Genomic DNA, 57671 nt, shown 5'->3' on the forward strand with positions numbered 1-57671 from the left:
TCATCGCACGGGAAGATATCGGCAATTTGGCAACACGTTGTGATCAACTCGTCGATCTAATCGATGCGGGATTACGCAATCCGCTTGCTAAGTGACGATTCCCAATTTACGTCACCTTCTCGCAATTGCTTGCGAAGCGCATAAGCCTGCGCTTCTATGCGCGTGGCGGTCCGGACAGAATGAGCGAATCGGGTCCCTTTCAAGGCCTTCGCCTGTCGTGTCTGTTTCCGGACGCGCATCCGCCGAGCGACATTGCGCTTATAGTTGAATGCGACCGATACGCAGGGAAGAACGATGAGCCGACGTATTTTACCCCTATTTGCTTCTCTGTGTGTAACCGCGGTTCTGGCGGGATGCAGCGATGGTGGCGAAAGCAGCAAGACCGCCGGCCAGGGCGCCGAGCGTCCACCGTCTCCGGTCAGCGTCATCGTTATGAAGACCAGCGAATATCCTTTGACCACCGTTCTTCCCGGTCGCGCCAGCGCGTTCCAGACGGCGGAAATCCGCCCACGCGTGACCGGCATCATCCGCGAAATTCCCTTCAAGGAAGGTAGCGAAGTCAAGCAGGGCGACGTTCTCTACCAGATCGAGGACAACACCTATCTGGCGGAGGTGGCGCAGGCCAAGGCAAGCGTCGCGAAGGCGGAAGCCAGTGTTCCGAGCGCCCAGGCGAACCTTGCGCGCTACGAGCGGCTGGTCAACAGCGGTGCGACGCAGATCGAATATGAAAACGCCAAGGTGACGCTGCTTCAGGCCGAGGCCGATGTTGCCCAGACCAAGGCGGCGCTGGAAACGGCTGAGATCAACCTCGATCTCACCAAGGTCCGCGCGCCTTTCGACGGCATTACCAGCGCAACTGCCTTCAGCATCGGCAACGTGGTGACGGCAAACCAGACCACGGCCTTGACGACGCTGCGCCGCATCGATCCGATCTATATCGACCTGATGGAATCCAGCACCAATCTTCTGCGTCTGAAAAAGGCAATCTCCTCCGGTCAGCTCGGTGGTGACACGAAAGAGACCGGCATCCATCTGACGCTGGAAGACGGCACCGAATATAAGCATGACGGCAAGATCGACATGTCCGACATGGCGGTGAGCGAAACCACGGGCACCTTCTCCATCCGCGCCCTGTTCGAAAACCCTGATGATCTTCTGCTTCCCGGCACCTATGTCCGTGCCACGCTGACCATCGGCAAGGAAAAGGGCTTCCGCATTCCGCAACGCGCCGCGAGCCGCAACGCCAGTGGCGAACTGACCGCGAAATTCGTGACGGCGGAAAACAAGGTGGAAACCCGCACCTTCCCGTCCAGCCAGCAGTCGGGCAACGCCTGGCTGGTGACGGAAAACGTCAAGGATGGCGATAAGCTGATCGTCGACGGCTTCCAGTGGATTGCCGAAGGCGCGACGGTCGCACCGGTTGAAGTGACCATCGACGATCGCGGTATCGTCGTTCTGCCGCAGCAAGCTCCGCCTGCCGCCGCCCCCACGAAATAAGCATGAGCACGAAACCCTCGGTCGAAGCTCGTAAAAGGTAAGGCAGGACTGCCATGGCCCATTTCTTCATCCGGCGCCCCGTTTTTGCATGGGTTATCGCCATCGTCATCATGCTGGGCGGCGCCCTTGCGATCTGGACGCTGTCCATTTCGCAGTACCCTGAAATCGCGCCAACGACGGTGCGCGTCAGCGCCACCTATAATGGCGCCAGTGCCGAAACCGTCGAGAAATCGGTGACGACCATCATCGAGGATGGCATGACCGGTCTCGACGACCTTACCTATATGACCTCGTCGTCTTCGACGGGCAGCGCCGAAGTGACGTTGACCTTCGGGAACAGCATCCTGCCCGACATCGCGCAGGTTCAGGTGCAGAACAAGCTGCAGCTCGTCCAGTCGCAATTGCCCGATACCGTGCAGCAGCAGGGTCTCCAGGTCAGCCGGTCGACATCGAGCATTCTGATGGTCGGCGCGTTGATCTCCACCGACGGCAAGCGCAACTCGGCCGATCTCGGCGACGTGTTCTCCTCGCGTGTCGAAGACCAGATCAAGCGTCTCGAAGGCGTGGGCAGCATCAACGTCTTCGGTTCCGAATATGCGATGCGCATCTGGCTCGATCCGTTCAAGCTCAACAAATACCAGCTGACCACGGCCGACGTCACCGGCGCCATTCAAAGCCAGAATACCCAGGTTTCGGTTGGCTCGCTTGGCGCAGTACCGGCCGTCAAGGGCCAGCAGCTCAACGTGACGGTGACGGCGCAGAGTCAGCTGACCACCGTCGCCGATTTCGAGAAGGTCATCCTCAAGGTCGAAAAGGACGGCGCAACCGTCCGCCTCAGCGACGTTGCCCGTATCGAGATCGGCCAGGAAACCTATGGCGGCGATTCCCGCTCCAACGGCCGCCCTTCGGCCGGTTTCGCGGTCAACCTCGCCACCGGTGCAAACGCGCTCGACACGGCAGCGCGCGTCAAAGCGGCTCTGACCAATGTCGAGGGCTCGCTGCCGGAAGGCGTCTCGATCGAATATCCCTATGACACGACGCCCTTCGTAAAGCTGTCGATCGAGAAAGTGGTGCATACGCTGATCGAGGCGATCATCCTCGTCTTCGTCGTGCTTCTGGTGTTCCTGCAAAACCTCAGGGCCACCTTCATTCCGATGATTGCCGTGCCGGTGGTTCTGCTGGGAACATTCGGTGTGCTGGCATTGACAGGCTACTCGATCAACACGCTGACCATGTTCGCCATGGTTCTTGCGATCGGCCTTCTCGTCGATGACGCCATCGTCGTCGTTGAAAACGTCGAGCGCATCATGTCGGAAGAAGGTCTTTCCCCGGTCGAGGCGACGGAAAAGTCGATGGGTGAAATCACCGGTGCGATCATCGGCATCGCGCTCGTCCTGACCGCCGTGTTCATTCCGATGGCTTTCTTCGGTGGATCAACCGGCATCATCTATCGCCAGTTCTCGATCACCATCGTGTCGGCCATGCTGCTGTCCGCCGTGGTCGCCATCGTTCTGACGCCGGCGCTTTGCGCCACCATGCTGAAGCCGATCGACCACCATAAGAAAAAGCGTGGACCGGGCGCCTGGTTCAACCGCGGCTTTGGCAAGGCGACGGACGGTTATGTGTCCTCCATCGGGTATCTGCTCAAGCGTCCGCTGCGCGTGATGATCATTTTCGCGGTCGTCATCGGTGGCTGCGTCTGGTTCTTCAGCAAGCTGCCGAGCTCGTTCCTGCCGCAGGAAGACCAGGGCGTGCTGCTGACGATCATCCAGACGCCGACCGGCTCCAATATCGAACGCACCAATGAGGTGGTCAAGCAGGTCGAAAACTACTTCCGCGAAAAGGAAGCTGCCAATGTCGAATCGGTTTTCGGCGTGCTCGGCTTCAGCTTCAGCGGTTCGGGCCAGAACAACGCCATTGTCTTCACCAAGCTCAAGGATTTCGAGGAGAGAACCGCGCCGGATCAGCACGCCGGCGCCATCGTGCAGCGCGCGATGGGCACGTTCTTCGGTTTCCGCGACGCGCAGGTGTTCCCGCTTCTGCCGCCTGCTATTCAGGGCATGGGCACATCGAGCGGTTTCTCGATGTATCTCGTGGATAGCGGCCGCAATGGCACCGATGCCCTCACTGCCTCATCGAAGGAACTGATCGCGCTTGCCACCGGCAATCCGAACATCAGCTCGCTGCGAAGCGACAGTCAGGACAATGAAACCCAGATGAAGATCGTTCTCGATCAGGAAAAGATGGGAGCCATGGGGGTCGATCTGTCCTCTGTGAACCTGATGCTGTCGACAATCTTTGCCGGGCGCGATGTCAACGACTTCACGCTCAACGGCGAACTGAAGCCGGTTTATGTCCAGGGTGACGCACCCTACCGCATGCAGCCGGACGATCTGAAGTTCTGGTATGCCCGCAACACCAGCGGCGAGATGGTGCCCTTCTCCTCCTTCAGCGAGGTCAAATGGATCAATGCGCCGCCGTCTCTTGCCCGCTTCAACGGCACTGGTGCGATCTCGCTGGAAGGTACCGCCGGCGCAGGCGTCGCGTCAGGTGAGGCCATGGACGAGATGGAACGCCTGACAGCGAGCCTGCCGGGTGGCTACACCGTGGCGTGGCAGGGCATTTCCTATCAGGAGCGACTTTCCGGCTCGCAGGCGCCGATGCTTTACGCACTGTCGGTTCTCATCGTGTTCCTTTGCCTTGCTGCCCTCTATGAAAGCTGGTCGATCCCATTCTCGGTCATCCTGGCCGTCCCGGTGGGCGTCCTCGGTGCCTTGACCGCGGCCCATTTCTTCGGTCAGACGAACGACGTCTACTTCAAGGTTGGCCTGCTGACGACCATCGGCCTTGCCGCAAAAAACGCGATCCTGATCGTCGAATTCGCCAAGGAGAGACAGGAGCATGGGTTAAGTCTGGTGGAAGCGGCGCTAGAGGCGGCCAAGCTGCGCCTGCGCCCGATCATCATGACGTCGCTTGCCTTCATCCTGGGTGTCGTGCCTCTCGCAATCGCAACCGGAGCGGGTTCCGCCGCACAAAATGCAATCGGTATCGGGGTCCTGGGTGGTATGCTTTCTGCAACACTGCTCGGAATTTTCTTCGTTCCGTCCTTTTTCGTCATCATTCGCCGCCTTTCAAGGCGTTAACAAAACAAAAATGGGCTGTGCCAACCGTTAATACGCTGCTAGAAATGTTGCCGATTTGGCTAATGCACGTTTCTAGGGCATATCGACCGCGCAGCCCATTTGTCAGCAAGCCGCGCTCGGTAAGCCAACCTAAGAATTGGGAAAATTACATGCTGTCTATTCGCGCCACTCTTCCCCTGACAATGCTGCTGCTTTCAGGCTGTGTTGTCGGGCCAGACCACCAGACGCCGGAAATTCAATTGCCGGGCAAGTTTGCGGAAGCCGGAAAAACCAGTAATGGCGACATCAGCACCGTGGCATGGTGGAATGCATTCAACGACAGCCGCCTCAATGGTTACGTTTCCACCGGGCTCACGCAGAACCTGACGGTTCTGCAGGCGATCGAGCGCATTAATCAGGCTCAATCCAACATTACCGTTGCGGGCGCCGGCTCCTTACCGAGCCTGACCTCCACATTCCGTCACCAGACCCAGGGCAGCGGCGGAAGCCTGCCTTCCACGAACGATAACGTCACCAACACGACGAGCAATGCTTTCAACGTCGGCTGGTTGCTGGACCTGTTCGGCCAATACCGTCGCGCTCAGGAAAGTGCGGGAGCATCGCTCGATGCTGCCTATGCAACGGCCAACGTTCAGCGCCTCACCTTGATTTCCGCTGTTACGTCTGCCTACATCGACGTGCGCTATTATCAGGAGCGCCTTGAGATCGCCCGTCAGAACCTGGGCTCCCGTCGCGAGACACTCAGCCTGACGAAGCTGCAGCTGGACGCCGGTGCGGCTTCCCGCCTGGATGTCGTTCAGTCCGAAGGTCTCGTCAATTCCACCCTGGCTCAGATGCCGGCTCTGGAAACGAATTTCCGTCGTGCGGCACACCGCATCGCAACCTTGCTCGGCATGCCGGCCGACTCGCTTGTCATGGAACTTCAAAGAGGCGCGCGCCAGCCTGTCGCCCGTACCATTCCGCGCACAGGTGTACCGGCCGACCTTATCCGCAACAGACCGGATATCCGCGTCGCTGAACGCCAGCTCGCCGCTGCCGTTGCCGATATCGGCGTTGCCGAGGCACAGCTTTATCCCAGCATCACGCTGAGTGGTTCGATCACTCCGAGCTTTAGCAAGATCAGCAATGGCGCGAGCGGCACGGCCAATGGCTGGGGCTTTGGTCCTTCGATCACGCTGCCGATCCTTGATGGCGGAAGATTGCGCGCTGGTGTCGATATTCAGAAGTCGGTTGCCCGTGAACAATACCTTGCGTGGAAGGCAACCGTTCTGAATGCGGTGGAAGAAGTCGAAAACGCTTTGACTGCTCTTAATCGCGACCAGCAGACGGTTAGTGCCTATCGCAGAACTGTGTCCTCCTATCAGGAAGCGCTCTCGCTCGCGACGGCCAGCTATCGCGACGGCGCATCCTCGCTTCTCGATGTTCTCGACGCCCAGCGTAACGTCTCCGACGCCCAGTCACAGCTTGCGACGGCCATCCAGCAGGCCGCGCAGGATTATGTGGCATTGAGCGTTGCACTCGGCGGCGGTTATGCCGTCGGCCAGACGACCGCGCCGAAGGGTCCGACGATCGCCGCTGCTGTTGCTGCCAAGCGCATGTAACCAGCGCCAAAAAAGACAAACAAAAAGCCCGCGTTTCGACGCGGGCTTTTTGTTATTTCACGCCACAAAATAAAAAAAGCACCGGTCGCCCGGTGCTTTTTGCTTACCCAGCCTTCACGCTCAGTTCTTGGCGCGCTCGACGTAGGAATTGTCTTCCGTCGCGATGACCACGCGGATACCGGCGTCAACATGTGGCGGGACCATGGTGCGGATGCCGTTGGAGAGAATTGCCGGCTTGTAAGAAGAAGAAGCCGTCTGGCCCTTCACAACCGGTTCCGTTTCCACGATTTCCAGCGTGACATGACGCGGCAGTTCGACAGCCAGCGGGTTGCCTTCGTGAATGGAAAGAACGCAGGTCATGCCTTCCTGCAGATAGGCCTTTTGGTCACCCATCGTCTCGACATCGACTACAACCTGATCGTAGTTTTCCGGGTTCATGAAGTGGAAGCCTTCACCATCTTCATAAAGGAACTGGAAGTTCAGGTCTTCAACGAAAGCCCGCTCGACCTGCTCGGTGGTGCGCCAGCGCTCGGAGACCTTCGTGCCATCAACGATGCGGCGCATGTCCACCTGCGTGACCGGCGTACCCTTGCCCGGGTGGAAGTTCTGCGCGGTGAGAACGACGTAGAGCTTGCCGTCCACGTCGAGAACATTGCCCTTGCGGACGGATGAGGCGATAACCTTGACCATATGACTTCCTTGTAACTCGATGAAATGCGTCGTAAAGGACTGCGCGGCAGCACCGGCCCCGGCAGACGTTTGTCTTTTTTCTGGGGCGCAACTACCTTAAATTCGCGCGAATTGCCAGCCTTCTACAGCAATTCGCGGAAGAGTGCCTAGCGGTTTTCCGCCCGGAATTGCTTTAAATGATGCGTTCAGGCGTTTTGCGGACTGTTTCCCCGCAATCGGGCGCCGCAGAGAAGACGGAAAAGAACAGACGATGCGCGCAAGCAACGAGACCATGTCGCCCTGGTGGACACCGGATGTCCACGCCGACCGCCGCGCTTTTCTCCTTGGCCGCAACGCGATCCAGTCGGCATTTCGCGGCTATTTCGCACTTGCCGATTTTCTCGAAGTCGACACTGCCACCCTGCAGGTTTCCCCCGGCAATGAAGCGCATCTGCACGCCTTTGCCACAGAGGGTCTGACGCCGGGCGGCGAGGCCGTGCCGCTCTATCTCCATACCTCGCCGGAATTCGCCTGCAAGAAGCTGCTCGCCGCCGGTGAGAAACGCATTTCCTGTTTCGCTCATGTTTACAGGAACCGGGAAAGAGGCCCGCTGCACCACCCGGAATTCACCATGCTGGAATGGTATAGGGTCGGCGAAACCTATGAGAGCCTGATGAAGGACGGCGCCAATCTCCTGGCACTGGCCGCCGAAACCACAGGGACCAAACATTTCACCTATCGCGGCCGCAGTGTCGATCCCTTCCTCGAGCCGGAACGTCTGAGCGTTCCCGAGGCCTTCGAACGTTATGCCGGTATCGATCTTCTGGCGACCATCAGCCGCAATGGCGAAACGGATGAACGGCACCTCGCCGCAAGCCTCACCAATGCCGGCGTCCGCGTGGCCGATGACGATACCTGGGCGGATATGTTCAGCCGCGTCATCGTAGAGCGGGTGGAGCCGGAACTCGGTTTCGGCCGCGCAACCATTCTTGATGAATATCCCACCAGCGAAGCGGCCCTTGCCCGCAAATCGCCTGGGGATGCCCGAGTGGCGGAACGCTTCGAGCTTTATGCCTGCGGCGTGGAACTTGCCAATGCCTTCGGTGAATTGACCGATGCTGCCGAACAGAGACGCCGTTTCGAAATGGAGATGGCCGAGAAACAGCGGGTTTATGGCGAGACCTATCCGCTGGACGAGGATTTTCTGGCCGCACTTGCGATCATGCCGCCGGCAAGCGGCATAGCGCTCGGTTTCGACCGGCTGGTGATGTTGGCAACCGGCGCACCCCGCATCGATCTTGTCATGTGGGCGCCCGTCGCGGACTATGGACGATGACAAGGTTTGAAACCATCAAGACACCGGAAGCGCTGCTCGAAGCGGGGTTGATCGAAGCCGAAGCGCTTGAGGACCTGCGCGCAGTGACGCAGCGTTATGCGCTCGCCATCACGCCGGCGATTGCCGGGCTGATGGACAGTCGCGATCCGCAGGATCCGATCGCCCGGCAATTCGTGCCAGATCTCGCCGAACTCGTCCATCTTCCCGAAGAACGCGACGATCCGATCGGCGACGACGCCCATAGCCCCGTCCACGGCATCGTTCACCGTTATCCCGACCGCGTTCTTTTGAAGGCGGTGCATGTCTGCCCGGTCTATTGCCGTTTCTGTTTCCGCCGCGAAATGGTCGGCCCGCAGGGCAACGGGATGATGAGCCCGGAAGAACTGGACGCGGCATTCGCCTATATCAAGGCAAACCCGGCCATCTGGGAGGTCATCCTCACCGGTGGCGATCCTCTGGTGCTCTCACCAAGACGATTGTCAGACCTGATGAAACGGCTAAGGGACATACCGCACGTCAAGATAGTCCGTTTCCATACCCGCGTGCCGGTCGTCGATCCCGATCGCGTCGACGCGCCACTGATCGAGGCACTGAAGGAGAGCGGCAAGACCACCTATGTCGCCCTGCACGCCAATCACGCCCGCGAACTCGGCGACGCTGCCAGAAACGCCTGCGCACAGTTGATCGATGCCGGCATTGCCATGGTCAGCCAGACCGTGCTTTTGAAGGGCATCAACGATGATCCGGCGGTTCTGGCCGAGCTGATGCGCAGCTTCGTCGAAAACCGTATCAAGCCCTATTATCTGCACCATCCCGATCTCGCCCCGGGCACAAGCCATTTCCGGCTGACGATCGAAGAGGGGCAGCGAATCGTTTCCGCTTTGCGCGGGCATGTCTCCGGTCTTTGCCAGCCGACCTATGTTCTCGACATCCCCGGCGGTCACGGCAAGGCCATGATCGGCCGAAATGCGGCCGAAAAAACCCGCGATGGCTGTTACTCCGTCTCCGACTTCAACGGAAACGATCATATTTACCCGCCGGCGACATTCGGCAGCGATTAAAAAAAAGCATAAAAAGCTCGCCATGCCGGGCTTTTCACGGCGGCTTCCCACGAAAACAAAAATTTCACATTTCCGCCCCTCTCCTGTCATCATAAAGAAAAATATTCTAGCTATAACAATCAGCATTGATTTTAGTGCTGGTCTGGATTATCAGTGTGGAACTGGAGAGCGAGTCTCCTGATTCTGGGCCAACACCAATACAGGGAGTGTGTCATGTCAAAACATATCAACATTAACGCAATCCTTGGTCTTGTGTCCTGGAATGCTGGATTTAAATCCACGTGTTCCCGCTGCTGTCGAATGTGACCTGACGGTCTCAATTTCCTGAAAATCAGTTCGACAACATGCTGTGTTAATGAGCCACAGCGGGAGTATACCTATGCAAAAGCAAGTTATTGAATTCGCTGGCGAACCCGTCGGCATCGTCATACCGGACAACGACCGGCTGAAGTTCATCGCGGTGAAGTTCCACGTTCACGACCTGGACGAACAGAAGTTCGACAGCGCCGATGACGTGCGGATCGCGATCCGCGATCTCGTGCGCAGCCGGAATCTGGCCGCGGCCTGATGCGGGAAACCCTTCACCCGATCATTGCCTCGTCCCCGTCAATATCAAAGCGCGCCGGATATAGTATCCCGAACACGGGGTCGATGGCGCGCTTTTAGTGTATCAATTCGTCTGCCGAGCTGGCCACAAGCCAGTCGGGACGTCTCAAAAGTTCTGATGCAGTGAGCTGAAAAAGCACCTGTAAATCAGGATGAGAGCCACGGGCTGCGTATACGGCCTTCCTGACGCTCCAAACTCTTCCCTCATTCCTGTTGCCCGCAACCAGCCTTAAGGCTGCCACTCGCCACCAAGTCCTCAAGCTGAAAGGGCTCTCCCTCCACGCGGATGCACGGTCGAAGGCTGGGAATACAGTCAGAACGCGGTGAAGGTCAGCGTCGTTAGCGAGCGGACGATGCCGGGAATATTGACGATATGCTGATTGATGAATTTGCCGATATCCTCCTCCTGCGGAAGATAGATCTTCAGCATCAGATCATATTCACCGCTGGTGGAATAAAGCTCGGAAACGAGTTCCGTTTTATAGATGGCATCGGCGACATCATAGGTCTTGCCGGGCTCGCATTGAAGCTGAACAAAAATGGGCTTCACGGACATCTCCCGTATTGAAATTTGCGGTGCGTGGCGCCGTCCGCCACAGGTCATGGCGCACTATTGGCTTAGCCGCGCCGCTCTTGCAAGACCGACCCCCGGTTTACGCCGAAAAGTCTTCGCCGCCGATACCCCTGCCGATTGTGGCCTGAGAAACGATCCAGCGCCGGAAACTTTCAAGTGGCGGATAGCTGGCGCGGTCCGGCATGCAGGCAAGATAGTAGGCTTCGTCGCTTTCCACTTCCCCTGCAACGGCTACGACCAGACGTCCGCTTCGCAATTCCTCCTCAATCATGAAGGAAGGCACAAGCGAAGCCCCGACGCCAGCACTCGCCGCCTCGGCAATCGTCGTGAACTCATCGAACAACATGCCGTGTACATTGTCGAAACGCACATCATGGCTGCGAAACCATTGTTCCCAGGCGTCCGGCCGGGTTGTCATATGCAGGAGCGGTACATGCAGCAGATCATCCGGCTGAGAAAGCCCGTGAACCTCCTTGAAAGCTGGGCCGCACACCGGAATGACCTTTTCATGCATCAGGAAAACCAGTTCGGCGCCCGGCCAATGCGGCAAACCGAAATGGATCGCCGCATCGACGGTATCGGTGCGGAAATCGAACAGCGACGACCGCGTCAGAAGATTGACAGAAATGCCGGGATGCCGGGCGATGAAATCGGGAAGGCGCGGAACCAGCCACCGGGTGCCGAAGCTGGGCAGCACGCCGAGATTGAGCGTTCCGCCATCCGGATTGGCACGCAAATTGAGGGACGCCGTCGAAATACGCCGCAAAGCCTCGCGAATTTCCCGCGCATAAGCTTCTCCCGCCCGGGTCAACCGAATGGTCTGCCGTTCACGCAGGAACAGCGCTACACCAAGCTGCTCTTCAAGCGCCAGAATCTGCCGGCTGACCGCACCCTGTGTCAGACCGAGCTCCCTTGCCGCAGCGGTGACGCTGCCGGTGCGCGAGGCGGCCTCGAAAGCCGCCAGCAGCGAAAGCGACGGCAGAAAACGGCGCGGTGGCAGAACCATATTCCCCCACGGAATGAACTCTTGACGATATGTCGATATTCAACAGACGGAGTGGCTTGTAAAGTCTCATAAACAAGGGCTTGTCACTCATACGAAAATCAAATGAACTCGCCCGCACTATGGTGGAACGATGTATAACGACCCCCGCTCACATGGCCTCTGGGAAAAGACCGCTCCGCAACCGCCCGTGACACCGGCGCTGCAGAGGGATGCGGTTGCCGACGTCGTGGTCGTCGGCGGTGGTTTCACCGGGCAGTCCGCCGCGTTGCATCTTGCCGAACGTGGTCTGGACGTCATCCTGCTGGAAGCGAAGGAGATGGGTTTCGGCGGCGCGGGGCGTAATGTCGGCCTCATCAACGGGGGCATGTGGGTTATGCCCAAAGAGCTTCCCGATGTGCTGGGCGAGACCCACGGCGAACGGCTTCTCGATCTTCTGGGCGATGCACCGCTTCTCGTCCGCGACCTCGTGGAAAAACACGGCATTCCCTGCGAGATCGAGAAAAACGGGACGCTGCATTGCGCCGTCGGTGAAAAAGGCCTCGCCGAAATCCGCGAGCGTTGCGCGCAATGGTCGGCGAGAGGCGCGCCGGTTCGAGTTCTCGATGCTGACGAGACAGCGAGCTATATCGGCAGCAACGCCTATTCCGGCGCGCTTCTCGACAGCCGCGCCGGCACGATCCAGCCGCTGGCCTATGTTCGTGGCCTTGCCGGCGCAGCACAGAAGGCCGGCGTCCGGCTGCATACGGCAAGCCCGGTCATCGAAACTGGCCGCAACGGCGCAAAATGGGTGGTGAAAACGCCAGAAGGATCGGTAACGGCAAAATGGATTGTCGTCGCAACCGAGGCCTACAGCACCGGCCCCTGGCAGATTATCCGCGAGGAACAGGTTTACCTGCCCTATTTCAATTTCGCCACCAGGCCGCTCAGCGACAATCTGCAGAAAAGCATCCTGCCCGGTCGGCAGGGCTGCTGGGATACGAAGGAAATCCTGTCATCCTTCCGTATGGACAAGGCCGGTCGGCTCGTCTTCGGCAGTGTCGGCGCACTGCGCGGCACCGGCGCCTCCATTCATCGTGCCTGGGCGAAACGCTCGCTGAAGCGGCTTTTCCCGCAGTTGGGCGATGCGAAATTCGAATGTGAATGGTACGGCCAGATCGGCATGACGGACAATGCCGTGCCGCGCTTCCATAAATTCGCGGAGAATGTCGTCGGCTTCTCGGGTTACAACGGCCGCGGCATCGCCCCAGGGACGGCCTTCGGCAAGGTGATTGCCCAGCATATTCTCGGCGAGATCGCCGAAGCCGATCTGCCCTTGCCGGTGACGGAACCGAAAGCACAGGCTTTCCGTGCCGTGAAGGAAGCCTATTACGAGGCGGGCGCGCAGATCGCCCATTTCGCCAGCGAGCGGTTTTGATCAGGCAGAACGGGCGGCCTTGATAAGGAAAAACCTGCCCTCAAACTCGACGTCGTCCTTGGGCTTGTCCCAAGGATCTAATCACGTCCAATAAAATCAAGGCGTTGCAGATAACAGGGACAAGCCCGAGCATGACGACGGAAAGCTTTTTGACCTTGATCATCCCTCTGCATAAACACTCACAGCGACCTCTTTGCTCACCTCATCGATATATCCTTGAAAATATAATGATTGCCCTATAGGCCTATCGTTATATTCATCGGAATACATCTGACCCTGGGGGACATCATGAGACTTATGCGCCGCAGCTTCTTCAAAACCATTGCCGCCGCCACATCCTTCTGGATGGCGGCCTCCTTTGTGGCTGTTCCAGCCCATGCCGCCGAGAAGGTTACGGTTTTTGCCGCCGCGAGCATGAAAAACGCGCTCGACGCCATCAATGCGGAATGGGCCAAAGAAAGCAGCAACGAGGCGACGGTTTCTTATGCCGCAAGTTCGGCGCTCGCCAAGCAGATCGAACAGGGCGCCCCTGCGGACATCTTCATTTCCGCTGACCTTGCATGGATGGACTATGTCGCCGACAAGAAGCTGATCAATGCCGACAGCCGCTCCAATCTTCTCGGCAATCGCATCGTTCTCGTCGCGCCCGCAGACAAGGCAAAACCGGTCGAGATCAAGCAGGGCTTCGATCTTGCGGCTCTGGTCGGCGATGGCCGCCTCGCCATGGGCGCAGTCGATTCCGTTCCTGCTGGTAAATACGGCAAGGCCGCACTGGAAAAACTCGGCGTCTGGTCCTCGGTCGAAAAGAAAGTCGCCGGCGCTGAAAGCGTCCGTGCCGCCCTGTTGCTCGTCTCGCGCGGCGAAGCGCCCTATGGCATCGTCTACCAGACCGACGCCGCCGCTGATCCCGGCGTGAAGATCGTCGGCACCTTCCCGGAAGACAGCCATCCGCCGATCATTTACCCGGTCGCCATTCTCTCGGAAGCAAAATCGCCGGCAGCGAAGTCCTATCTGGATTTCCTGAAGTCCGCGAAGGCAACGCCCTTCTTCGAAAAGCAAGGCTTTACCGTTTTGAAATAAGCTTGCTTCAGGCCCGCTTTCCAGCGGGCCATGAAACATGACGATTGCAGGATATGGCATTGCATTGGTGGACACTCAGCCCTGAAGAATGGACGGCAATCAGGCTCAGCCTGTGGGTGTCCTCCATCGCCATGTTTGCCAGCCTGCCCTTCGGCATCGCGGTGGCCGTGGCGCTGGCACGCGGCCGCTTCTGGGGCAAGTCGCTGCTTAATGGCATTGTCCACCTGCCGCTCATTCTGCCACCCGTCGTCACCGGCTTTCTGCTGCTCGTTCTCTTCGGCCGCAGAGGCGCAATCGGCCAATTTCTCGATAGCTGGTTCGGCATTGTCTTTTCCTTTCGCTGGACAGGTGCGGCACTAGCATGCGCCGTCATGGCCTTTCCGCTGATGGTGCGCTCCATCCGTCTCTCCATCGAAGCGGTGGACCGCAAGCTGGAAGAGGCGGCGGGAACATTGGGGGCAAGCCCGCTCTGGGTGTTCCTTACCGTCACCCTGCCACTGACGCTGCCCGGCATCATCGCCGGCATGATCCTCGCTTTCGCCAAGGCCATGGGCGAATTCGGTGCGACCATCACCTTCGTGTCCAATATTCCGGGCGAGACCCAGACGCTTTCCGCCGCCATCTACACCTTCACGCAGGTTCCGGGCGGCGATGCCGGCGCGTTGCGCCTCACCATTGTCTCGGTCATCATTTCCATGCTGGCGCTGCTCGTCTCGGAGTTTCTGGCCCGCATCATCGGCAAACGGGTGAGCATGGAATGACGCTCTCAGTCTCTACCGGTCACCGCCTCGGCGCCTTCGAACTCGACGCGTCCTTCACCTCCGAAGGCGGTGTGACCGCACTTTTCGGGCGCTCGGGCTCCGGCAAGACATCGATGATCCGCATCATCGCCGGTCTGCTGCGGCCAGATGAAGGAAAAGTTTCACTCGACGGCGAAGTATTGGCCGATAGCGGAAAACGGCTGTTTCTGCCGGCCCATAAACGCCGCTTCGGTTATGTCTTTCAGGAGGCACGACTCTTCCCGCATCTCAGCGTGGCGCAGAACCTGAACTACGGAAAATGGTTCGCAACGGAAAAAGCGACGGACGCCGATGAAGATCGTATCGTCGATATGCTGGGCATCGCCCATCTTCTCCAGCGCCGCCCGAACAAGCTTTCCGGCGGCGAAAAACAGCGGGTCGCCATCGGCCGCGCACTTCTGGCTTCACCCAGGCTGCTTTTGATGGACGAGCCACTCGCGTCGCTGGACGAACAACGCAAGGCCGAAATCATTCCCTATCTCGAGCGGCTGCGCGACGAGACAAAAATCCCGATCGTTTATGTCAGCCATTCCATCCAAGAAGTCGCCCGCCTTGCCGACCGCGTGGTGGTAATGAAAGACGGCAAGGTGGAGGCTGAGGGAAAAGCATCCGAGGTGCTGTCGAGACCCGATTTCAGCACCCATCTCGAGCGCCGGGAAGCAGGCAGCATCCTTTCAGGAAACATCGAAAGCTTCGATGAAAGACACGGGCTTGCCGCCGTCAGGCTCAATGCGGCGCTCCTGCAGGTTCCGGCAAAAAAGGCAACAGCCGGCACCCCTGCACGGGTGCTGATACCCGCACGCGATGTCATGCTGGCTCTGGTAAAACCCGAGGGTCTCAGTGCGCTCAACATTCTCGAGGGCCATATTGCGGGTATCTCGGAGAGCGAAGACGGAATAGTGACGATACAGGTGGATTGCGGCGGCGATATTATCCAGTCGCGCATCACCGACCTCTCCCGCGAGCGGCTGCATCTCGAACCCGGCAAACCGGTGCATGCAATCATAAAGTCGGCGGCTCTCGATCCCTATTGAGCACATCATAGGGGTTGCGGTTGGCCTCCAGCCAGTCGATATCCCCGCGCAGGGCCTCGTTCATCCGCTCTTCCATGCCACGATAACGCTCCAGCAATTCGGCGCCGAAGACAGTCAGTGCTGCGCCGCCGCCCTGCTTGCCGCCCCGTTGGGATTCGATCACCGGCTGCCTGAACATGTGGTTCAGCGCATCCACCAGCAACCATGCACGTCGATAGGACATGTCCATTGCCCGACCGGCGGCGGAGATCGATCCGGTCTCGGCAATCAATTCCATCAACTCGACCTTGCCGTGCCCTAGACGCTCCCCCGGCGGAAAATCGATGCGCAGAACGGGTTTCAGTGGCAGGCGTGTCTCGCTCATGGTTCAAACACCCCGGCCATGAATGTCACGATAGGCCTTCTGCGCCCCATCCACCGGCAGGGCCGTCGCCTCATAGACGCCACGCGCCACCGCCCGCGCCATCACTATTGTCGCGAGATAACAAAGCTCGGCAAAATGAGCGCCGCCCTCAAGCGGTTTGTCACCGGTGGCAGCCGCAAATATGGTATCGCCATCGCTCGGCAGATGGGCGGGCAGAACCGCACGCGCCAGCCCGTCATGTGCCATGATGGAGAGGCGATGGGCCTGTGCCTTGGTGAGCACTGCATCGGTTACCACGGCGCCGATGGTCGTCGCGGTGAGATTGACACCTTTGAGACGCAGCGCGGTATCGTCAGTTGTAAAACGGGCGGGAAAGCCGCGATCACCGAATTCGCCATGCACTTCAAAAGGTGCTGACCAGAAATGGTGGCTCGTGCCCACGGTTGCGGAACCAAGCGCATTGACGGCAACGATGGCCGCAACCTTGTATCCGGCAGAACTGATGGCGCTTGCCGAACCGAGCCCGCCCTTGAAGGTCGCGGTCGTCGCACCCGTTCCTGCACCCGCCGTTCCAAGTTCGAAAGGGTCGCGGCCCGCCGCCTTGAAAGCCGCATATCCCATCTCGCGATAGGGCGAATGCAGCCCCCAGTCCTTATTCCCGCCATTCATGAGATCCATCAGGATCGCCTGCGGCACGATGGGCACGCGGGTGGAGCCTACCTGCAAGCCACGACCGATCTCGCGCAATCCCGCCTGAAAGCCGCCCGCCGCATCTAGCCCGAAGGCGGAACCGCCGGACAATACCAGCGCATCCACGGTTTCGACTGTCATAGCCGGATCCAGCAGGCCGGTATCGCGCCCGCCGGGCGCACCGCCGAGAACCGAACCGGAAGCAACGGCAGGCTTGTCGAAAACAATCGCCGTAACGCCGGAGCCGAGGGAGAGATCGGTGACATTGCCAACCAGAACACCGTCGATATCCGTGAGAAGATTGTTGTGTGCCGCCATGCTGTTCCCCTTTGCTCCCGGTATCCCGCCGCTGCCGAGCACTGTCAACGCAAAAGGTGACATGCCCGACCTTGGCGGAAAGCGGCGATCAGGAGAAAACTGCCGTCCCGATAACAGGGGTCGAAGGAACGGCCATATCCCGTGGCTCCAGCGGCCCCGAAAGATACGCCTGATGGCCAGCCCCTATGGCGCGAGCAAAAGCCTCCGCCATGCCGACCGGGTTGCCCGCACCCGCAACCGCCGTGTTGAGGAGAACGGCATCGTAACCAAGCTCCATCACCGTCACCGCATGTGACGGCCGGCCGATACCGGCATCGACGATCAGCGGCACATCGGGAAACCGCGCCCGCATCGATTTCAGCGCCGTCAGATTGAGCGGCCCCATGGCGCTGCCGATCGGCGCGCACCAGGGCATAAGCACCCTGCAGCCTGCCTCCAGCAGTTTCTCGGCCACGACCAAATCGTCCGTCGTGTAGGGAAAGACTTCGAAACCCTCGCCGCAGAGGATTTTCGCCGCTTCGACAAGCGCGAAGACATCGGGCTGCAACGTATCGTGATGGCCAATGACCTCCAGCTTGATCCAGTCCGTACGGAACACCTCGCGCGCCATCTTCGCCGTCAGCACCGCTTCCTTGGCGGTGTGGCAACCGGCCGTATTGGGCAGAATATGGCGGTCCAATTCGCGGATCAGCTCGAAAAACTGACCACCCTTCTTGGTCCCTGCCATTTCCCGTCGCAGCGAAATCGTCAGAATATCCGTATTGCTGGCCCGCACCGCATCCGCAAGCAGGGCGGGAGACGGATAACGCGCCGTGCCGAGCAGAAGACGGGACGAGACCTCGCGGCCATAAAGCGTCAGCATGGCCTCAACCTCCCTGCATTGGTGAGAGGATTTCGATGCGATCGAAAGCTTTCAGCACGTAACCGGCGCGTTCCTCCGAATGCACGAGATCGCCATTGACCGCCGTCGCCAGCCACTCGCCTTCGTATTCGAGACTGGCGAGCAGACCGGCCAGCGTCTCGGCAGCGAGATCAAGCTCGTCGCCATTGACAAGAAGTTTCATGATTCTGTTCCTTTTGAATAAGAGCCTCGCAGACGATCCCGGCCGCCTGCCGCGCCATGGCCGGCGAGAGCAGAAAGCCGTGCCGGTACGCGCCGTTGATGAAGATGGTTCGGCCATCCTCGGTGACTTTTGGCAGATTGTCGGGATAGGCCGGACGCACACCCGTACCGGTCTCGATGATTTCCGCTTCCGCAAAGGCCGGATGCACGGCATAGGCGGCATTCAGGAACTCCATCATCGAACGGGCGGAAATGGCACCTGCCTCCTCCGTCTCGATCATCGTCGCGCCCACCATGAAGCGGCCGGGTTCGCGCGGTACGATGTAAAGCGGAATGCGCGGATGCAGCAGCCGGACGGGACGGGAGAGAGAAACCTCCCGTGTGGCGAGATAGAGCATCTCTCCCCGCACACCACGAAGGCGGGGAATCTTGCCCACTGCCGCAGACCCGGTGCAATCCACCACCCGGTCGAACGGCCGTTCATCCACGGGTACACCCATATGAAACCGCACACCCATGCTGCAAAGCCGTTGATACAGCGATGCAAGCGCAAGGCGCGGATCGAGATGCCCCTCATCCGGAAAATAGAGCCCGGACCGGTAGCGGCCTGCAAGATCGGGCTCCAAACCGGCGATTTCAGCCTCGTCCACCCAGCGATAACCGCTGGTCCGCGATGCGAAACGCGAAAGCTCCGCTTTGTCACGGGTGGGCGCGACCACCAGCGTGCCGTTGCGCACCACAAGGCCGGGTGTCGCTTCATCCCACCAGTCAAGCGCCGCATGGCCGAGTGTCAGAACCGCCTCTTCCGCGCTTTCACGCTCACACCAGGGCGCCAGCATGCCGCCTGCATAGAACGACGCCCCGCGAGAAGGCTTGGCGTTGCACTCCGACACCTCGACAGCAACGCCACTCCGCACCAGCTCGAAGGCCGCCGTCAAACCGGCGACCCCCGTTCCCTTGACGAGAACACGCATTTTATTCAGCGCTCGCGGGCGTCGACAGCGGCATATAAAGCTCACCACCCTCCTTGAAACGAGCGGCCATCGCCTCAAGTCCCTCCTTCTGTGCCTCGGCGCGGATGTCGTGGGAAATCCGCATCGAGCAGAATTTCGGTCCGCACATGGAGCAGAAATGCGCAACCTTGTGCGCCTCCTTCGGCAGGGTCTCATCATGGAAGGAACGCGCCGTATCCGGGTCGAGCGACAGGTTGAACTGGTCTTCCCAGCGGAACTCGAACCTCGCGCGCGACAGCGCATCGTCCCGTACCTGCGCGGCCGGATGGCCTTTGGCAAGATCGGCGGCGTGGGCGGCGATCTTGTAGGTGATGACACCGACCTTCACGTCGTTGCGGTCAGGTAGACCGAGATGTTCCTTCGGCGTGACATAGCAGAGCATGGCCGTGCCGAACCAGCCGATCATCGCCGCCCCGATGCCTGAGGTGATGTGGTCATAACCGGGCGCGATATCCGTCGTGAGCGGCCCAAGCGTATAGAAAGGCGCCTCGCCGCAGGTCTTCAGCTGCTTGTCCATGTTTTCCTTGATCTTGTGCATCGGCACATGGCCGGGACCTTCGATCATCACCTGGCAATCTTTCGCCCAGGCGATCTGCGTCAACTCGCCTAGCGTCTCCAGCTCGGCAAACTGCGCTGCATCATTGGCGTCGGCAATCGAGCCGGGCCTAAGGCCGTCCCCCAGCGAGAAGGAAACGTCATAAGCGCGGCAGATATCACATATCTCCTCGAAATGCTCATAGAGGAAACTTTCCTTGTGGTGATGCAGACACCACTTGGCCATGATCGAGCCGCCCCGCGAGACGATGCCGGTGACACGGTTGACGGTGAGTGGAATGTAATGCAGCCGCACCCCGGCATGGATGGTGAAATAATCCACCCCCTGCTCCGCCTGCTCGATCAGCGTATCGCGAAACACCTCCCAGTTGAGGTCTTCAGCAATACCGTTGACCTTCTCCAGCGCCTGATAAAGCGGCACCGTGCCGATCGGCACCGGCGAATTGCGAATGATCCATTCGCGGATATTGTGGATGTTACGGCCGGTGGAGAGATCCATGACGGTATCCGCACCCCAGCGGATGGCCCAGACCATCTTCTCCACCTCCTCAGCCATGGAGGAAGTAACGGCGGAATTGCCGATATTGGCATTGATTTTCACCAGAAAATTGCGGCCGATGATCATCGGCTCAAGTTCGGGATGGTTGATATTGGCGGGAATGATGGCGCGACCAGACGCCACTTCCTGACGCACGAATTCCGCCGTGACATAGTCAGGGATATGCGCGCCGAAACTCTCGCCGTCACGCGTAAGCTTTTCCTTCGCCGCCTCGCGCCCGAGATTTTCGCGGATGGCGATGAATTCCATTTCCGGCGTGATGATGCCGGCCCGCGCATAGGCAAGCTGCGTCACCGCCTTGCCCGGCGTCGCTTTCAGCGGCTGGTGGCGCACGGCAAATTCGGGCGTCAGCCGTTCGCCGGTGGCAAAGCCGTTATCCTCCGGCTTGACGTGCCGTCCCTCATAAGCCTCGACATCACCGCGCGCCACGACCCAGTCATGACGCAGGCGCGGCAGACCGTTTTCGATCAGGACGGGATGGCTGGGATCGGTATAGGGACCGGAGGAATCATAGACCGTCACCGGCGGTTCGCCCGCCGTCGGGTGCACCGCGATCTCTCGCATCGGCACGCGAATATGCGGATGCAAAATTCCCGGTTTATGGATTTTCGTGGAAGCGGCTTGCGGTCCGGTGGTGACGACAAGCGGGATGGTCTTGGCAACGATATTCATCTTGAGGCTCCAAAGTTTGACTGTGGAGACCCAGTTCGAGCCGGAATGATGGAAAATACCGAAGTGCCGAGTGACGGCGTCATGCGCCTGCCCGACATCAGGTCTTTGCACCGTCCCTACGCCAGTATGAACTGGATCAGGTTCAACGGGTCACTGCGCATGAAAGCAGAATCTCAGCCCCTTGACGGGACACCCCTGGTGAATGGGCACAGCAAAAGACACCGTCCGACTTTTGTCAAGGCCGCTCATCAACGCTTGGCAAAGGTGCGGGAATGACGCATGCTGCCGTTAGTTGTAATTAACCTAACGGTTTAGGTGAATATTATCGTTTGCGGCATAACGATAAGCACAAACCTTCCTAATGTTGACTTCATTGGAGATACGTCGGAATGAATGCGACTATTCGTGAAATACTGGCAAAATTCGGCCAGCTTCCCACCCCTGTCGATACGATTGCAGATGAAGCAGATCTTTATGCGGCAGGCCTCTCTTCCTTCGCATCCGTGCAACTGATGCTGGGTATCGAAGAAGCATTCGATATCGAATTCCCCGACAATCTGCTGAACCGCAAGTCTTTCGCCAGCATCAAGGCCATTGAAGACACCGTTAAGTTCATTCTGGATGGTAAAGAGGCAGCCTGATGAACGTGACCGTAGCGCCGCAGGATGAAACGCTGTCCGCGCGCGCGGGCCGTGTCGCGACCATTGCCGCAAAGCATTCGGATAACGTGGATGTCACCGGCCGCTTCCCGCAGGAAGCCGTCGATGCCTTGCGGCAGGAACGGCTGCTGGGCATTCAGGTGCCCTCCTCACTCGGCGGCGAAGGCGCCTCCATTCAAGAGATCGCCGATATCTGCGCCCGGCTCGGCCAGGCCTGTTCGGCAACCGCAATGATTTTCGCCATGCACCACATCAAGCTGTCGAGCCTGGTGGAACATGGCGTGGAAAGCACCTGGCATGCGGATTTCATGCGCCGCGTTGCAGGTGATCAGCTTCTGCTCGGCTCAGCCACCACCGAAGGCGGCATCGGCGGCAATCTGCGCAACTCCATCTGCGCGATCGAAGTCGAAGGCGATAGCTGCCGGCTGGAAAAGGATGCTACCGTCATTTCCTACGGCAGCAATGCCGATGCGATCCTCATCACCTCGCGCGCCCACAAGGATGCCGCGCCCGCCGACCAGGTGATGACCGTATTCCTGAAAAACCAATATACGCTCGAAAAGACCCATGTCTGGGATACGCTCGGCATGCGTGGCACCTGTTCGGACGGCTTCCTGTTTCGCGGCGAAGCGCCGGCGGCGCAGATTTTCCCGAAACCTTTCGCGGAAATCGCCGCACAATCCATGCTTGCAAGCTCGCATCTCCTGTGGAGCGCTGTCTGGTATGGCATTGCCTCGGACGCCGTGCTGCGCGCCCAGTCTTTTGTCAGAGCCGCGGCACGCAAATCGCCCGGCACCGCCCCTCCCGGCGCAATCCGCCTTGCCGAGGTTTCCACCAAGCTGCAGGTGGTGAAATCCAACATCATCGCCGGCATCAAGGCCTACGAGGACACCAAGAGTGACCCGGAAAAACTGATGTCGATGGCCTTTGCCGTCGCCATGAACAACGTGAAGATTTGCTCTTCCGAAACCATTCTCGAGATCATCGACCATGCCATGCTGGTCTGCGGCATCATGGGTTACAAGAACGGCACGCCCTACAGCCTCGGCCGGCACCTGCGCGACGCGCATTCCGCCCGGCTGATGATTTCCAACGACCGTATTCTCGGCAATTCCGCCAATCTCCTGCTGGTTCACAGGCAGGACACGAGCCTCTTGGGATAAGACCATGGACATGCAAACATCGTTCCTCGATCGACTGTTCGAAGAAGGCCTGCTGATTGAAACGGGTGTGGACGGTCTTTATGGCCGCAGCGGCCAGTTCGAGGACGTGATTGCCGCATTCGAGCGGCTGATCGACCGCACGGGTGGCGCCGATGGCGCCGAAGCGATCCGTTTTCCGCCCGGCATCAACCGCGCCTATTTCGAAAAGAGCGGTTACATGAAGAGCTTTCCGCAGCTCGCCGGCACGGTTCACTCCTTCTGCGGCTGCGAACTCGATCATGTCAGCCTGCTGAAATCAATGGATGAGGGCGGCGACTGGACGAAGGACCAGAAAGCCACCGACATCGTGCTGACGCCTGCAGCCTGCTATCCGCTTTATCCGACGATCGCCAAGCGTGGCGCGCTGCCTGCCGGCGGCGGTCTCTATGACATCCAGTCCTATTGCTTCCGCCATGAACCCTCCAAGGATCCCGCCCGCCAGCAGCTTTTCCGAATGCGCGAATATGTCTGCATGGGCACCGAGTCCGATGTCACCGAATTCCGCCAGACCTGGATGGATCGCGGCGTGGAGATGATGAAAGCAGTCGGGCTCGACGTCACCATCGATATCGCCAACGATCCCTTTTTCGGCCGCGCCGGCAAGATGCTCGCCAACAACCAGCGCGACCAGAACCTGAAATTCGAGCTCTTGATTCCGGTCACGTCAGCGACCAACCCGACGGCCTGCATGAGCTTCAATTATCACCAGGATGCCTTCGGCCAGAAATGGGGCCTGAACCTCGACAATGGCGATGTCGCCCATACCGCCTGCGTCGGTTTCGGCCTTGAGCGCATCGCGCTGGCGCTGTTTGCCCATCACGGTCTCGACGTGAAGAAATGGCCTGCAAAGGTCGTGGAAACCCTCTGGGGCTGATTATCCATGCGGCAGATTTTTCCGGGCCTCGATCCCAAAAACTATGTGCAGCATCCGCTTCATTCTTCCGAGAGAATGTGGCCGGAGACCAATTGCTACATCGATTTATGGATCGAAGTGCTGGCCTCGAAAGGCTTATCCCCGGAGGCCATGTTCGGTTTTACACTGACGCAGGATTTCGAGGGTGACCAGTTCACTTTTTTCAAGGTGCCGCTGGAAGACCTCGAAGCCCTTTATGGCGTTCGCGCTACCGAACTTGCAATCTTCGACAAAGTGGAAGACCACATCGCGACGCAGCTGGAACGCGGCCGCATCTGCCTTATCGAGATGGACAGCTTCTATATGCCCGACACCCATGGGGTCGGCTACCGGAAGGAGCACGGCAAGACCACCGTCGCCATCAACCGGCTTGATCTTGAAAAGCGGGAACTGGACTATTTCCACAATGCCGGCTTTTTTCATCTCTCCGGTGAGGATTTTGACGGGCTCTTCCAGCATCATCTGGCCGAGACCGACCCGCCGTTTCTGCCCTACACCGAATTTGCCAAATTCGCAGACAGCAATCCTTCACCGGCGCATATTCGCAAGACGGCTGAACGGCTCTTGAAGTTTCATTTTTCCAGGCGCCCTTCCGCCAACCCGGTCCGGGCTTTTGCAAAAGTGTTTCCCGCCCAGGTGGAAAAGGTTGCCGACAGGCCCTTCGGCTTCTTCCACAAATACGCCTTCAACACGCTGCGGCAGCTCGGCGCCAATTTCGAACTGGCGGCAAGCCACTTCGAATGGCTGGACAAGCCAGGTTTTTCTGAAGCGAGAGACCACGCGCTCAAGATCTCGGAGGTTGCCAAGACCGTTCAGTTCCAGCTTGCACGCGCCGTTACCCGACGTAAGTTCGATGCGCTGGCCACCGTGCTCGATCCGGCCGCGGACGCATGGGATGGTTTGATGGAAAACCTTGGCAAAAAACTATCTGATGCGAGCGAGGCCGCGTGAGGACCTATCTTCCCGGGGAAAGCGAGGAAGTGTTGAGTGAAGGCTGGAAGCTGACACTGACGCCCGCCGATGCCTGCGAAACCCCATCAGATATTTCGGCATCGCTCGAAAGCTTTCATGTCTCCGTTCCCGGCACCGTGGCGCAAGCGTTGGAAGCGGCCGGGAAATTCGATCGCCTTGCCCCCGTCGCCCTTAATGACAGGGATGCCTGGTATCGGCTGACGATGATTTCAGATGCGCGGGAACGGGCCATCCTGCGCTTTGATGGTCTCTCCACCATTGCCGAAATCTTCTTCAACGGTGAGCTGATTGCCGCGAGCCAAAGCATGTTCGAAAGGCTGGAAGTGCCGGTCCAGATGACAGGCGCAGACGAGCTTTCGATCTGCTTCCGGGCCCTTGCGCCGAGGCTCGAAAAGACCGGTCCGCGCGCCCGCTGGCGTCCGCAGATGATGAATACCCAAGGGTTACGGCTGATCCGCACCACGGCGCTCGGCTATATGCCCGGCTGGTGCCCGGAAATCCATGCCGCCGGCCCATGGCGACCCATCAGCCTCATCAGACAGGACGGCGTGTTGTGCACGCTGCGGTCTTCGCTGGACGAGGATGGAACGGGAACTGTCAGCATCGTGCTGGAAACCGACCGGCCCATAAAATCGGCAAGGCTTGGTTGCGCCGGTTATAGCGCCGACCTTTCTCAGGACGAAAACGGCAAGCTGTCCGGCGAACTGCGCATATTGCATGTCGAACAGTGGTGGCCGCACACGCATGGCAGACCGGCTTTGCACGACGTCGTTCTCGACCTGGACAGCACCCAACATCACCTTGGGCGCACCGGCTTCCGGCGTATAGAGGTCTACCATGGTGAAGACGGCAACGGTTTCGGCCTCAAGGTGAACGGTCAGTCGGTCTTCTGCCGCGGTGCGGTCTGGACGACGGCCGATATTGTGCGCCTGCCGGGAACACGGCCGGACTATGAACCGTGGCTGCGAAAAGCCGCGGAAGCCGGCATGAACATGATCCGCGTCGGCGGCACCATGGCCTATGAGACGCCGGAATTTTTCGCGCTTTGCGACGAACTCGGCATCATGGTCTGGCAGGATGCCATGCTTGCGAATTTCGATTACCCGGCGAAAGATGAGAGCCTGCACCAGCATATCGTTGCGGAAATCTCGCAATTTCTCGAAGCGACTGCGCTTTCTCCATCGCTTGCCGTTTTCTGCGGCGGCAGTGAAATGTACCAGCAGGGCGCCATGCTTGGCCTACCGGAACAGATATGGAAGGGCACGCTCACCGAGGAGATTATTCCAGATGTGATTGCCGAAAAGCGGCAGGATGCGGTCTATGTCGCCAATTCCCCTTCCAGCGGCGCTTTGCCCTTCTTCCCCAATGCCGGCGTGGGCCACTATTACGGCGTTGGCGCCTACTGCCGGCCATTGGAAGATGCCCGCCGCGCCGATCTGCGTTTCGCCGCTGAATGTCTCGCCTTCGCCAATATTCCAGAACAGGAGACACTGGACAGATATCTTCCCGGCGTGGCCATTCACGATCCGCGCTGGAAAGCGCGAACACCGCGTGACCGTGGCGCTTCCTGGGATTTCGAGGATGTCCGTGATCATTATCTGAAGCTGCTTTACGAGGTCGAACCGGATGTACTGCGGCGGGAAGACGGCGCCCTTTATTTCGACATGTCGCGCGCCGCGACGGCCGAGGTGATGGAGGCGACGTTCGCCGAATGGCGGCGCAGCGGCTCTTCCTGTCAGGGCGCTTTGGTCTGGACGCTCCAGGACCTCGTTCCCGGCGCGGGCTGGGGTATCATCGATGCCGCCGGCAGGCCAAAATCCGTCTGGCATGCGCTGAAAAGAGCGTTCCGCCCCGTTCAGGTCAGCCTTTCCGACGAAGGCACCAACGGGCTCGACATTCACATCCTCAACGAGACGGGCGACAGCCTGAATGCCATGCTGGAGCTGACCTGCCTGCGCGAAGGTGTGCAGCCCGTCGTTCACGCCAAACGGCCCCTCGCGCTATTGCCGCGAGAGAGCCAGACGATTGCCGCAACCGACCTGTTCGGCGCTTTTTTCGATACGACCTATGCTTATCGTTTCGGCCCGCCATCCCATGATGTGACGATCGCCCGCCTTCGGGATATTGCGACCGGGCATGTCATCGCCGACGCCTTCCATTTTCCGCTCGGCCGGAAAAAGGCGCTGCATGCCGCAAACCTTCAGGTCGCAATCAGCGAAACAAACGGCAACTGGTCCGTTGAAATCGGCACAGACCGGCTGGCGCAGTCGGTCCATATCACGGCAGAGGGCTACCGCGCTTGCGAAAGCTGGTTCCATCTCGGCCCCGGCGACACCAGAAAAATCAGCCTTTTACCGGAAACCGCCACAACCGAAGCCCCTCCCTCCGGAGAGGTCGTGTCACTGGGCTCCAGCCGGCGGTTTTCGTTCTAGAGCCAGCTGTTTCACCGTTTCGATATAGATTGTCTTCGCTTCCGGCGTCGAAAGATTGTGATCGGCATCGGGAATGATGGTCAGCGACACGTTGCGATACGCCGCCAGCCCGTCACCGTCGGCATCAAAGTAATACTGGAAATGCTCGAGGCCATCGTCATTGTCGCTATAGAGCAGATGGACGGCGGTATTCTTCGCCTTCAGCCTGTCGAAAGCGCCGAAGACGGCCCGCCCTTCCTCGCTACCCCTGCGAAACAGTTTTGCCGTTTTTGTCGAAAGCCGCTTCATCGTCGCCTTGAGAATATTCAGCCCGGCGCTTGCCACATCGACATCGCCGCTGATCAGCCGCTTGAATGTGGCACCCTGGCGAAAACGCTGGCTGTATTCCCCGAAGGAACGCGGCCTTTTATGCAGCGCCTCGTCCACAGAACGGCCCTTGCGCCAGTGGAAAACAACCGGATTGACCGCAACCACGGCCCCGATCCGGTCATCGGCAAGCGCGCCGTTAAAAGCGAGATAGGCGCCGCTGCACCGGCCCGCCGCAATGAAGGGCCCTTTGCCCCGCGCGTCAAGAAAATCCAGTGCGGCGGCCACGTCGTCATTCTGCCCGGCATCGTAAAGAACCTGATCGGGCGCGTTTTTGACGGGCGGACTATCGGCAATATTGGCCGCATCGAAGCGCAATGAGGCAACGCCTTCGCGCGCCAGAGCACGGGCCATCTGTACGGAGAGCCTGCCCCAACCCGCATGCCGGTCATAGGCAGCACCCAGCAGGAGAACCGAAGACACCGCCTCCCGGTCATCCGGCCGACAGAAGACACCGAAGAGCCGCCCGCCGTCGCCGAACTGCACGGGCTGCTCGATGAAACCACGGCCGCGCTGCGGCGCGTTGAGGATCATATCCTCCTCAGCATGGGCGGGGCTTTCGGCATGGGTCTGAGACAGAACCCAGTCCACCAGCCGGTTCACCACATCACCTGAAATCTTCGAGAGCGTAGGACTGGAAACGAGATCGTCATAGCCGGAAAACGCCGCCTCCTCCACCTCACCGCCAATTGCAGCGAGATGTTTGGCGAAATCGGCATCGGTCACGCGACCGGGTCGCGACAGGACCAGAATGGTGCGCGCCGGAACGGCCGCGAGATTGGCAAGATTGGTCTTCTTGACCGCATCCGCAACACCTTCAGGCATGGTCATGCCCGCAATCGCGCCCGCCTGCGCGAGGCGTTGACCGGGCCTGAGACCAAGGCCGTCATCGATCATGGATGACCACATCGCCAGTTCGCGCAGATAGGCGCGGCCGGAAACGACAGGCGCCAGAAAGGCCATGGAGCCGGTGCCCGCCACATCGGCAAGCGCCTGCGCCGCGATCAGGCATCCGAGCCCCTGCGCAACGACCACCACGTCCGCGCATCCGGAAAGACGCTTCAGAAAAGCGAAAGCCGCGCGCGTGTCGGAAAGCCAGTCCGCCGCACGGCCCGCATCTTCAGGATCGAAGGCATCACCCGCGCCGAGATAGTCAAATCGCAGGCTTGCAACGCCAAGAGCCGCCAGCCTCTCTGCCAGAATCCGCTGAAACTTGCGGCTGCACAATTCCTCCATGCCCCAGGGGCTGACGAAAAGAACGGCATGGGCCTGCCTAACATCCTGGCGCGCGGGATGGAAAACGCCGGCGAGCCCGTCAAAAGAGACGGGATGTGCAACCGCCCCATCAACGCCAATGCCGGAAAGCGACAATGCATCAAGAGACGGATCGCTGCCTGTTCGCTCTGAAATATCTATCGCCATCGACCTTGCCATTATCGCGCCAGTGTGTGGCTCAACCATTACGGGATCATTATATCGAAGCGTCTTAACGCCTGATCTACAATAAAAACAACAATATTAGAGAACTCTAAAAATATAGTCGTATTTATATCGCCCGCTACCCGCACGTTGCAAAAACAATCGCCGGGGTAACGGACAAGTCTCGACAGGCCCGCTATTTTGCTCGAAACCGCTTGAATATACTGATAAATAGCGAGTCCCGTACCTATTTGCAGGAGGAGGTTGCGCCACCCGGCCACCGGATCGTCTAGACACCGCGCAAACCATCACGCCGGGCCTCGCCCGCCAGGTCATAGAAGTTTTATATGGAACAAAGCCTTACGCGTTATATCTGGTCTCACACGAGGCGGCAGCAGCTTTTCATTCTGCTGATCGTGGCCCTGTCCATGATCCCCTATTTTCTCGCCTTCGATCTGCCCAAACAGATCGTCAACGGGCCTATTCAGGGGGATGGCTTCGAAGGGGCGAACGCGACGCAGCTCTTCATGCATCTCACGGTCGATATTCCCTATTGGGGCACCGTGACGCTCTTCCCCGGGATCGAACTCAACCGCATGTCGATGCTGATGGGGCTCAGCCTGACATTCCTTGCACTCGTCATCATCAACGGGCTCTTCAAATATTACATCAATACCTACAAGGGCCGCCTTGGCGAGCGGCTTCTCAGGCGTATCCGTTTCGAACTTATTGATCGGATTCTGCGTTTCCCGCCCACGCATTTCAAGCGGGTAAAAGGCGCCGAAATCTCCAGCATGGTGAAGGACGAGGTGGAGCCGCTTGGCGGATTTACCGGTGATGCCTTCGTACAGCCCGCACTTCTAGGCGGCCAGGCGCTCTCCGCGCTCTTCTTCATTCTCGTGCAGAATTTATGGCTCGGTCTGATCGCGGCTTTCATGGCAGCCATACAGGTCGGCATCATCCCCAAAATGCGCCGCCGCCTCATCGAACTTGGCCGCCAGCGGCAGTTGAGCGCGCGCCAGCTTGCCGGACGTATCGGCGAGATGGTCGACGGCATCGGCACCATCCACGCCTATGACACGTCTAATTTCGAGCGCGCCGATGCCTCACACCGGCTCGGCGACATCTTCAAGATCCGTTACGACCTCTACCAATGGAAGTTTCTGGTCAAGTTTATCAACAACTTCCTCGCGCAGCTCACGCCCTTCTTCTTTTATGCGCTCGGCGGTTATCTGACCCTTAAGGGCAGCCTTGATGTCGGCCAGCTGGTCGCCGTCATCAACGCCTATAAGGAACTGCCGGGACCGCTGAAGGAACTGATCGACTGGGATCAGGCGCGACAGGATGTCCAGGTAAAATACGAGCAGGTCTTCGAACAGTTCAATACGCCGAACATGATCGATGACAAGGTGCAGAAACTGTCCCCGGGAACCGTCGCGGCGATCACCGCGCCGCTCGTCATCACCAATCTGACGCTCGAGGATGATAGCGGCAGCCGGCTTCTGGAACAGGCGTCGCTGAAGATCGAGCCGGGCGAGGTGATCGCCATCGTCGGCGGCTCGGGCGCCGAGGCGCTTGCGGATGCGATCGGCCGCACGCTCTGGCCAACTTCGGGCAAGGTCAGCATCAACGATGTCGACATATTGGAACTGCCGGAATCGCTCACCGGGCGACGCATTTCCTATGTCTCCTCCGACAGTTATTTTTTCCACGCCAGCCTGAAGGACAATCTGCTTTACGGCCTCAAGCACGCACCGCTTTCGGACAAGAACTACGAGGGCACTGCGCTGGAGCATCGCAAATGGGAAATCCGCGAAGCCAGGATGGCGGGAAATCCGCTGATCGACATCAACAGCGAATGGATCGATTACGCCTCGAGCCCGGCTGGCGACGGCAAGCCGGAAAATCTCATCCGGGCCATTCTGGCCGTGCTCGACAGCGTGGAGCTGTCACAGGATATTCTGGAATTTGCCCTGCGCTCGTCGATCGACCCTCTGACCGACCTGCATCTTGCCGCCCGCATCGTGGAATTGCGGCATGTGTTGCGCGCCGAACTGGAAAAGGAAAATCTGAGCGGCCTCATCGCTCCCTTCGAACTGGAAAGCTACAATAGCGAAGCGACCGTTGGCGAAAACCTGCTGTTCGGCACCATGCGGGACTCGTCCCAGACGATCAGGACCGTCATCGAGAGCGACTATTTCCGCTCGCTGATGCGCAAAACCGGCCTCGTCAAAACCCTGTTCGAAATGGGCTACACGATTGCCGAAAACATCGTGGAAATCTTTGCCGACCTGCCCGGAGACCACCCCTTCTTCCAGCAGCTCACCTTCATGACGCCCGAGGACATTCCGGTCTATCAGCAGATGCTGCAGCGGCTTCAGGGAAAGAGTTTCGACGAGGCCAATGAAGCCGAAAAACGCGCGATGCTGCGGCTGAGCTTCTTCTACATAGAACCTCGCCAGCGTTTCGGCCTGCTATCGCCGGAAATCATGAACCGGATCGTCGAAGTCCGGCACATGTTCCACGAGAACCTGCCCGACAGCCTGAAAAACGTGATCGAAATCTACGATCCGACCAAATACATGAGCGCCACCAGCCTTCTGGACAATATTCTCTTCGGCAAGGTGAGCCATCGCTATACCGACGCCTCGCGGCGCATTACCCGCATCGTCGCCGACGTCATGCGCAAGCAGGGCGTCTATGAGCGCGTGCTCGCGGTGGGGCTGGATTTCAACCTGGGTGCCGGCGGCAAGCGGCTTGGCCCGCTTCAGCGCCAGAAGCTCAATCTCGCGCGGGCGCTGATCCGCAAATCCGATTATTACGTATTCAACCGCCCCCTTCCCGGTCTCGATCCCCGACAGCAGGAGGAAATTGTCGAGCGGGTCATCACACTCCTGAAACAGAACAACAATAACCCCTCGATCGTATGGGTTCTGTCGAATGCGCACCTCTCGCGCATGTTCGAGCGGGTGATCGTCGTTCATCAGGGCCTGATCACAGCTGACGGAAGTTACGAGACTCTCGCCGAGGAAAACGGTACATTCAAGGAAATGGTCGCGACATAAATCCAAGAATGCGACCGAGGTGGAACAAGAACAGGGTAAGGCAATGCTGTTTAAAGACGAAATTCAGATGTTGAAACGGGTTCCGTTTTTCTCGGAAATGGAACCGTCCAAACTCAAGCTGCTCGCATTCGCATCCGACCGCGTGTCCTATCATGCCGGAGATATGCTGTTCCGGCAGGGAGATGTCGGCGATGCGGCCTATGTTCTTCTGACCGGCAAAGTGGATGTTCTCGTCGATTCGCCATCGGGCACGCTCAAAGTGGCCGAAATGACCGGCAACGCCATCGTCGGTGAAATCGCCATCCTCTGTGACAGCGTCAGAACCGCGACCATTCGCGCCTCCACCAATGTGGAAGCCCTGCGCATCGGCAAGGAACAGTTCTTCAAGCTCATGTCCGACTTCCCCGACATCACCATCAAGGTCATGCGGGTTCTTGCCGAACGCCTTACCCAGACGACGGCGGAACTGAGCAAAGCGCGCTCAGGCGCCAGGACATAAACGACAATTCCTTGCTACCTTGAATGGCGATATTGGAAAAATAAATGTCGTACTATTGCAATATAAATGAAATGCTGACTGAATAAGGGGTAAAGGGACCCGCCGGAAACGAGCGGATATAAGATTTATAGAAACAACGGGCTTTCATGGGAGGAAAGCGTGCAAGATTCCGTTGTTATTGGGGTGTGCCATGGCGTTCGATTCCGACACGAGAAGTCGGGAAAGTAATAGAAATTTTCGGGTAAAGATCTGGGGTGCGCGGGGAACGCTTCCCGTTTCAGGTGAAAACTTCCGGAAATACGGCGGGAATACCATCTGCATCGAGGTGAGATGCGGTGATCACGTTCTTTTTTTCGATGCCGGTTCCGGCCTGCATCCCGCTGGTCTTGCGTTGCGGGCGGAAGGCATTACCGACGTCAACCTGTTCTTCTCACACTGTCACTACGACCACATTGTCGGCTTTCCCTATTTCAAGCCCTTTTATAACAGCTCCAACGATGTCGCCATCTGGTCGGGCCATTTGGCCGGAAGCATGACCACCCGGGAAATGCTCAAGGATTTCATGAGCCCTCCCTGGTTCCCCGTGCCATTGGAGATTTGCTGCGCAAAGATCGCCACCCGGGACTTCAAGGCGGGCGATGTGCTCGATGTGCACCCCGGCCTATCGATCAGAACCGGCATGCTCAACCATCCCGGCAATGCCATCGGATACCGGCTGGACTGGGAAGGTAAGTCGCTGGCCATCATCACCGACACCGAACATGAGCCCGGCAGCATCGATGAAACTGTTCTTGATCTCATCAGGGATGTCGATCTTTTCCTCTATGACGCCATGTTCACCGATGAGGAAATGGGTCTTTACCGCGGTTATGGCCATTCCTCCTGGCAACAGGCAATCCGCCTCGCCAAACTTGCAGACGCAAAAAATGTCGGCTTCATCCACCACGCTCCGAGCCGCAGCGACGACGAGTTGGACGATATCGAAAAGCAGGCGAAAGCCGAATTCAGCGGCGCATTCGCGGCGATGGACGGTCAGGTCATCGAAATCTGATCCTCATCGGGCCTCGGTGTAGGGCCGCCTTCGACCGTTTTTCGATCTGGCGGTGGAACATTCCTCACCACGCGTGCATTCGAACACGCACAATTGACCGCTGCCGATCAATTGCTCCACGATATTGCCATGAGCCGGCCTGCATTTAAGGTATTTGCAGGAGACGCATATCCCGTTTTTCCGCCTGAAAATACGGGGAGACGATCTAAGATAGAACCACCCCTATTGCATGATGATTCTATACCGAACGGCCATTTGATGGGATTTGCATGATCCGTTTCTTTTCGGAAACCAATTTAAGACGCGCCCGGATCGCATCCGGCCTCATCATATTTGCTTTCGTTTTTTCCCACCTCTCCAATCATTCCCTTGCACTCATCTCCATCGACACCGCTGAACGGGCGCGAAAGTGGTTCAGCCTGATCTGGCTTAATCCTGTCAGCAGCCTGCTTTTTTACGGGTCGGTCGTGGTGCATGTCTGCCTTGTGCTGCGTTCGCTTTATCTGCGCAGAACGCTGCGCATGCCGCTGCGCGAGGCGCTTCAGGTCATATTCGGACTGTCGATCCCGTTTCTGATCATCGGCCACGCGGTCAATATCCGCGCCTCACATATGCTCTATGGCATCGACGTCGGTTATTATTCCGTCATCCGGCGGCTCTGGATCAACAATCCGGTCAACGGCGCCTGGCAAAGCCTCGCATTGATTGTCATCTGGACCCATGGATGCATCGGCCTCTATTTCTGGCTGCGATACCGCGACTGGTATCCAAAAACCGCCGGGCTGTTCATGACGGTGGCTGTGATGCTGCCGCTTCTGGCCTTGCTGGGCTTCAGCGATGCAGGCCGCTGGCTGGAAGAGGTGGATCGGAAATATGCGCTTCCTCCGGGGCTCACGGATAACACAATCCAGAGAGACGAACTCCCGCTGCAAAGGGAGATGGAAACGCGGATCCGGTTCATCACCGGCGCGACCGAGGCGATTTTCGCCGGCGGGGTGATGCTGGTCTTCGTTTTGCGCGGTGTGCGAAGCTTCCGGCAAAGGCTGACCGCGATTGAAATCCACTATGAACAGGGCGTGCAGGCGCGCATTCCGGCCGGATTCAGTATTCTCGAAGCCAGCAGGCTCGCGGGCATCCCGCATTACTCCGTCTGCGGCGGCAAGGGGCGCTGCTCGACCTGTCGCGTCAAGGTTCTGAACAGCAAAGGTCCGCTTCCGCCACCCGGAGATATCGAGCAGACCACGCTCCGGCGTATCCATGCGGATTCGGACGTGCGGCTCGGTTGTCAGTTGCGCCCCACCAGCGATCTCGACATCGCGCTTCTCGTTTCACCACCCCAGCAGAGCGATCTGCCGGCGGATGCGCAGCCGGCGCGCCCCGGCCGGGAAGAGGAAATCGCCATCCTCTTCTGCGATCTGCGCAATTTCACCACGCTGTCGGAAGCCAAGCTGCCCTATGATGTCGTCTTCCTTCTGAACCGTTATTTCACCATCGTCGGTCAGGCCGTCGAACAGGCCGGCGGTCATCTCGATAAATTCATCGGCGATGGCGCCATGGCCCTTTTTGGGCTAGGCGAGGATACGGACCGGGCCTGTCGCAACGCCATGAAGGCGGCCGCAACCATATTGCGGGATATCGCCATCCTGAACGAGGGGTTGGAGAAACAATTCGCTGTCCGCCTGGAAGTAGTGGTTGGCATTCACGCCGGCCCGAGCATCGTCGGCGTGATGGGATATGGCGCGGCAAAAACCCTGACCGCCATAGGCGATACCGTGAATGTCGCAAGCCGGCTCGAATCCAAGGCCAAGGAATTCGGCGCCGCCATCGTCGTTTCCGAACCGGCCATCATCCAGGCAGGACAGGAGATTGACGATCTCAGAAGCGAAGACATCGCCATTCGCGGACGAAACTCGCAGATGAAAGTCTATCTGCTCTCGAAAGAAGAGAGCGAGCGTTATCTATGAAATAGCCACGGCGCCTCTGTCTTCGGGCTGTCCGACGTCAAATCTTGCGATAGAGAAAATAGCGATCCGTCGGAACGCTTTCCGGCACCGGCAGCGGTTTCAGCATGGCATGATCGAGCGGCAGACCGCTGATGGCGATACCGCCTTTCGCCAGCATACCCGCGGCAAGATCGGGCAACCATGTGAGCGTAACCGCATCCTTTTCCGGATAACCCGTGCCGATATCGGCATGCACCATCGCCGCATCCGTACCGATGAAGGCCGGAGCGGTTTGCGAAATTTCACCGATCACGAGATCCTCTGCCGCCGGAACGGAGGAGGCATGTGCACCCATGGCCCTGTCAAAAGCGATGATGCGACGGTTGGGAAACAGTTCCCGCAGGTGATTGAAAGTGCGCCCGTTTCCAAGCCCGATTTCCATGAGTGCACCCTGATCGGGCAGATCGAGATCGGCCGCGACGTGGTTGAGGATGTCGCGCTGTGCGCTCAAACGGCGAATGAAACTGTCGAGTCTGCTCATAATATCAGGCCTTGATGATGTGTTTTGCTGCGATATCCCGGCGCGCGAAGACATTTCGTGTATCGATGATCAGCGGCGCCCAGTCGCTGAGCGCGGCATAGTCGACATTGTCGTGATCCGTCGCGACAAGAACGGCATCGAAGCTGCCGATGGTCTCCTTGTTCCATGATACGGATTTCATGCCCATAAGGTGGCTATATTCCCGGGTTCTCGGGATTTCCGCCACATAAGGATCGAAATAGGCCGCTTCGCCACCGCGCTCCTGAATAAGCTCCATGAGCTTCAGCGACGGGCTTTCGCGAATATCAGGCACGTTTTTTTTGTAGGCGAGACCGACGACCAGCACCCTGGAACGGCTGAGCGCCTTGCCGGAATGGATATCCAGCGCTTCGGCAACCCGCCCGACGACATGGCGCGGCATGCCGGTATTGATTTCGCCTGCTAGCTCGATGAACCGCGTCGGCAATTCATATTCGCGCGATTTCCAGGTGAGGTAGAAAGGGTCGATCGGTATGCAATGACCGCCGAGACCGGGACCGGGATAAAACGGCATGAAACCGAACGGCTTGGTTTTTGCCGCATCGATCACTTCCCATATGTCGATGCCCATCGCCTCGTAGACGACCTTGAGTTCGTTGACGAGCGCGATATTGACGGCACGGAACACGTTTTCGGTTATTTTCACCGCCTCTGCCGTGGCGTTTGTCGAAACCGGAACGATCTTCTTCACCACGGAGCTGTAGAAGGTAGCCATCAGCTTTCCGGCAGCTTCGCCGTCACCGGCGACGACCTTCGGAATGGTCGAGGTCTCGAAATCGCGATTGCCCGGATCTTCCCGCTCGGGCGAAAAACCGATGAAGAAATCGACGCCGGAGACGAGGCCGGCGCTCTCCAGAATGGTCTTCACCACCCCGTCGGTCGTGCCGGGATAGGTGGTCGATTCCAGCACCACGAGCTGCCCCTTGCGCAGATGCGCGGCGATATCCCGGCAGGTTTTTTCAACATAGGAAAGGTCCGGCTCGCGATATTTCGTCAGCGGCGTCGGCACGCAGATGGCGATCACATCGCATTCGGCCAGCCTGGAGAAATCGCTGGTGGCAACAAAACCGTCATCCTGCCGCACACTTGCCAGCACCTCATCGGAAACCGCCTCGATATAGCTGCGGCCCGCTTCGATTGCGGTAATTTTAGCGGGGTCGATGTCGAAACCGACGACCTTGAAACCGGCCTTGGCGACCGTCATGGCAAGCGGCAGGCCGACATAGCCGAGGCCGATTACCCCTGCTTTGGCGCTTTTGTTTTCGATGCTGGAAAGCAGGGTCTGGGAAATGTCTGGAGAAGTCAAAGCGTGTCACGCTCCGCGCATGTGCAAAAGATGCCTTTCAGTTGGGCAAGAATGACCGACCTGTCAAGGCTCGGCCCTTTCAAATTCCGGTTGACGCCCAAGCCGCCGGCGACGCACAACCATCCGCATGAAGATCGCCTTTTATTCGCCGCTCAAGTCACCCAACCATCCCGTTCCCTCCGGCGACCGGCTGATGGCCCGACTTTTGATGAAAGCGATGACAATAACTGGCCATGAGGTTTTCGTCGCCTCGGAACTGCGCAGCTTTCTGAAACAACCGGACGATCCGGCGCGGCCAGCGCTCACCGAGGAAGCGGGGCGCGAAATCGAAGCGATAGCGGAGCGCTGGCGGCAGGAGGGCGCACCGGACCTCTGGTTTTGTTATCACCCCTATTACAAGGCCCCGGATCTGCTCGGCCCGGAACTCGTGCGACGTTTCGGCATCGCCTATGTGACTGCAGAGGCATCCTATTCGCCGAAACGCAACGGCATGGGCTGGCGCGCGGTTCAGGACGGGTTGCTCGCTGCATTGAACGGGGCCGCGGTCAATATCTGCTTCACCGCGCGGGATCGTGAAGGGCTTCTGAGCGCTTCCCCCACCCTGCAATGGGCGATGTTGCCGCCCTTCATCGACGCCGGGGCATTTCTCAGCAACACACCCCGGCCGGAGCCCGCAAGGCTGATCACCGTCGCCATGATGCGGGCGGGCGACAAGCTCTCGAGCTACCGTGCCCTGTCCGAAGCGCTGGCCTTATTGCCTGAGATTCTTGACTGGACGCTGGATATCATCGGCGACGGCCCGGAACGCGCGGCCGTGGAGACGATGTTCAGCACTTTTCCCGATCATCGCCTTGTCTGGCACGGAGAGAAAAGCCCGACAGAAATCGTCGCACTTCTTTCAAAAGCTTCCCTCTATGTCTGGCCGGGCCATGGCGAGGCCTATGGTCTCGCCTATCTCGAAGCGCAGGCCGCCGGTCTGCCTGTCGTGGCCGAAAAAGTCGCCGGCGTTCCCGAGGTGGTAAAATCCGGCACGACAGGATTACTGACACCGGAAAATGATACAGCCGCTTACGCCGAGGCAATCAGGACCCTGCTCGGCGATGACAGGCAGCGTGAAGAGCTGGCAAAAGCGGCCCGCCAGTTCGTCATCAATGAACGATCTCTGGAAAACGCCGCAACGACACTGAACCAAATTCTTTTGCAGGCAAAGGCATAAAGATCATGAGTCTGGAAAAACTGAACGCGGCACTGGATGAATGCAGTCGGCGCGGCATAAAGGCCGATCTCTGGCTCCGGGACGACGACGCGGTAGAACCGACACCGGCTCTCGACTTGCTTCTTGATCTTTGCGGCAGCTTTTCCGTCCCTGTTACGCTCGCGGTCATTCCCGAGATGACGACGGATAAGCTCGCGACACATCTGGATGCCTCGGATATTGCTGACGTCGTCGTCCATGGCTGGTCCCATGTAAATTACGCCGGAGCCAAAGAAAAGAAACAGGAACTCGGGTCGCATCGCGGCCCGGCCATCGTGCTTGATGAATTGCAATCCGGACTGGATAAGCTCCACGACCTGCATGGCAGGCGTCTGGTGCCGATGCTGGTGCCGCCGTGGAATCGCATCGATGCCGGTATCGTGACGAGCTTGGCGGATATCGGCTATCGCGCTTTATCCGTCTTCGGCCCTGAGAAAAACACCGTGCCGCCGTGCCTGAACACCCATGTCGATGTCATCGACTGGCACGGTAGCCGCGGCGGCCGCGACGACGATATCCTGTTTTCCGAGACCGCCACCCGCATCCTGCGCACCGTCGAAGAGGGCGGCACGACCGGTATCCTCACCCATCATCTCGTGCATGACGACACTGTCTGGCGCTTCCTGCGGCAGCTTTTCGAGGTGACGACAGGGCACCCCGCCGCCCGCTGGCGTTCCTCGAACGATCTCGTCAACGAGATATCACCATGACTTCCAGGCGATCAGCATCCCGCTGTCCTGCGTGGCAAGTTCCCGCCTGATCGCTTCCACGTCCTCCAGCGGCGCACGGTCGGCAAGGGCCGCGGCAACGAATGACGCCGGCGCAAGGCTGATGCTGCCCGCCCGGGCGATGACGGTGAAGATCAACGGGCCGGTCGACCACCAGGCCGGAGCACGCGGCATTTCCTCGATGATCCCGGGAAAGGCCTCAAGCATCTTGCCGAAGACCGGATGTCCGGCCGGGGCAGCAATGAAGGAGTTGGCAAGCAGCATGCTGCCCTGCCCCGTATCGCGCGGCGTTTTTTCGTCAAACGCCGTCAGCCCTGTCAGAGGCAGGAAAGCATCGAAACTCAGATCGTCGCGCGCCGGATACCAGTCGCAGTCGAGATAGATGCCACCAAAACGCTCCAGCAGGATGTAACGGGCCACATCCACCGCGCCCGGATAATCGCCCTCACTGAGCATCCTGTTAAAGATGGCATTCGAAAACACGCCCTCCCGCTCAAGATCGGCCTCCCGCCAGAGGCGATAGTCATAACCGTGCTGTGCGGCATGGGCGCCCCAGGCTTGGACCGATATCGGCGGCGCTTTTTCTCCGATCCATATCTGGTGAATGAGCCGTGGCACATCCTCCCGGCTTTTAAGATTGATCACGCGCCGATCTTCGGCGGAAAACTGCGCATATTTTTCCAGCGTCGGCGGCGGCGGAACAAGGGTATATTGATAACCGATCCTGGCAACCAGATCGCCTTCGGCCTTGGCGAGGCGCAGCCGCGCGGCATGCAGCCGGCGCGGCAGGCCGAGCACGGTTCGCTCGCCCATCAGATGCGCGTCCTTTGCTGCAACCAGCGATAAGAGAAGTGCGTTTGCTTCCGCATATTGCCCTTCATTTTGCAACTGCCGGGCCTTATCGAGCTGAGCGTCGTAATATTTCTTGTCGGACATGGATCCTCGTTCCAAAGCGCCCGTTAACATAGCACCAAACATGCACGGTCAGGCAAGCCGCCACATTTCGGAAGCCGGCTTTGAATTCGCTAAACAATTCGATGTTTCAGAGGCATAGACAGACAACAAACCCTGCGATAACGTGAGTTTAAGCCCTCCTGAACAATTGTCACAAGGCAACGATAAAGAGACGGCAAGGAACCTTTTGGCATGAGCGTTGGCGCAGATTTGCTCCGTATTGAAAATCTGCGGGTCTCTTTTTCTCTCATGGGCGGCACCATTGATGCCGTCAGGGATACCAGCCTGCGCATTCTCCCGGGAAAAGTCACGGCTCTTGTCGGCGAATCCGGCTCGGGAAAGTCCGTCATCGGCCAGACCATCATGGGCATCCATCCCAAGACGGCGCGGGTAAACGGCCGCGTACTCTTCACCGATCCCGAAAACGCCGCCGCCGGACCCGTAGACCTGCTGCAATTGCCGAAGGATGGCCGGGAAATCCGCTCGATCCGTGGCAATCGCATCGGCCTGATTTTCCAGGAGCCCATGACCTCCTTTTCGCCGCTGCACACCATCGGCAACCAGATCGATGAAGCGCTCAGAATCCACAGCATCCTGTCGCCGGCAGAGCGCGCGGAAAAAATGTATGAAACGCTCGATCTCGTAGGGTTTTCCAAACCCAAGAAGGTCGTGAACATGTATCCCTTCGAATTGTCGGGTGGCATGCGTCAGCGCGCCATGATCGCCATGGCGCTCATCTGTCGGCCTGCGCTTTTGATTGCGGATGAGCCGACGACGGCGCTGGATGTGACGATACAGGCGCAGATCCTCAAGCTGCTGCGCGATCTCCAGAGCCGGCTGAACATGAGCATGCTGCTCATCACCCACGATCTCGGTGTAGTCGCCAACATCGCCGACGAGGTCGCCGTGATCTATCAGGGCGAGATCATGGAAGCCGGCACCGTCGATGACATTTTCAAGGCGCCGGGCCATCCCTATCTCAAGGGCCTGATGGCCGCCGTACCGCATTTCGACATGAGGCCCGGCGAAAGGCTGAAGGCGCTGCGCGAAATCAAGGTGGACCACGAAAGCCTTGTCGGCAAAAAGACCGCCGCGGTCAACAAAACCCCCGGCCCGCTTCTGACCGTCGACAACATCAGCAAGACCTTCACGACCCGCAAGTCCAGCTGGTTCCGCAAAAGCGACGCCAATGCCACGAAGGCGGTCAACAGCGTCAGTTTTGAAATCCGTCGCGGCGAATGCCTCGGGCTGGTTGGCGAAAGCGGCAGCGGCAAGACCACCGTCAGTAAAATCCTCATGCGCGCCGTCCGGCCAGATGAGGGTTCGATAACCTTTCACCGGCCGGAAGGCGATATCGATGTCCTCAATGCAAAGGATGGTGATCTCAAAGAGCTGCGGTCGAAGATACAGATGGTCTTCCAGGACCCGATTTCATCACTGTCCCCCCGCATGACCGTCGGCAATATCCTGAGCGAGCCGCTCGAAATCCACGGGCGGGGCGATGCGAAATACCGCGCGGAAAAAGTCCGTGGTCTCGTCAGGGCAATCGGCCTCGGCGAAAGCGCGCTGAACCGCTATCCCCATAGTTTCTCCGGCGGCCAGAGGCAGCGTATCGGCATTGCCCGCGCCCTGGCGCTCGGTCCCGAATTGCTGATCTGCGATGAACCCGTCTCCGCCCTCGATGTCTCGGTGCAGGCGCAGATCCTCAATCTGCTGAAGGATTTGCAGCAGGATCTCGGGCTCACCTATCTCTTCATCTCGCATAATCTCGCGGTGGTGGATTATATGGCTGACCGCGTGGCCGTGATGTGCGAGGGTCGTATCGTGGAGCTGGCACCGCGGGAAATCCTGATGCGCTCTCCGGTTCATCCTTATACGAAATCCCTGCTGGCCGCCGTGCCTTTCCCCGATCTCGATCGTCCGCTCGATTTCCGTACCATCGGCAAGATCAGCGCGACGGGCAAATTCGACTGGGGCAAGCAGTTCCGGGACGAGGGTGATGGCGAGATGATCTCTGCCGATCTCGGCGAAGGCCATTTCGTCCTTGCCAACGGCAATGCCGATATCCGGGAGCTTCGCCCTTGATCACGCGCCGCACCACAATCGCCCTGCTGGCCTCCGTTTTCCTGCCGGCCTATGCCCGCGCCGCCTATGTCGACCCGACCTTTTTCAAGGAAAAACGCGAAAAGGGCGAATTGCCCGACGTGGCCGAGCGCCTGCCGAAAAACCCGCGCGTCATCGACATGAAAGCGCTTGGCCGCGAACCGGGAAAACATGGCGGCTCGGTGCGTATGCTCATTGGGGGCCAGCGTGACATCCGGCTCATGCCGATCAGCAACTATGCCCGCCTTGTCGGTTATGACGAAAAATTCGAACTGCATCCGGATATTCTCGAAAGCTACGAGGTCCAGGAAGAGCGCATCTTCACCTTCAAGCTGCGCGAGGGCCACAAATGGTCCGACGGCAGCGACTTCACATCCGAAGATTTCCGGTATTTCTGGGAGGATGTCGCCCTCAATAAGGAAATTCACAAGGGCGGTCCGCCGATCGAACTTCTGGTCAACAATAATCCGCCGCTGATCGAAGTCGTCGACCGGCTGACGGTGCGTTACACCTGGGAAGGCCCGAACCCGGATTTCCTGGCGAAGCTCGCGGCGGCCTCGCCTGCGCGGCTGTTCCTTCCCGCCGCTTACATGAAGCAGTTTCACGTCAAATATCAGACCGCGGAAAATCTCGCCAAGCTCATCAAGAAGAACAAGGCGGATGACTGGAGCGGGCTGCATATCAAGATGTCACGGCAGGTCCGGCCGGAGAACCCCGCTTTGCCGACGCTCGACGCATGGCGAAACACGACCTCGCCGCCGGCCGAGCAGTTCGTGTTCGAGCGTAACCCCTATTATCACCGCGTCGACGAAAATGGCCTGCAACTGCCTTATCTCGACCGTTTCCTGCTGAACGTCACCTCCTCCGATATCATCTCGGCCAAGACGGCGTCGGGCGATAGCGACCTGCAGTATTTCGGCCTCGATTTCGCCGATTACACCTTCCTGAAGGATGCCGAAAAGCGTTTTCCCCTGAAGGTCAATCTCTACAAGCGCTCCCAGGGCTCCCGCATCGCGCTGCTGCCCAATCTCAATTGTGCCGACCCGGTCTGGCGCAGCGCTTTCCAGGACGTGCGCGTGCGCCGTGCCCTGTCGCTCGCGATCAACCGGCATGAAATCAACATGGTCTGTTTCTACGGGCTGGCAAAAGAAAGCGCCGACACCGTCCTGCCGGAAAGCCCGCTTTACCGGCAGGAATTTGCCGATGCCTGGAGCGCCTTTGACCGGGCAGCAGCCAACAGGCTGCTCGATGAGGTCGGTCTGGACAAGCGGGATGACGCGGGCTTACGCCTCCTGCCCGATGGCCGCCCGGCTTACATTATCGTTGAGACGACGGGCGAAAGCACACTCGAAACCGATGTCATGGAACTGGTGACGGATCACTGGCGGCATATCGGCATTGCGGTTTCGGTGCGCCCCACCCAGCGCGATGTCTTCCGCAAGCGCGCCATGGGCGGCGAGGTGCTGATGTCGGTGTGGATGGGCATGGACAATGGCGTGCCTACACCCGACATGCTGCCTTCCGGTCTCGCCCCCACCGGCGACGATCAGCTGCAATGGCCGGTATGGGGCATTCATTATCTGTCCGGTGGCCGCGAGGGCAAGGAGCCCGACCTGCCGGAGGCGGCGCATCTTCTCGATCTCCTCAAAAAATGGCGCAGAAGCGTCACCGAGGAAGAACGCGAAGCGATCTGGCTGGAAATGCTCGGGATTTATACGCAGCAGGTGTTTTCAATCGGCATCGTCAACGGCGCGCTGCAACCCGTCGTCCATGTCAAACGCATGCGGAACGTGCCGGACAAGGCGCTTTTCGGTTATGAGCCCACATCTTATCTCGGCGTCTATATGCCGGATGCCTTCTGGTATGACGGAGACGCCTGATATGCTGCGGTATATAATCAAGCGCATCCTCGTCATGATCCCCACCCTGATCCTGATCTCGATGCTGGTTTTCACCATTATCGAACTGCCGCCGGGCGATTATTTCGAAAGCTACGTCGCCGAGTTGCGCGCCATGGGTGAGACGGCAAACCTTGCCGAAATCGAGGAATTGCGCACCCGTTACGGTTTCGATCAGCCGGCGCCGATCCGTTATTTCCGCTGGGCGACCGGCATGCTGGTCGGCGATTTCGGTTATTCCTTCGAATATCAGCTGCCGGTCAGCGATGTGGTGGGAGACCGCCTTTGGCTGACGGTTCTGGTCTCCTTCATCACCATCATCGTCACCTGGATTCTTGCCTTTCCGATCGGCATCTATTCCGCCACGCATAAATACAGCTGGGGAGATTACGGCCTTACCTTCCTCGGCCTGCTCGGCATTGCCATCCCCAATTTCATGCTGGCACTGATCCTGATGTATTTCGCCAATATCTGGTTCGGCATCTCCATCGGCCATCTGATGGACCGGGAATATCTGAACCAGGCGATGAGCTGGGCGAAGTTCAAATCGATCCTCGAACATATCTGGATCCCCGTCCTCATCATCGGAACGGCAGGCACGGCCGGCATGATCCGCCGCCTGCGCGCCAACCTGCTGGACGAGCTGCAGAAACAATATGTGGTGACAGCCCGCGCCAAGGGGCTGCACCCCTTCAAGGTGCTGATCAAATATCCGCTGCGCATGGCGCTGAATTTCTTCATCTCGGATATCGGCTCGATCCTGCCCGCCATCATTTCAGGCGCGGAAATCACCGCCGTCGTCCTGTCGCTCGAAACCACTGGCCCGATGCTCATTCGGGCTTTGCAAAGCCAGGATATGTATCTGGCCGGCTCGTTCCTGATGTTCCTGGCTTTCCTGACGGTGATCGGCGTTCTGGTGTCGGATATCGCCCTTGCCATACTCGACCCGCGAATCCGCTTCGGAGGTGGTAACGTCAAATGACTTCATCCCTTCCGAAATCAGGCGAAGCCCTTCCCCATTACGTCTCGACGGCACCCTTCGACCCGTCGCTCATCGAGCCCAACACCTCTGGAATGGCGGCCTTCAGCAAGGCATCACAGCTAAAGCTGATGTGGTGGCAATTTCGCCAGCACAAGATCGCTGTGTGGTCCGGCGCGTTTCTGGCGTTGATCTATCTTTCGATCCTGATCAGCGAGTTCCTCGCCCCTTACAATCTTCATACCCGCAATATCGAGCATATCTACGCGCCGCCGCAGGCTATCCACCTCTTCGACGACGGAAAATTTGTCGGTCCCTTCGTTTATGGCCGGGAAATGACGCTCGATATGGACAATCTGAGGCGCGTCTACCGGGATGTGCCGACGGATATCCAGCCGCTGCGCTTCTTCTGCAAGGGCGATACCTATCGCTTCTGGGGCATGTTTGAGGGCAGAACCCACTTTGTATGCCCGGCCGAAGGCGGTGAAATGTTCCTGCTCGGCACTGACAGGCTGGGGCGCGATGTGCTGTCGCGGATTATCTACGGCGCGCGCATCTCGCTGACCATCGGTCTTCTCGGTGTTGCCATGAGCTTCGTTCTCGGCATTGTGATCGGCGGTCTGGCGGGCTATCGCGGCGGCACCTTTGACCTGATTGTCCAGCGCATCATCGAGGTGCTGCAATCCATCCCCAGCATTCCGCTGTGGCTGGCGCTTGCGGCAATCATGCCGGTTACCTGGAGCCCGATCCTCGTCTATCTCGGCATCACCATCATTCTCGGCATGCTGGACTGGACCGGACTTGCGCGCGCCGTGCGCTCGAAGCTTCTGGCGCTTCGCGAGGAAGACTATGTTTTGTCTGCGCAATTGATGGGTGCGGGCACACCGCGCATCATCGGCAGACATCTCATTCCCGGTTTCATGTCGCATCTCATCGCTTCGGCCACCCTGACGATACCCGGCATGATTCTCGGCGAGACAGCATTGAGCTTCCTCGGCCTCGGTCTCAGGCCGCCGATCACAAGTTGGGGAATTCTGCTCACGGAGGCGCGCAGCGTCAGCGTCATTGCGCTATATCCGTGGCTTCTCATCCCGACGATCCCGGTCGTTCTCGTCATTCTGGCCTTTAATTTCTTCGGCGACGGACTACGTGATGCTGCGGACCCCTTCAGATAAAATGGAATACACCTTGATCTATTGCCCTTCAGCCATCGCCTTTTTTGTGGAAGGCAAAAAGAGGTGTGGCCCATGAGCCCTCGTTTGAACGACGCGCGCATCCTCATGTACAGCCACGATTCCTTCGGTCTCGGCCATCTGCGGCGGTGTCGCACGATTGCACATGCACTGGTGGAGGATTATCGCGGCCTTAACGTCCTCATCATTTCAGGCGCGACCATTGCCGGTGCCTTTGATTATCGCGCCCGCGTCGATTTCGTGAAAATCCCGAGCGTCATCAAGCTGCGCAACGGCGAATACACCTCGATGGACAGGCATATCGATCTTCAGGAAACGCTGAAGATGCGCCGCTCCATCATCTATCACACCGCCGAGAGCTTCCAGCCTGACATCTTCATCGTTGACAAGGAGCCCATGGGCCTGCGCGGCGAGGTGGAAGAAACGCTTGCATATTTGAAGGGTCAAGGCACCAAGCTCGTCATCGGCCTGCGCGACGTCATGGATGCACCGCAGCTGCTCGAGGCGGAGTGGAAGCGCAATAACGTCATGACCAAGATCGGCCAGTTCTATGACCATATCTGGGTCTACGGCCCGCCGGATTTCCATGACCCGCTGACGGGGCTCGACGTTCCCCAGACCGTGCGCGACAAGATGGATTTCGTGGGCTTCCTGCAACGATCCAAAACCCAGGCCGAAACCGTGGCACACCGGCCGGAAGGCGATTATCTTCTCATCACCACCGGCGGCGGCGGCGATGGCAGTGAACTGATCGACGATGTCATCAATGCCTATCGCCATGACCCGGAACTGACGCATAAGGCGCTTGTCGTGCTCGGCCCCTATATGCCGGCGGATCAGCGCCAGCGCTTCATGAGCAGCGTTGCCGATATCCCGCATATCGAGATCATCGAATTCGACAACCGCATGGAGGACCTCGTCGCCGGGGCCCAGGCCGTTGTCTCGATGGGAGGCTACAACACCGTCTGCGAAATATTGTCCTTCGACAAACCCGCCCTCGTTGTGCCCCGCACGGTGCCGCGGGAGGAGCAGCTCATCCGCGCCACCCGCGCATCGGAGCTTGGCCTTTTCGACATGCTTCTGCCGGAAGACGCAGAGAACCCCGCAAAAATGGCAGAGGCTCTCAAAGCCCTGCCCAACCGCGCGCCTCCTTCCGTCAACTCCCAGAATCTGAAGCTCGACGGTCTGGAAAACATATCGCGTCGGATTGCGGAATGGCTGCCGCACGAGAGCGAGAAGGCACCGATTACGCTCACCGCGTGATCGGCTTCCCAACCAACACCGCTTCAAAAGAGACACGCGCAACGTGACCGATACAAAAAAAATCGTGGTGCTCCTCAAGGGCTATCCGCGCCTGTCCGAGACTTTCATCGCCCAGGAGCTTCTGGGGCTCGAGAAGGCCGGGCTGGAACTCGAACTCATGTCCATGCGCCGTCCGACGGACAAGAAGCGCCACCCCGTTCACGATGAAATCCGCGCTCCCGTCACATACCTGCCGGAATATCTACATGAAGAGCCCTTGCGGGTTCTGAAGGCGCTATGGGCCTGCCGTAAAAAGCCGGGCTTTGCCAAGGCGCTTCGCCGGTTTTTCAGCGACCTGCCGCATGATCTCAGCCGCAACCGCTTTCGCCGTTTCGGGCAGGCCGCGGTACTGGCTCATGAATGGCCTGTGGATGCCGAATGGCTGCATGTTCACTTCATCCACACGCCCGCCTCCGTCGCCGCCTATACCCATCTCATAACAGGCACGCCCTGGACGATTTCCGCCCATGCCAAGGACATCTGGACCTCAAGCGACCGTGACCTCGCAGCCAAGCTGCAAAGCGCCCGCTGGGCCGTGACCTGCACTGCCGGCGGTTTCCAGCACCTGCAGAAGATCTCCGGCGCAAAGCAGAATGTGCATCTGAGCTATCACGGGCTCGATCTCACCCGTTTCCCGCATTTCGATGGACCTCGCCCCGAAAGGGACGGGTCAACCGCTGATGATCCGGTCAGGATTTTAAGCGTCGGTCGTGCGGTCAAGAAAAAGGGCATCGATATTCTGCTGCGGGCGCTCTCTTCGCTTCCCCAGACCATCCATTGGCGCTTCACCCATATCGGCGGTGGCGATGAACTCTCCGCGCTGAAAAAACTGGCCGGTGAACTCGGTATTGCCGACAGGATCGTCTGGACCGGCGCCATGGACCAGAAGCAGGTGCTGGAAAATTACCGCGAGGCGGACCTCTTCGCGCTTGCCTGCCGCATCACCAGCGATGGCGATCGCGACGGTCTTCCCAATGTGCTGGTGGAGGCCGCGAGCCAGGCGCTGACCTGCATTTCCACCAATATATCAGGCATCCCGGAATTCTTCGTGAATGGCGAAAACGGCCTGCTGACGGAACCGGAAAATCCGGCAGCCTTCGCAGAAGCGCTACGCGCCGCCATCACCGATCCGCAATTGCGCCAGCGTCTGGGCGCTGCCGCTGAAAACCGTGTACGAACGGCTTTCGACCATCGCACCAGCATTGCCGAGTTAAAGGCTCTGTTCGAGACCGAGTGGGAAAAGACACCATGACCGAGATGGAAAAACGTCCTTCCGTTTTCTTTTATGTGCAGCATCTTCTCGGCATCGGCCATATTGCGCGCGCTAGCCGCGTTGCCAATGCGCTGCAGGCGGATGGTTTCGATGTCGTTCTGGTCACCGGCGGCACCCCGGTTCCGGGTTTTCCGGGTGAGGGCATCCGCCATGTCGAACTACCACCGATCGCCGTCAGCGATGGCAGCTTTTCCGGCCTGGTCGACAGTTCCGGCAAGCCTGTGGACGAGGCCTTCAAGAACCTCAGGACCGACATGCTGATCGGTGCCTATCACGGCGCAAAGCCCGATATCGTCATCATCGAGGCTTTCCCCTTCGGCCGCAGGCAGGTGCGCTTCGAATTGCTGCCACTGCTGGACGAGATCGAGGACAGCGAACCACGCCCGCTCGTCATGACATCGCTGCGCGATATTCTGCAGGAAAAGACCAAGCCGGGCCGGGACGAAGAGACCGTATCCCTGGTGAAGAAACATTTCGACGCGGTGCTCGTGCACGGCGATCCTGATTTCGCCCGACTGGAAGACACGTTCCCCCTCGCCGGCGAAATCAGCCAGCGCATTGTCTATACCGGGCTCGTCGCCCCGCTGCCACCGCCGGAGCCAGCGGAAAAATTCGATATCGTCGTTTCCGCAGGCGGCGGCGCCGTCGGTGCAGCCCTCATCCGGGCGGCCCTTGAGGCGGCCCCGCTGCTCCCTGGCATCAAAAGCTGGTGCCTCGTTACCGGTCCCAACATGCCGCAGGCGGATTTCGATGCGATCTCCGCCGAAGCGCCGAACAATATCTCCGTCTTCCGCTTCCGCAAGGATTTCGCCAGCCTGCTTGCCGGTGCACGGCTTTCGGTCTCACAGGCGGGGTACAATACCGTGTGCGATATTCTCCAGGCGAAATGCCGTTCGCTCCTGATCCCCTTCGCGGCCGGTGGCGAAACGGAACAGAGCGCCCGCGCGGAACGGCTGGCGCGACTAGGGCTGGCGCAGGTGCTGGAGGAAAAACACATCTCCGCGCAATCCATGGCCGATGCCATCAAGGCGGCATTGGCGCTGCCGGAGCCGGACAATATCCACCTCGATCTCGATGGCGCGGCCGGCACAGCTAGAGCGTTGCGCCGCCTTTATGATGAGCGCTGAGGATCGACTTTAATTCGCGCACGGCAGCCTCATCCGTCGCCTTGCGCCCCGCGCCGGTGAAACCGAGCTTCGCCACGCTGCTTTCCGGATCATAAAACGGAACGGCGGAACAGGACGCGTGGATTTCCGTGATCGGAAAACGGTCCAGCAAAGCCTGAACGCTTTGCGGGCGCACGCCGGCTCCGGGCATGATGACGATCCGGCCTTTGGCAAGCTCCGACAGGTGTGCCAACGTCTCTACGCCCTCAAGCGCCGAACGCGCGCCGCCGGAGGTCAGGATGCGTGAAAAACCAAGCGAAATGGCTGCCTCCAGGGCCTCTTCCATATCCGGCACGACATCGAACGCCCGGTGCAGCGTCGCATCCATTCCGTCGGCGTGACGGCGCAAGTCTTCGAGCAAAGCCAAATCAAGCGAGCCATCGCCACGCGATGCGCCGAGCACCACGCCGGAGAGCCCTGCGGCGCGCGCCGCATCGATATCGCGTTTCATCACATCGGCCTCGTCGTGCGTGAACACGAAATCCCCGGCGCGCGGCCTGATCATGACACTCACCGGCAATCCATAGGTCGACGCCCGCTGCATGAACCCCGCCGATGGCGTCACGCCGCCGCCGGACAGCGCCGCACAAAGCTCGATCCGGTCAGCCCCGCCCCTGACAGCCGCTTCCAGACCGGCCACATCGTCCACGCAAATCTCGAGAATCATTGGTACCTCTTTCATAGGGTGGCCGTTACCTGCGGCGGCCGGTCCCATCAAGCGTGTAGAGCATGTAAACACCGCCCAGACCGACGATCGCACCCAGTATCGACGTTCCCGAATAGCTGGAGACCAGGGTTCCAATGGCAAAAATCAGCGCCCCAAGTCCAGCGCCGAGGAAGATATTGACCGCGATCAGCGAGCTTCCGAGCCCCGGCCGGTCGGCGATCAATTCCTGCAGATAGGTGATGGGAATGCTGATGATGGCGGCGGCACCGAGCGCGCTGATGACGGTCTGTGCGTAGATGTGCCACGGCGCGGAAGCGAGCCCCTGCAGGATGAGATAGATGGCGTAAAGCACCGCACCAGCGGCCAGCGTCAGCGTCTGCGGCACCTTCTTTTCGACCCAGCCCCAGAGGAGAATGAAGACAATTTCCAGCGCGGCGACGATGCCCGCGACGATACCGATATCCGCAACCGTACCCTTTGCCTGTCCGGTGATGATAAGCGAGCGGATGGAATCATTCAGATGCAGCATGGAGCAGATCAGGGCGATGGCGATGATCCGCAAAAGCACCCGCCGCGATCCGATTTCCGCAAGCGAAGCCATGAGGCCGAAGCGCGCTTCGTTATTGACGACCGCCGGCGTGGCCGCGCGTGGCAGACAGAAAGCAACCAGCAGGAAACAGATGAGCGCACAGATACCCGAAAACAGGAACGCCAGAAGCATATTGCCGGAATTCACCAGAAAAATGCCGACAATGCCGGGTACCAGTACCCAGGACAGCGAAATGGTGGCCCGCATGATCGAATTGACGGCGATCATGTCACCCGTCGAAAGATTGCGGGCATCGGCGCGCACATGCGCGAAGATTAGCGAGTTCATCGCCCCGAAAATCGGCAGCAGAATAAGCTTGGCACTGACGAAAGCCGTGGCATTGCCGACCAGATAGACCAGCATATAACCGCTGACACCGAAGAGCGCGATGAGCAGCATGGGCTTGCGATATTCGCCCAGCCTATCGGCGACGATGCCCATCAAGACGCTGGCGCTGACATTGATGACGGCGGCAAACAGCATCAACAGCGAGTAGACGCTGTTGCTCAGCCCGATTTCACGAATGCCGATGACCGCCTGATAGGGCGCGGTCGCCGCATTCGAAAAGCCGAAAAACAGGATGGCGAGCGCCCCGATGCGGATCGACGGATTGTTGATGACGATGGAAAGAGCCGACGGCATGGATATTCGCCTGAGATGATCCGGCAGGGCCGGATCGCTGGGGTAAAAGCTACCGGACCGCTGTCATTGCCAGCGGGCCGAAAGGATGGGTTCGGGTGTATAGTCGAAATCCGGCTTCCACGGGTAAAAATCGCCGGACCGGCGATGATTGGGAAGGTTTTCGATATCCTGATTGATAACCCCTTCCGTCAACGCCATGAGGTTGGGATTGGCGATGGGCGCGAGCTCCGGCGAAAGATAACCTGACTTGACGACCAGCAGCCTGATCTCTTTTGGATCGAAGCCCAGACGGGTGAAATCCGAAATCATGTGATAGGGCCGGCGTCGCGCCGCCAGAATGACCGTGATATCACCGATCTTGACCACCGCCTGCTGCTGATCGGCAGCACCGGGATCGTCCAGTTTCAGAACCTGGGCTTCGACGGTGATAGACGGGCTTTGCGGATCGAGACTGCCACCGATCTTCAGGGAAAGGCGCGCGCCCTCGCCTGCCGCAAAACAGGCTTCGACAGCGGGCCAGTCGGTGATGCCGCCCAGAAGAGCACCCTGCCAGTTGCGCGCAATCAGCGCCGAAAGAACATCCGCGCGGTCGCCCACACCACCGCCGGTCGGGTTGTCACCGGAGTCGGCGAGAATGATCGGGCGTGTGGTCGTTTTCTCCGCAATATCCATGATGGCGTCGAGCGGCTCCGTCACAGGCCCGAAACGAAAATCCTGCCGCGCATTCCAGTAGGATTGCGCAATCTCGGTGGCGACGGCCTTTGCTGCCGCTTTGTCGGTTCCCGTCACCACCGCACAAGCGGTTGCCCGGGGTTCATCGGCCCAGACGTAACCGATCGTGAAATTTGCGTCCCATATGCCGGGCCGCGCATCGTGATCCGGCAGAACGGCATAAAGGCTCTTGGCGGGCTCGTCTTCCGTGGAGGTCTTTTCCCCCGGCAGCAGGACGGGAATTTTCGCCCAGGCCACACCGGGCTTTTCTCCGGTCTTTAGAGCCTTCAGCAGCATCGTCCAGGCCCGCACCATCGTCTCGCGCACATCGATATGCGGCGCAGTTCGGTAGCCGGCAAATATATCCAGCTGATCGATGATGGTCTGGCTGACATTGCCATGCAGGTCGTAGCTTGCAGAGACCACGACATCCGGCCCGACCACGGCGCGGGCACTGGAAATCCAGTCACCTTCCGCATCGTCCATGCCTTCGACATTCATCGCGCCATGCATGGCGAGATAAAGCCCGTCCAGCGGCAACGCAGCCTTCAGGCGTTCGAGAAACTCCTGCTTGAATGCGTCATAGGCCGCACGCGAGACCGGGCCACCCGGCACGGCGCGGGCGTGCAGAAGCGGTAATACCTCCGCTCCGCCTTCCCCGAGGAAATTGAAATATTCGGCCTCCAGAAGCTCCGCGCCCCGAAAGACGCGAAAATCCTCCTGCCCCATCAGAACAGGGGAATAGGTGCTGCATTCGGTATGGATTCCACCAACGGCAATACGCATCTCGCCTTCCCCTCAATAAACCGGGTTCAAGGGAACGATGGCGGAAAACCGCAGCCAGTCCTTCTGCGCCTTTGGCGTCCATGCCGCCTCGGCAATGGCCGGCAGCCTCGGGAAAACCAGATGGTTGAAATAGGCACGGTTGAGAAAATGTTCAGACCAGATGCAGGCCTGAACGCCTTTCATCCGCTCCTTCAATTCCTCCGGGAAATCACCGACCGCCTCGTAAGCATAGGTATGCGACGGCGGAACCGTGCCGGCCCAGCTTGCACCGGGCTCCTGCCAGGCTTCGTCCTGCACCATGTCGAGATAATAGGCCTGACCCGGCGTCATCACCACGTCATAACCCTGCCTTGCAAGCTCAAGCCCGACTTCCGGCTTCTGCCACGCCATCAGCAACGTTCCGGCCGGATCGACGCCGCCGCCGTGGGAAACCTCGTCCCAGCCCGCAAGCTGGCGACCGCGCTCATGCAGCATCCCCTGAATGCGTTTCATGAAATAGGACTGGATGCCGAAGGTGCCGTCCAGCCCCTCCTTTTCCATCAGCGACTTGGCGAGCGGCGAGGCGAGCCACGAGCCATCCGCAACCTCGTCGCCGCCGATATGGATGAGCCGCGATGGGAACAGCTCCACCATCTCGTCGAAGATCTTGCCGAGGAATTCATAGGTCGGCTCGATGGCCGGGTTGAGCGCGTTATTGGGATATCCCTGCACCGAGCGGTAGCTGTCCGGCGCTTCCTGCCCGTCTGCCAGTTCAGGATAGGCAACAAGAGCCGCGGTGCTATGACCGGGAATATCCACCTCCGGCACGATTTCGACATTCAACGCCGCCGCATGCGCCACGACCAGGCGCACATCATCCTGCGTATAATAGCCGGAAACCGGTTCCGCACCATTACCGAGCTGCGGCAGAAGCGGTCCATCTGGACCGCGCGTTGCGCCGATGGTGGTCAGCAAGGGATAAGCCTTGATTTCGAGACGCCACGCCTCGTCATCCGTTAGGTGCCAATGGAAGCGGTTCATGCGCAGCCATGCGAGAATATCGATCAGCCGCAGCACATCACCGGTCGGATAAAATTGCCGCGAGACATCCAGATGGCAGCCGCGCCAGCTATAACGCGGCGCATCGCTGATGGTGCCGGAGGCCGGGAAACGGAACTTCGGATCGATACGCGCGCCATGCAGCAGCTGCGCCAGAACCGTCAGGCCATATTGCAGGCCGGCAACGGCCGAATATTCCACGGTGACGGCTTCGTTGGAGAAAGCGATGCGGTAACCTTCTGCTTCGAGCCCGCTATGCTGCTTGAAACGCAGCGGTTTTCCCTCATGCACCGGCGCAAGGCTGAAAGGCACATGCCCGACGGCGAAGAGCCTGCGGAACAGCGACAGCACTGTTTCCACCGCAAGCACTTCCTCCGCCCTGGCGTCCTCCATCGGGAAAAGTGCGACGGGAAAGCCCTCGCCCGGTTCGGCATCGATTTCAGCCGGCCAGGGCTGGATGGCGAAGGGCAGATCGAGCTTGCCTTCGGGAAGCAGCACCGGCGCCGGCTCGCTGTGGCGCCCATCCAGCATCAGGTCACCCACATCCACGGCGCGATGTGTGCCATCGGCAAGGCTGACATAGGCGGATTTTGCGCCGTCAGTGCGATGCCGGGCAGGTCTCAACAGGCCATCGACGGTGAAGCGCCAGGATTTGCCCGGCTCCAGCACGAAACCGGATGGAGGTGCGAATTCATGGAAATTGGCGTTGCGGCGCAGATAGATGGCGTTGCCGCACACCGGCTTGTCGACTGTTCGCGTGAGCGACGTGTAGACGATGCGAAAATCCTTCAGCGGTTCGCCGGATAGATTGACAAGCGTGAAGGTGAAGCCGCCGGATGCGGAGTCTGCGAGCGGATGCCATGAATTTTCGAGACGATAATGTGCGAGCGCCATGATGCTCCCCTTTATTGCGCATTGAACCCGTCAGAGGGTTTCGGTCAGTAGTGTTCGGATTGCGAAAAAGTCCGGGCCAGCGGCGCCTGCCCCGCCGTCAGCCCACAATCAACCGGCAGGCACACGCCGCTGATGGCGGCAGCCTGCGGGCCGGCCAGAAAGACAACCGCATTGGCCACATCCTCGGGTCTGACGATCCGCTGCAGCGGATACCAGTGCTTGGCTTCCTCGAAGACCTGAGGATTGGTGGCAGCGCGCGCCTCCCATGCCTGCGTGCGCACGGTACCTGGCGCGACGGCGTTGGAACGAATGCCGAATTTGCCGTATTCGACGGCGATCAGCTTGGTCAGATGGATCAGCCCGGCCTTTGCCACGCTATAGGCCGGATGGCCGAACACAGCCATGCCATTGACGGAGGTGATATTGATCACCGAGCCTTGGGTGCGCTTCAACGCCTCCTCGAAAGCCCTGAAGCAGAGAAACGGCGCTTCCAGATTGAGCGCATTGTCCTTGCGCCAGATTTCAGCCGTTGTGTCATGCAGGCTGACGGCCCGTGCCGCACCGGCATTGTTGACGAGGGTGGCGACTTCGCCCAGTTCCGCGACCTCGGCGGCCAGCCGCGCAAGATCCTGCGGATCGGTGACATCACAGGTCTTCGCAACGAACCCCGGACCGGAAAGCTTGGAGAGCGCATCGGACAGGGCGTCGGCATCGATATCGACCAGCACCACCTTTCCATGGCTTTCAGAGAGTGCCGCAGCAATCGCCCGGCCAATATCCCCTGCCGCGCCGGTTATGATGGCGAGCTCCTCTTTCCTGTCCTTCATCACCTTTACAACTCCCTTGAAACTTTCCGATCCACCACAGGGGTCCCAGGCAAAACTGCCTGTATTTTTTTCTCGCCCTCAGTCACCGAGCAATTGCTTGTCATCCGGGTCACGATGCTCCACCAGCTGCTGCTTGATGTGACGCAGCGTCACCATCGATCTCTGCCGCTGCTGATAGGCAACAAGCGTCGCAAGAATATCGACGGCAGCCAGATAGGCGTAACGTGATGAGGTCGGGCGGAAGATATTGTTCCCCTCAGGCACATTGACGGCCACCACAATATCGGCCGCGGCAGCGACAGGCGTGTCACTCTGGGTAAGCGCGATGGTGGTGACCCCCATTTCCCTCGCCAGCCGGAAACACTTCACCAGTTCCATGTTGCGACCGGAAAAGGACGAACCGATAATCACGTCTTCCTTGCGCGCCGCGGCCGTCATCATCAGCTGCATGCTGTGATCGGCACTGGTCGAAACACGCAAACCCAGCCGGAACAGCCGGTTCTGGATTTCCGAAGCGATCATCGAGGAATTGCCGCCCGCACCGAAGGCATAGATCATGCCGCTAGTGGCGATCTTGACCGCCGCTTCATCGGCTAGCGCGGGATCGAGCGTCTTGTGCAGCAGGAACAGCGCTTCCTGCGCTTTGGCCAGCACCTCTTCCGCGACATCGGAAGGGCCGGTGCTGGAGGGTTCTGATGTGAGATACCGGACCCCCACATAGGCCGTCTTGGCAAGGCTGACCTTGAAGTCTGAAAAGCTCTGGCAACCGAGACGACGGCAGAACCGCGTCACCGTCGGCGGCGAGACTTCTGCGCGGGCTGCAAGCTCGATAATCGACGCATTGACGGCGAATTCGAAGTCCGAAACCAGAATATCGGCAATCCGCCGTTCTGACTGCGAGAACTGCCCCTTGTCGTCCTGAATCCTTGCGAAAATATCCATGCTCACCGGTCTCCGTTCCGCCAAAACTTAGCGCTTGGCCCCTTTGCCGATGCACCCTAATAAAGCGCGCCCGTCAACCGCATAGACCCACGAATCGACCATGTTTCGTCCCCTAGACGACATGACGGATACCTTTGATTTGAAAATCATTTTCTCTGTTGATTGGAAGATGAGCATATGCCAACAATATTCACCAGAGAAATCTCCAAATCTTGAAAATAATTTCAACAACGGACCCAGGCCATGCGTGATCCCTTCAAAA

49 protein-coding genes and 1 riboswitch (2 of these 50 running past the window's edge) are annotated in these 57671 nt (G+C 59.1%); of the genes, 30 read left to right on the forward strand and 19 right to left on the reverse strand.

Annotated elements, in window-relative coordinates; all coding sequences use genetic code 11:
• The 4 genes from ameR to NYR50_RS11345 all read left to right on the forward strand — a co-directional run.
• A protein-coding gene (gene ameR / locus NYR50_RS11330) for a TetR family transcriptional regulator AmeR (RefSeq protein ID WP_418136006.1) crosses the window boundary here: on the forward strand, positions 1–95 show its 3' portion. Its footprint begins 565 nt before the window's first position; only the last 95 of its 660 coding nucleotides appear in the window; its start codon lies beyond the left edge, outside the window; its stop codon occupies positions 93–95.
• A 199-nt stretch (positions 96–294) separates the two neighbouring features.
• A complete protein-coding gene (locus NYR50_RS11335; RefSeq protein WP_418136007.1) occupies positions 295–1497 on the forward strand; it encodes an efflux RND transporter periplasmic adaptor subunit in 1203 nt (400 codons plus the stop codon).
• 53 nt (positions 1498–1550) lie between these two features.
• Complete coding sequence (locus NYR50_RS11340) at positions 1551–4640, forward strand: efflux RND transporter permease subunit (RefSeq protein WP_418136008.1); 3090 nt, start codon at positions 1551–1553, stop codon at positions 4638–4640.
• Between the two features lie 149 nt (positions 4641–4789).
• Positions 4790–6241 (forward strand): efflux transporter outer membrane subunit, encoded by a 1452-nt coding sequence (locus tag NYR50_RS11345; RefSeq protein ID WP_418136009.1) that lies wholly within the window; start codon positions 4790–4792, stop codon positions 6239–6241.
• 120 nt (positions 6242–6361) lie between these two features.
• On the opposite strand, the gene efp is transcribed toward NYR50_RS11345, so the two are convergent.
• The gene (efp, locus tag NYR50_RS11350; RefSeq protein WP_174009329.1) at positions 6362–6931 is read right to left on the reverse strand and encodes an elongation factor P; all 570 of its coding nucleotides are present in this window, start codon (positions 6929–6931) and stop codon (positions 6362–6364) included.
• A gap of 250 nt (positions 6932–7181) precedes the next feature.
• On the opposite strand from efp, the gene epmA reads away from it, so the two are divergent.
• The 3 genes from epmA to NYR50_RS11365 all read left to right on the forward strand — a co-directional run bounded on the left by epmA (position 7182) and on the right by NYR50_RS11365 (position 9875).
• Positions 7182–8246 carry an EF-P lysine aminoacylase EpmA gene (gene epmA, locus NYR50_RS11355; RefSeq protein ID WP_418136010.1) on the forward strand — a complete coding sequence of 355 codons (1065 nt, stop codon included), beginning with the start codon at positions 7182–7184 and terminating at the stop codon, positions 8244–8246.
• Positions 8243–9307, forward strand: a complete 1065-nt coding sequence (locus tag NYR50_RS11360) for a lysine-2,3-aminomutase-like protein (RefSeq protein ID WP_418136011.1) — start codon at positions 8243–8245, stop codon at positions 9305–9307. The genes epmA and NYR50_RS11360 overlap by 4 nt, the downstream gene beginning before the upstream one ends.
• 379 nt (positions 9308–9686) lie before the next feature.
• On the forward strand, positions 9687–9875 hold the full coding sequence (locus NYR50_RS11365) for a hypothetical protein (RefSeq protein WP_006313965.1): 189 nt from the start codon (positions 9687–9689) through the stop codon (positions 9873–9875).
• 351 nt (positions 9876–10226) lie between these two features.
• On the opposite strand, the gene NYR50_RS11370 is transcribed toward NYR50_RS11365, so the two are convergent.
• On the reverse strand, positions 10227–10463 hold the full coding sequence (locus NYR50_RS11370) for an Lrp/AsnC ligand binding domain-containing protein (protein WP_006313966.1): 237 nt from the start codon (positions 10461–10463) through the stop codon (positions 10227–10229).
• A 103-nt stretch (positions 10464–10566) separates the two neighbouring features.
• Positions 10567–11493, reverse strand: a complete 927-nt coding sequence (locus tag NYR50_RS11375; RefSeq protein ID WP_418136012.1) for a LysR family transcriptional regulator — start codon at positions 11491–11493, stop codon at positions 10567–10569.
• Positions 11494–11623: 130 nt separating this feature from the next.
• On the opposite strand from NYR50_RS11375, the gene NYR50_RS11380 reads away from it, so the two are divergent.
• The 4 genes from NYR50_RS11380 to modC all read left to right on the forward strand — a co-directional run bounded on the left by NYR50_RS11380 (position 11624) and on the right by modC (position 15821).
• Positions 11624–12907, forward strand: a complete 1284-nt coding sequence (locus NYR50_RS11380) for an NAD(P)/FAD-dependent oxidoreductase (protein ID WP_418136013.1) — start codon at positions 11624–11626, stop codon at positions 12905–12907.
• 288 nt (positions 12908–13195) lie between these two features.
• Entirely contained in the window at positions 13196–13987 is a 792-nt protein-coding gene (modA, locus tag NYR50_RS11385; protein WP_174020816.1) for a molybdate ABC transporter substrate-binding protein, read from the forward strand.
• 53 nt (positions 13988–14040) lie between these two features.
• Entirely contained in the window at positions 14041–14748 is a 708-nt protein-coding gene (modB, locus tag NYR50_RS11390; protein WP_035214701.1) for a molybdate ABC transporter permease subunit, read from the forward strand.
• On the forward strand, positions 14745–15821 hold the full coding sequence (gene modC, locus NYR50_RS11395) for a molybdenum ABC transporter ATP-binding protein (protein WP_418136014.1): 1077 nt from the start codon (positions 14745–14747) through the stop codon (positions 15819–15821). The genes modB and modC overlap by 4 nt, the downstream gene beginning before the upstream one ends.
• On the opposite strand, the gene NYR50_RS11400 is transcribed toward modC, so the two are convergent.
• From NYR50_RS11400 to thiC, 6 genes are all read right to left on the reverse strand, one after another.
• Positions 15790–16185: a winged helix-turn-helix domain-containing protein gene (locus tag NYR50_RS11400; RefSeq protein ID WP_418136015.1), complete on the reverse strand. Its 396-nt coding sequence runs from the start codon at positions 16183–16185 to the stop codon at positions 15790–15792. The genes modC and NYR50_RS11400 overlap by 32 nt on opposite strands.
• A gap of 3 nt (positions 16186–16188) precedes the next feature.
• The gene (locus NYR50_RS11405) at positions 16189–17193 is read right to left on the reverse strand and encodes a P1 family peptidase (protein ID WP_418136016.1); all 1005 of its coding nucleotides are present in this window, start codon (positions 17191–17193) and stop codon (positions 16189–16191) included.
• Positions 17194–17281: 88 nt separating this feature from the next.
• A complete protein-coding gene (locus tag NYR50_RS11410) occupies positions 17282–18055 on the reverse strand; it encodes a thiazole synthase (RefSeq protein WP_418136017.1) in 774 nt (257 codons plus the stop codon).
• 4 nt (positions 18056–18059) lie between these two features.
• Entirely contained in the window at positions 18060–18257 is a 198-nt protein-coding gene (gene thiS, locus NYR50_RS11415; RefSeq protein ID WP_174009339.1) for a sulfur carrier protein ThiS, read from the reverse strand.
• Complete coding sequence (gene thiO, locus NYR50_RS11420; RefSeq protein ID WP_418136018.1) at positions 18226–19230, reverse strand: glycine oxidase ThiO; 1005 nt, start codon at positions 19228–19230, stop codon at positions 18226–18228. The genes thiS and thiO overlap by 32 nt, the downstream gene beginning before the upstream one ends.
• Before the next feature lies 1 nt (position 19231).
• The gene (gene thiC, locus NYR50_RS11425) at positions 19232–21055 is read right to left on the reverse strand and encodes a phosphomethylpyrimidine synthase ThiC (RefSeq protein ID WP_418136019.1); all 1824 of its coding nucleotides are present in this window, start codon (positions 21053–21055) and stop codon (positions 19232–19234) included.
• Positions 21056–21150: 95 nt separating this feature from the next.
• Positions 21151–21262: riboswitch (TPP riboswitch) on the reverse strand.
• 182 nt (positions 21263–21444) lie between these two features.
• On the opposite strand from thiC, the gene NYR50_RS11430 reads away from it, so the two are divergent.
• Genes NYR50_RS11430 through NYR50_RS11450 form a run of 5 tightly spaced genes read left to right on the forward strand, consistent with a single transcriptional unit; the run spans position 21445 to position 27233 of the window.
• Positions 21445–21696, forward strand: a complete 252-nt coding sequence (locus NYR50_RS11430; protein WP_418136020.1) for an acyl carrier protein — start codon at positions 21445–21447, stop codon at positions 21694–21696.
• Entirely contained in the window at positions 21696–22877 is a 1182-nt protein-coding gene (locus NYR50_RS11435; protein ID WP_418136021.1) for an acyl-CoA dehydrogenase family protein, read from the forward strand. Before NYR50_RS11430 ends, NYR50_RS11435 begins: the two co-directional genes overlap by 1 nt.
• Before the next feature lie 4 nt (positions 22878–22881).
• Positions 22882–23790 carry an amino acid--[acyl-carrier-protein] ligase gene (locus NYR50_RS11440; protein ID WP_174009343.1) on the forward strand — a complete coding sequence of 303 codons (909 nt, stop codon included), beginning with the start codon at positions 22882–22884 and terminating at the stop codon, positions 23788–23790.
• Positions 23791–23796: 6 nt separating this feature from the next.
• Positions 23797–24780 carry a DUF1839 family protein gene (locus NYR50_RS11445; RefSeq protein ID WP_418136022.1) on the forward strand — a complete coding sequence of 328 codons (984 nt, stop codon included), beginning with the start codon at positions 23797–23799 and terminating at the stop codon, positions 24778–24780.
• Entirely contained in the window at positions 24777–27233 is a 2457-nt protein-coding gene (locus tag NYR50_RS11450; protein WP_418136023.1) for a glycoside hydrolase family 2 protein, read from the forward strand. Before NYR50_RS11445 ends, NYR50_RS11450 begins: the two co-directional genes overlap by 4 nt.
• Here the strand turns inward: NYR50_RS11450 and NYR50_RS11455 are convergent.
• Complete coding sequence (locus NYR50_RS11455; RefSeq protein ID WP_418136024.1) at positions 27201–29021, reverse strand: hypothetical protein; 1821 nt, start codon at positions 29019–29021, stop codon at positions 27201–27203. The two genes, NYR50_RS11450 and NYR50_RS11455, sit on opposite strands and share 33 nt — an antisense overlap.
• Positions 29022–29365: 344 nt before the next feature.
• On the opposite strand from NYR50_RS11455, the gene NYR50_RS11460 reads away from it, so the two are divergent.
• From NYR50_RS11460 to NYR50_RS11475, 4 genes are all read left to right on the forward strand, one after another.
• A complete protein-coding gene (locus tag NYR50_RS11460) occupies positions 29366–32083 on the forward strand; it encodes an ABC transporter ATP-binding protein (RefSeq protein WP_174009347.1) in 2718 nt (905 codons plus the stop codon).
• 43 nt (positions 32084–32126) lie between these two features.
• Positions 32127–32582, forward strand: coding sequence for a cyclic nucleotide-binding domain-containing protein (locus tag NYR50_RS11465; protein ID WP_174009348.1), 456 nt, complete (start codon positions 32127–32129; stop codon positions 32580–32582).
• A 190-nt stretch (positions 32583–32772) separates the two neighbouring features.
• Entirely contained in the window at positions 32773–33633 is an 861-nt protein-coding gene (locus tag NYR50_RS11470; protein ID WP_418136025.1) for an MBL fold metallo-hydrolase, read from the forward strand.
• 269 nt (positions 33634–33902) lie between these two features.
• Positions 33903–35597, forward strand: a complete 1695-nt coding sequence (locus NYR50_RS11475; RefSeq protein WP_418136026.1) for an adenylate/guanylate cyclase domain-containing protein — start codon at positions 33903–33905, stop codon at positions 35595–35597.
• A 37-nt stretch (positions 35598–35634) separates the two neighbouring features.
• On the opposite strand, the gene NYR50_RS11480 is transcribed toward NYR50_RS11475, so the two are convergent.
• Together NYR50_RS11480 and NYR50_RS11485 are read right to left on the reverse strand one after the other, a co-directional pair.
• On the reverse strand, positions 35635–36117 hold the full coding sequence (locus tag NYR50_RS11480) for a class I SAM-dependent methyltransferase (protein ID WP_174009351.1): 483 nt from the start codon (positions 36115–36117) through the stop codon (positions 35635–35637).
• Between the two features lie 4 nt (positions 36118–36121).
• A complete protein-coding gene (locus NYR50_RS11485) occupies positions 36122–37462 on the reverse strand; it encodes a nucleotide sugar dehydrogenase (protein ID WP_418136027.1) in 1341 nt (446 codons plus the stop codon).
• A gap of 127 nt (positions 37463–37589) precedes the next feature.
• Between NYR50_RS11485 and NYR50_RS11490 the strand changes: the two genes are divergently transcribed.
• Positions 37590–38678, forward strand: coding sequence for a glycosyltransferase family 4 protein (locus NYR50_RS11490; protein WP_418136028.1), 1089 nt, complete (start codon positions 37590–37592; stop codon positions 38676–38678).
• A 5-nt stretch (positions 38679–38683) separates the two neighbouring features.
• The gene (locus tag NYR50_RS11495) at positions 38684–39427 is read left to right on the forward strand and encodes a polysaccharide deacetylase family protein (protein ID WP_174009354.1); all 744 of its coding nucleotides are present in this window, start codon (positions 38684–38686) and stop codon (positions 39425–39427) included.
• Here NYR50_RS11495 and NYR50_RS11500 read toward each other — a convergent pair.
• Positions 39419–40381, reverse strand: coding sequence for a glycosyltransferase family 32 protein (locus tag NYR50_RS11500; protein ID WP_418136029.1), 963 nt, complete (start codon positions 40379–40381; stop codon positions 39419–39421). The two genes, NYR50_RS11495 and NYR50_RS11500, sit on opposite strands and share 9 nt — an antisense overlap.
• Before the next feature lie 210 nt (positions 40382–40591).
• Between NYR50_RS11500 and NYR50_RS11505 the strand changes: the two genes are divergently transcribed.
• The 7 genes from NYR50_RS11505 (at position 40592) to NYR50_RS11535 (ending at position 50274) form a co-directional block, all read left to right on the forward strand.
• Positions 40592–42484 (forward strand): ABC transporter ATP-binding protein, encoded by a 1893-nt coding sequence (locus NYR50_RS11505; RefSeq protein WP_418136030.1) that lies wholly within the window; start codon positions 40592–40594, stop codon positions 42482–42484.
• The gene (locus NYR50_RS11510; RefSeq protein ID WP_418136031.1) at positions 42481–44382 is read left to right on the forward strand and encodes an ABC transporter substrate-binding protein; all 1902 of its coding nucleotides are present in this window, start codon (positions 42481–42483) and stop codon (positions 44380–44382) included. Before NYR50_RS11505 ends, NYR50_RS11510 begins: the two co-directional genes overlap by 4 nt.
• A gap of 1 nt (position 44383) precedes the next feature.
• Positions 44384–45382 carry an ABC transporter permease gene (locus NYR50_RS11515; protein WP_418136032.1) on the forward strand — a complete coding sequence of 333 codons (999 nt, stop codon included), beginning with the start codon at positions 44384–44386 and terminating at the stop codon, positions 45380–45382.
• On the forward strand, positions 45379–46554 hold the full coding sequence (locus tag NYR50_RS11520) for an ABC transporter permease (RefSeq protein WP_080811720.1): 1176 nt from the start codon (positions 45379–45381) through the stop codon (positions 46552–46554). Before NYR50_RS11515 ends, NYR50_RS11520 begins: the two co-directional genes overlap by 4 nt.
• A 72-nt stretch (positions 46555–46626) precedes the next feature.
• Complete coding sequence (locus NYR50_RS11525; protein WP_418136033.1) at positions 46627–47835, forward strand: glycosyltransferase family protein; 1209 nt, start codon at positions 46627–46629, stop codon at positions 47833–47835.
• 43 nt (positions 47836–47878) lie between these two features.
• The gene (locus NYR50_RS11530) at positions 47879–49126 is read left to right on the forward strand and encodes a glycosyltransferase (protein ID WP_418136034.1); all 1248 of its coding nucleotides are present in this window, start codon (positions 47879–47881) and stop codon (positions 49124–49126) included.
• Positions 49123–50274, forward strand: coding sequence for a glycosyltransferase family protein (locus NYR50_RS11535; protein WP_418136035.1), 1152 nt, complete (start codon positions 49123–49125; stop codon positions 50272–50274). The genes NYR50_RS11530 and NYR50_RS11535 overlap by 4 nt, the downstream gene beginning before the upstream one ends.
• Here NYR50_RS11535 and NYR50_RS11540 read toward each other — a convergent pair.
• From NYR50_RS11540 to NYR50_RS11565, 6 genes are all read right to left on the reverse strand, one after another.
• Positions 50240–50980 carry a copper homeostasis protein CutC gene (locus tag NYR50_RS11540; protein WP_174009363.1) on the reverse strand — a complete coding sequence of 247 codons (741 nt, stop codon included), beginning with the start codon at positions 50978–50980 and terminating at the stop codon, positions 50240–50242. The two genes, NYR50_RS11535 and NYR50_RS11540, sit on opposite strands and share 35 nt — an antisense overlap.
• Before the next feature lie 25 nt (positions 50981–51005).
• Positions 51006–52211 (reverse strand): MFS transporter, encoded by a 1206-nt coding sequence (locus NYR50_RS11545; RefSeq protein ID WP_174009364.1) that lies wholly within the window; start codon positions 52209–52211, stop codon positions 51006–51008.
• A gap of 63 nt (positions 52212–52274) precedes the next feature.
• A complete protein-coding gene (locus tag NYR50_RS11550; protein WP_418136036.1) occupies positions 52275–53708 on the reverse strand; it encodes a M81 family metallopeptidase in 1434 nt (477 codons plus the stop codon).
• 12 nt (positions 53709–53720) lie between these two features.
• Positions 53721–55640 carry a beta-N-acetylhexosaminidase gene (locus tag NYR50_RS11555; protein ID WP_418136037.1) on the reverse strand — a complete coding sequence of 640 codons (1920 nt, stop codon included), beginning with the start codon at positions 55638–55640 and terminating at the stop codon, positions 53721–53723.
• A 44-nt stretch (positions 55641–55684) separates the two neighbouring features.
• Positions 55685–56467, reverse strand: a complete 783-nt coding sequence (locus NYR50_RS11560; protein WP_418136038.1) for an SDR family oxidoreductase — start codon at positions 56465–56467, stop codon at positions 55685–55687.
• Between the two features lie 78 nt (positions 56468–56545).
• Complete coding sequence (locus tag NYR50_RS11565; RefSeq protein ID WP_418136039.1) at positions 56546–57409, reverse strand: MurR/RpiR family transcriptional regulator; 864 nt, start codon at positions 57407–57409, stop codon at positions 56546–56548.
• Between the two features lie 243 nt (positions 57410–57652).
• Between NYR50_RS11565 and NYR50_RS11570 the strand changes: the two genes are divergently transcribed.
• Positions 57653–57671, forward strand: partial view of a hypothetical protein gene (locus NYR50_RS11570; RefSeq protein ID WP_092771795.1) — the 5' portion only. It continues 467 nt past the right edge of the window; only the first 19 of its 486 coding nucleotides appear in the window; its start codon is at positions 57653–57655; the stop codon falls past the right edge of the window.

The organism is Agrobacterium sp. El2ro-1b (assembly GCF_048298475.1).
GTDB classification, from domain to species: Bacteria; Pseudomonadota; Alphaproteobacteria; order Rhizobiales; family Rhizobiaceae; genus Agrobacterium; species Agrobacterium fabrum.

Coding starts and splice junctions, on each gene's coding strand:
- NYR50_RS11455 (WP_418136024.1), bottom strand. CDS start 29,021: ATGGCGATAGATATTTCAGAGCGAACAGGCAGCGATCCGTCTCTTGAT.
- thiS (WP_174009339.1), bottom strand. CDS start 18,257: ATGAAACTTCTTGTCAATGGCGACGAGCTTGATCTCGCTGCCGAGACG.
- NYR50_RS11445 (WP_418136022.1), top strand. CDS start 23,797: ATGCGGCAGATTTTTCCGGGCCTCGATCCCAAAAACTATGTGCAGCAT.
- modC (WP_418136014.1), top strand. CDS start 14,745: ATGACGCTCTCAGTCTCTACCGGTCACCGCCTCGGCGCCTTCGAACTC.
- NYR50_RS11340 (WP_418136008.1), top strand. CDS start 1,551: ATGGCCCATTTCTTCATCCGGCGCCCCGTTTTTGCATGGGTTATCGCC.
- efp (WP_174009329.1), bottom strand. CDS start 6,931: ATGGTCAAGGTTATCGCCTCATCCGTCCGCAAGGGCAATGTTCTCGAC.
- NYR50_RS11535 (WP_418136035.1), top strand. CDS start 49,123: ATGACCGAGATGGAAAAACGTCCTTCCGTTTTCTTTTATGTGCAGCAT.
- NYR50_RS11360 (WP_418136011.1), top strand. CDS start 8,243: ATGACAAGGTTTGAAACCATCAAGACACCGGAAGCGCTGCTCGAAGCG.
- NYR50_RS11565 (WP_418136039.1), bottom strand. CDS start 57,409: ATGGATATTTTCGCAAGGATTCAGGACGACAAGGGGCAGTTCTCGCAG.
- NYR50_RS11560 (WP_418136038.1), bottom strand. CDS start 56,467: ATGAAGGACAGGAAAGAGGAGCTCGCCATCATAACCGGCGCGGCAGGG.
- NYR50_RS11495 (WP_174009354.1), top strand. CDS start 38,684: ATGAGTCTGGAAAAACTGAACGCGGCACTGGATGAATGCAGTCGGCGC.
- NYR50_RS11460 (WP_174009347.1), top strand. CDS start 29,366: ATGGAACAAAGCCTTACGCGTTATATCTGGTCTCACACGAGGCGGCAG.
- NYR50_RS11505 (WP_418136030.1), top strand. CDS start 40,592: ATGAGCGTTGGCGCAGATTTGCTCCGTATTGAAAATCTGCGGGTCTCT.
- NYR50_RS11435 (WP_418136021.1), top strand. CDS start 21,696: ATGAACGTGACCGTAGCGCCGCAGGATGAAACGCTGTCCGCGCGCGCG.
- NYR50_RS11500 (WP_418136029.1), bottom strand. CDS start 40,381: ATGTCCGACAAGAAATATTACGACGCTCAGCTCGATAAGGCCCGGCAG.
- NYR50_RS11405 (WP_418136016.1), bottom strand. CDS start 17,193: ATGGCGGCACACAACAATCTTCTCACGGATATCGACGGTGTTCTGGTT.
- NYR50_RS11430 (WP_418136020.1), top strand. CDS start 21,445: ATGAATGCGACTATTCGTGAAATACTGGCAAAATTCGGCCAGCTTCCC.
- NYR50_RS11365 (WP_006313965.1), top strand. CDS start 9,687: ATGCAAAAGCAAGTTATTGAATTCGCTGGCGAACCCGTCGGCATCGTC.
- thiC (WP_418136019.1), bottom strand. CDS start 21,055: ATGAATATCGTTGCCAAGACCATCCCGCTTGTCGTCACCACCGGACCG.
- thiO (WP_418136018.1), bottom strand. CDS start 19,230: ATGCGTGTTCTCGTCAAGGGAACGGGGGTCGCCGGTTTGACGGCGGCC.
- NYR50_RS11440 (WP_174009343.1), top strand. CDS start 22,882: ATGGACATGCAAACATCGTTCCTCGATCGACTGTTCGAAGAAGGCCTG.
- NYR50_RS11400 (WP_418136015.1), bottom strand. CDS start 16,185: ATGAGCGAGACACGCCTGCCACTGAAACCCGTTCTGCGCATCGATTTT.
- NYR50_RS11525 (WP_418136033.1), top strand. CDS start 46,627: ATGAGCCCTCGTTTGAACGACGCGCGCATCCTCATGTACAGCCACGAT.
- NYR50_RS11380 (WP_418136013.1), top strand. CDS start 11,624: ATGTATAACGACCCCCGCTCACATGGCCTCTGGGAAAAGACCGCTCCG.
- NYR50_RS11545 (WP_174009364.1), bottom strand. CDS start 52,211: ATGCCGTCGGCTCTTTCCATCGTCATCAACAATCCGTCGATCCGCATC.
- NYR50_RS11540 (WP_174009363.1), bottom strand. CDS start 50,980: ATGATTCTCGAGATTTGCGTGGACGATGTGGCCGGTCTGGAAGCGGCT.
- NYR50_RS11520 (WP_080811720.1), top strand. CDS start 45,379: ATGACTTCATCCCTTCCGAAATCAGGCGAAGCCCTTCCCCATTACGTC.
- NYR50_RS11470 (WP_418136025.1), top strand. CDS start 32,773: ATGGCGTTCGATTCCGACACGAGAAGTCGGGAAAGTAATAGAAATTTT.
- NYR50_RS11475 (WP_418136026.1), top strand. CDS start 33,903: ATGATCCGTTTCTTTTCGGAAACCAATTTAAGACGCGCCCGGATCGCA.
- modA (WP_174020816.1), top strand. CDS start 13,196: ATGAGACTTATGCGCCGCAGCTTCTTCAAAACCATTGCCGCCGCCACA.
- NYR50_RS11465 (WP_174009348.1), top strand. CDS start 32,127: ATGCTGTTTAAAGACGAAATTCAGATGTTGAAACGGGTTCCGTTTTTC.
- NYR50_RS11515 (WP_418136032.1), top strand. CDS start 44,384: ATGCTGCGGTATATAATCAAGCGCATCCTCGTCATGATCCCCACCCTG.
- NYR50_RS11480 (WP_174009351.1), bottom strand. CDS start 36,117: ATGAGCAGACTCGACAGTTTCATTCGCCGTTTGAGCGCACAGCGCGAC.
- NYR50_RS11410 (WP_418136017.1), bottom strand. CDS start 18,055: ATGCTGACGCTTTATGGCCGCGAGGTCTCGTCCCGTCTTCTGCTCGGC.
- epmA (WP_418136010.1), top strand. CDS start 7,182: ATGCGCGCAAGCAACGAGACCATGTCGCCCTGGTGGACACCGGATGTC.
- NYR50_RS11335 (WP_418136007.1), top strand. CDS start 295: ATGAGCCGACGTATTTTACCCCTATTTGCTTCTCTGTGTGTAACCGCG.
- NYR50_RS11550 (WP_418136036.1), bottom strand. CDS start 53,708: ATGCGTATTGCCGTTGGTGGAATCCATACCGAATGCAGCACCTATTCC.
- NYR50_RS11375 (WP_418136012.1), bottom strand. CDS start 11,493: ATGGTTCTGCCACCGCGCCGTTTTCTGCCGTCGCTTTCGCTGCTGGCG.
- NYR50_RS11345 (WP_418136009.1), top strand. CDS start 4,790: ATGCTGTCTATTCGCGCCACTCTTCCCCTGACAATGCTGCTGCTTTCA.
- NYR50_RS11490 (WP_418136028.1), top strand. CDS start 37,590: ATGAAGATCGCCTTTTATTCGCCGCTCAAGTCACCCAACCATCCCGTT.
- NYR50_RS11555 (WP_418136037.1), bottom strand. CDS start 55,640: ATGGCGCTCGCACATTATCGTCTCGAAAATTCATGGCATCCGCTCGCA.
- modB (WP_035214701.1), top strand. CDS start 14,041: ATGGCATTGCATTGGTGGACACTCAGCCCTGAAGAATGGACGGCAATC.